The sequence below is a fragment of the Arthrobacter gallicola genome (assembly GCF_014836775.1).
Taxonomy (GTDB): Bacteria; Actinomycetota; Actinomycetes; order Actinomycetales; family Micrococcaceae; genus Arthrobacter_B; species Arthrobacter_B gallicola.
Genome location: NZ_JACSQD010000003.1, coordinates 282,414 through 340,084 on the forward strand (window position 1 = coordinate 282,414; position 57,671 = coordinate 340,084).

Annotated in this window: 47 protein-coding genes and 1 tRNA gene (2 of these 48 cut by a window edge); 28 read left to right on the forward strand and 20 right to left on the reverse strand. The window is 66.2% G+C overall.

The window, feature by feature from the left end:
• Positions 1-1,248: the 3' portion of an ATP-dependent helicase gene (locus H9639_RS08525; RefSeq protein ID WP_191807656.1), read on the forward strand. It extends 2,247 nt beyond the left edge of the window; the window shows 1,248 of its 3,495 coding nt (coding positions 2,248-3,495); its start codon lies beyond the left edge, outside the window; the stop codon is at positions 1,246-1,248.
• 96 nt (positions 1,249-1,344) lie between these two features.
• On the opposite strand, the gene H9639_RS08530 is transcribed toward H9639_RS08525, so the two are convergent.
• The 4 genes from H9639_RS08530 to H9639_RS08545 all read right to left on the reverse strand — a co-directional run bounded on the left by H9639_RS08530 (position 1,345) and on the right by H9639_RS08545 (position 4,865).
• Positions 1,345-2,040 (reverse strand): hypothetical protein, encoded by a 696-nt coding sequence (locus tag H9639_RS08530; protein WP_191807657.1) that lies wholly within the window; start codon positions 2,038-2,040, stop codon positions 1,345-1,347.
• A complete protein-coding gene (locus tag H9639_RS08535) occupies positions 2,037-2,966 on the reverse strand; it encodes an ABC transporter ATP-binding protein (protein WP_191807658.1) in 930 nt (309 codons plus the stop codon). The genes H9639_RS08530 and H9639_RS08535 overlap by 4 nt, the downstream gene beginning before the upstream one ends.
• The gene (locus H9639_RS08540; RefSeq protein ID WP_191807659.1) at positions 2,963-3,343 is read right to left on the reverse strand and encodes a GntR family transcriptional regulator; all 381 of its coding nucleotides are present in this window, start codon (positions 3,341-3,343) and stop codon (positions 2,963-2,965) included. Before H9639_RS08540 ends, H9639_RS08535 begins: the two co-directional genes overlap by 4 nt.
• Before the next feature lie 166 nt (positions 3,344-3,509).
• On the reverse strand, positions 3,510-4,865 hold the full coding sequence (locus H9639_RS08545) for a macrolide 2'-phosphotransferase (protein ID WP_191807660.1): 1,356 nt from the start codon (positions 4,863-4,865) through the stop codon (positions 3,510-3,512).
• A 153-nt stretch (positions 4,866-5,018) separates the two neighbouring features.
• On the opposite strand from H9639_RS08545, the gene nudC reads away from it, so the two are divergent.
• Both nudC and H9639_RS08555 read left to right on the forward strand, forming a co-directional pair.
• Positions 5,019-5,996: an NAD(+) diphosphatase gene (nudC, locus tag H9639_RS08550; RefSeq protein ID WP_191807661.1), complete on the forward strand. Its 978-nt coding sequence runs from the start codon at positions 5,019-5,021 to the stop codon at positions 5,994-5,996.
• Positions 5,993-8,116: an ATP-dependent DNA helicase UvrD2 gene (locus H9639_RS08555; RefSeq protein WP_191807662.1), complete on the forward strand. Its 2,124-nt coding sequence runs from the start codon at positions 5,993-5,995 to the stop codon at positions 8,114-8,116. Before nudC ends, H9639_RS08555 begins: the two co-directional genes overlap by 4 nt.
• Here H9639_RS08555 and H9639_RS08560 read toward each other — a convergent pair.
• Positions 8,113-9,180 (reverse strand): ThiF family adenylyltransferase, encoded by a 1,068-nt coding sequence (locus H9639_RS08560; protein WP_191807663.1) that lies wholly within the window; start codon positions 9,178-9,180, stop codon positions 8,113-8,115. The two genes, H9639_RS08555 and H9639_RS08560, sit on opposite strands and share 4 nt — an antisense overlap.
• Positions 9,181-9,303: 123 nt before the next feature.
• Here H9639_RS08560 and H9639_RS08565 point away from each other — a divergent pair, with 123 nt between their 5' ends.
• Positions 9,304-9,876, forward strand: coding sequence for a M48 metallopeptidase family protein (locus tag H9639_RS08565; RefSeq protein WP_191807664.1), 573 nt, complete (start codon positions 9,304-9,306; stop codon positions 9,874-9,876).
• Between the two features lie 78 nt (positions 9,877-9,954).
• On the opposite strand, the gene H9639_RS08570 is transcribed toward H9639_RS08565, so the two are convergent.
• Positions 9,955-11,424, reverse strand: coding sequence for a zinc-dependent metalloprotease (locus H9639_RS08570; RefSeq protein WP_191807665.1), 1,470 nt, complete (start codon positions 11,422-11,424; stop codon positions 9,955-9,957).
• A 262-nt stretch (positions 11,425-11,686) separates the two neighbouring features.
• Between H9639_RS08570 and H9639_RS08575 the strand changes: the two genes are divergently transcribed.
• From H9639_RS08575 to H9639_RS08590, 4 genes are all read left to right on the forward strand, one after another.
• Positions 11,687-12,841: a YlbL family protein gene (locus H9639_RS08575; RefSeq protein WP_225219366.1), complete on the forward strand. Its 1,155-nt coding sequence runs from the start codon at positions 11,687-11,689 to the stop codon at positions 12,839-12,841.
• 227 nt (positions 12,842-13,068) lie between these two features.
• On the forward strand, positions 13,069-16,041 hold the full coding sequence (locus H9639_RS08580; RefSeq protein WP_404799741.1) for a UPF0182 family membrane protein: 2,973 nt from the start codon (positions 13,069-13,071) through the stop codon (positions 16,039-16,041).
• A gap of 45 nt (positions 16,042-16,086) precedes the next feature.
• A tRNA-Met gene (locus tag H9639_RS08585) sits at positions 16,087-16,163 on the forward strand.
• A gap of 147 nt (positions 16,164-16,310) precedes the next feature.
• Complete coding sequence (locus H9639_RS08590) at positions 16,311-16,874, forward strand: DUF6328 family protein (RefSeq protein WP_225219367.1); 564 nt, start codon at positions 16,311-16,313, stop codon at positions 16,872-16,874.
• A 69-nt stretch (positions 16,875-16,943) separates the two neighbouring features.
• Here the strand turns inward: H9639_RS08590 and H9639_RS08595 are convergent, their stop codons facing one another.
• Positions 16,944-17,696, reverse strand: coding sequence for a PspA/IM30 family protein (locus H9639_RS08595; RefSeq protein ID WP_191807666.1), 753 nt, complete (start codon positions 17,694-17,696; stop codon positions 16,944-16,946).
• Between the two features lie 104 nt (positions 17,697-17,800).
• Entirely contained in the window at positions 17,801-19,840 is a 2,040-nt protein-coding gene (locus H9639_RS08600) for a TPM domain-containing protein (RefSeq protein ID WP_191807667.1), read from the reverse strand.
• Positions 19,841-20,665: 825 nt separating this feature from the next.
• Here H9639_RS08600 and H9639_RS08605 point away from each other — a divergent pair.
• The 4 genes from H9639_RS08605 to H9639_RS08620 all read left to right on the forward strand — a co-directional run bounded on the left by H9639_RS08605 (position 20,666) and on the right by H9639_RS08620 (position 24,719).
• Positions 20,666-21,826, forward strand: coding sequence for a S1C family serine protease (locus tag H9639_RS08605; protein WP_318242046.1), 1,161 nt, complete (start codon positions 20,666-20,668; stop codon positions 21,824-21,826).
• A 302-nt stretch (positions 21,827-22,128) separates the two neighbouring features.
• Positions 22,129-22,968, forward strand: a complete 840-nt coding sequence (locus H9639_RS08610) for an electron transfer flavoprotein subunit beta/FixA family protein (protein WP_191807669.1) — start codon at positions 22,129-22,131, stop codon at positions 22,966-22,968.
• A gap of 48 nt (positions 22,969-23,016) precedes the next feature.
• Positions 23,017-23,970, forward strand: a complete 954-nt coding sequence (locus tag H9639_RS08615; RefSeq protein ID WP_191807670.1) for an electron transfer flavoprotein subunit alpha/FixB family protein — start codon at positions 23,017-23,019, stop codon at positions 23,968-23,970.
• A complete protein-coding gene (locus H9639_RS08620) occupies positions 23,967-24,719 on the forward strand; it encodes a PIG-L deacetylase family protein (protein ID WP_191807671.1) in 753 nt (250 codons plus the stop codon). Before H9639_RS08615 ends, H9639_RS08620 begins: the two co-directional genes overlap by 4 nt.
• 20 nt (positions 24,720-24,739) lie before the next feature.
• Here H9639_RS08620 and H9639_RS08625 read toward each other — a convergent pair whose 3' ends face one another.
• From H9639_RS08625 to H9639_RS08635, 3 genes are read right to left on the reverse strand one after another with little or no spacing between them, the layout of a single operon-like run.
• Positions 24,740-25,543: a class I SAM-dependent methyltransferase gene (locus H9639_RS08625; RefSeq protein ID WP_191807672.1), complete on the reverse strand. Its 804-nt coding sequence runs from the start codon at positions 25,541-25,543 to the stop codon at positions 24,740-24,742.
• Positions 25,544-25,558: 15 nt separating this feature from the next.
• On the reverse strand, positions 25,559-26,026 hold the full coding sequence (locus H9639_RS08630; protein WP_191807673.1) for a tRNA (cytidine(34)-2'-O)-methyltransferase: 468 nt from the start codon (positions 26,024-26,026) through the stop codon (positions 25,559-25,561).
• Positions 26,027-26,049: 23 nt separating this feature from the next.
• Positions 26,050-27,009 (reverse strand): J domain-containing protein, encoded by a 960-nt coding sequence (locus H9639_RS08635; protein ID WP_191807674.1) that lies wholly within the window; start codon positions 27,007-27,009, stop codon positions 26,050-26,052.
• Positions 27,010-27,307: 298 nt separating this feature from the next.
• Here H9639_RS08635 and H9639_RS08640 point away from each other — a divergent pair, with 298 nt between their 5' ends.
• The 4 genes from H9639_RS08640 to H9639_RS08655 all read left to right on the forward strand — a co-directional run bounded on the left by H9639_RS08640 (position 27,308) and on the right by H9639_RS08655 (position 31,206).
• Positions 27,308-28,534: a cysteine desulfurase family protein gene (locus H9639_RS08640; RefSeq protein WP_191807675.1), complete on the forward strand. Its 1,227-nt coding sequence runs from the start codon at positions 27,308-27,310 to the stop codon at positions 28,532-28,534.
• The gene (gene mnmA / locus H9639_RS08645) at positions 28,531-29,667 is read left to right on the forward strand and encodes a tRNA 2-thiouridine(34) synthase MnmA (protein ID WP_191807676.1); all 1,137 of its coding nucleotides are present in this window, start codon (positions 28,531-28,533) and stop codon (positions 29,665-29,667) included. The genes H9639_RS08640 and mnmA overlap by 4 nt, the downstream gene beginning before the upstream one ends.
• Positions 29,668-29,750: 83 nt before the next feature.
• Positions 29,751-30,128 carry a chorismate mutase gene (locus tag H9639_RS08650; protein ID WP_191807677.1) on the forward strand — a complete coding sequence of 126 codons (378 nt, stop codon included), beginning with the start codon at positions 29,751-29,753 and terminating at the stop codon, positions 30,126-30,128.
• Entirely contained in the window at positions 30,112-31,206 is a 1,095-nt protein-coding gene (locus H9639_RS08655; protein ID WP_225219368.1) for a uroporphyrinogen decarboxylase/cobalamine-independent methonine synthase family protein, read from the forward strand. The genes H9639_RS08650 and H9639_RS08655 overlap by 17 nt, the downstream gene beginning before the upstream one ends.
• 21 nt (positions 31,207-31,227) lie before the next feature.
• Here the strand turns inward: H9639_RS08655 and H9639_RS08660 are convergent, their stop codons facing one another.
• From H9639_RS08660 to H9639_RS08685, 6 genes are read right to left on the reverse strand one after another with little or no spacing between them, the layout of a single operon-like run.
• Positions 31,228-31,908, reverse strand: coding sequence for a DUF4166 domain-containing protein (locus tag H9639_RS08660; protein WP_191807678.1), 681 nt, complete (start codon positions 31,906-31,908; stop codon positions 31,228-31,230).
• Between the two features lie 17 nt (positions 31,909-31,925).
• Positions 31,926-33,218 carry a DUF58 domain-containing protein gene (locus H9639_RS08665; RefSeq protein ID WP_191807679.1) on the reverse strand — a complete coding sequence of 431 codons (1,293 nt, stop codon included), beginning with the start codon at positions 33,216-33,218 and terminating at the stop codon, positions 31,926-31,928.
• Between the two features lie 12 nt (positions 33,219-33,230).
• Positions 33,231-34,244 carry an AAA family ATPase gene (locus H9639_RS08670; RefSeq protein WP_191807680.1) on the reverse strand — a complete coding sequence of 338 codons (1,014 nt, stop codon included), beginning with the start codon at positions 34,242-34,244 and terminating at the stop codon, positions 33,231-33,233.
• Positions 34,241-35,548 carry a DUF4350 domain-containing protein gene (locus H9639_RS08675; RefSeq protein WP_191807681.1) on the reverse strand — a complete coding sequence of 436 codons (1,308 nt, stop codon included), beginning with the start codon at positions 35,546-35,548 and terminating at the stop codon, positions 34,241-34,243. Before H9639_RS08675 ends, H9639_RS08670 begins: the two co-directional genes overlap by 4 nt.
• Positions 35,545-36,231 (reverse strand): DUF4129 domain-containing protein, encoded by a 687-nt coding sequence (locus tag H9639_RS08680; RefSeq protein ID WP_191807682.1) that lies wholly within the window; start codon positions 36,229-36,231, stop codon positions 35,545-35,547. The genes H9639_RS08675 and H9639_RS08680 overlap by 4 nt, the downstream gene beginning before the upstream one ends.
• A gap of 6 nt (positions 36,232-36,237) precedes the next feature.
• Positions 36,238-37,563, reverse strand: a complete 1,326-nt coding sequence (locus H9639_RS08685; protein ID WP_191807683.1) for a glycerophosphoryl diester phosphodiesterase membrane domain-containing protein — start codon at positions 37,561-37,563, stop codon at positions 36,238-36,240.
• A gap of 348 nt (positions 37,564-37,911) precedes the next feature.
• Between H9639_RS08685 and mtrA the strand changes: the two genes are divergently transcribed.
• From mtrA to secA, 7 genes are all read left to right on the forward strand, one after another.
• Positions 37,912-38,589 (forward strand): MtrAB system response regulator MtrA, encoded by a 678-nt coding sequence (gene mtrA, locus H9639_RS08690; protein WP_191807684.1) that lies wholly within the window; start codon positions 37,912-37,914, stop codon positions 38,587-38,589.
• Positions 38,590-38,674: 85 nt separating this feature from the next.
• Positions 38,675-40,330 (forward strand): MtrAB system histidine kinase MtrB, encoded by a 1,656-nt coding sequence (gene mtrB, locus H9639_RS08695; RefSeq protein ID WP_318242032.1) that lies wholly within the window; start codon positions 38,675-38,677, stop codon positions 40,328-40,330.
• The gene (locus tag H9639_RS08700) at positions 40,323-42,047 is read left to right on the forward strand and encodes an LpqB family beta-propeller domain-containing protein (RefSeq protein WP_191807686.1); all 1,725 of its coding nucleotides are present in this window, start codon (positions 40,323-40,325) and stop codon (positions 42,045-42,047) included. Before mtrB ends, H9639_RS08700 begins: the two co-directional genes overlap by 8 nt.
• Before the next feature lie 155 nt (positions 42,048-42,202).
• Positions 42,203-43,024, forward strand: coding sequence for a ComF family protein (locus H9639_RS08705; RefSeq protein WP_191807687.1), 822 nt, complete (start codon positions 42,203-42,205; stop codon positions 43,022-43,024).
• 212 nt (positions 43,025-43,236) lie between these two features.
• Positions 43,237-43,962, forward strand: a complete 726-nt coding sequence (gene hpf, locus H9639_RS08710; RefSeq protein ID WP_191807688.1) for a ribosome hibernation-promoting factor, HPF/YfiA family — start codon at positions 43,237-43,239, stop codon at positions 43,960-43,962.
• Positions 43,963-43,991: 29 nt separating this feature from the next.
• A complete protein-coding gene (locus H9639_RS08715) occupies positions 43,992-45,200 on the forward strand; it encodes a winged helix-turn-helix domain-containing protein (protein ID WP_191807689.1) in 1,209 nt (402 codons plus the stop codon).
• A 90-nt stretch (positions 45,201-45,290) separates the two neighbouring features.
• Positions 45,291-48,044, forward strand: coding sequence for a preprotein translocase subunit SecA (gene secA / locus H9639_RS08720; protein ID WP_191807690.1), 2,754 nt, complete (start codon positions 45,291-45,293; stop codon positions 48,042-48,044).
• 6 nt (positions 48,045-48,050) lie between these two features.
• Here secA and H9639_RS16830 read toward each other — a convergent pair whose 3' ends face one another.
• Together H9639_RS16830 and H9639_RS08730 are read right to left on the reverse strand one after the other, a co-directional pair.
• The gene (locus tag H9639_RS16830) at positions 48,051-48,611 is read right to left on the reverse strand and encodes an Rv3235 family protein (protein WP_318242033.1); all 561 of its coding nucleotides are present in this window, start codon (positions 48,609-48,611) and stop codon (positions 48,051-48,053) included.
• Positions 48,612-48,635: 24 nt separating this feature from the next.
• Positions 48,636-49,478, reverse strand: coding sequence for a LysM peptidoglycan-binding domain-containing protein (locus tag H9639_RS08730; RefSeq protein WP_191807691.1), 843 nt, complete (start codon positions 49,476-49,478; stop codon positions 48,636-48,638).
• Positions 49,479-49,636: 158 nt separating this feature from the next.
• On the opposite strand from H9639_RS08730, the gene H9639_RS08735 reads away from it, so the two are divergent.
• On the forward strand, positions 49,637-50,188 hold the full coding sequence (locus H9639_RS08735; protein ID WP_191807692.1) for a hypothetical protein: 552 nt from the start codon (positions 49,637-49,639) through the stop codon (positions 50,186-50,188).
• A 53-nt stretch (positions 50,189-50,241) separates the two neighbouring features.
• Here the strand turns inward: H9639_RS08735 and H9639_RS08740 are convergent, their stop codons facing one another.
• Positions 50,242-50,490: a helix-turn-helix domain-containing protein gene (locus H9639_RS08740; protein ID WP_191807693.1), complete on the reverse strand. Its 249-nt coding sequence runs from the start codon at positions 50,488-50,490 to the stop codon at positions 50,242-50,244.
• Positions 50,491-50,675: 185 nt separating this feature from the next.
• Between H9639_RS08740 and H9639_RS08745 the strand changes: the two genes are divergently transcribed.
• The 4 genes from H9639_RS08745 to H9639_RS08760 all read left to right on the forward strand — a co-directional run.
• Positions 50,676-51,323, forward strand: a complete 648-nt coding sequence (locus H9639_RS08745; RefSeq protein WP_191807694.1) for a CpaB family protein — start codon at positions 50,676-50,678, stop codon at positions 51,321-51,323.
• Positions 51,320-52,627 carry an AAA family ATPase gene (locus tag H9639_RS08750; RefSeq protein ID WP_191807695.1) on the forward strand — a complete coding sequence of 436 codons (1,308 nt, stop codon included), beginning with the start codon at positions 51,320-51,322 and terminating at the stop codon, positions 52,625-52,627. Before H9639_RS08745 ends, H9639_RS08750 begins: the two co-directional genes overlap by 4 nt.
• 88 nt (positions 52,628-52,715) lie before the next feature.
• Positions 52,716-57,551 (forward strand): NAD-glutamate dehydrogenase, encoded by a 4,836-nt coding sequence (locus tag H9639_RS08755; protein ID WP_191807696.1) that lies wholly within the window; start codon positions 52,716-52,718, stop codon positions 57,549-57,551.
• Positions 57,552-57,564: 13 nt separating this feature from the next.
• Positions 57,565-57,671, forward strand: the 5' end (the start) of a protein-coding gene (locus tag H9639_RS08760) for a sensor histidine kinase (RefSeq protein WP_191807697.1). 1,375 nt of this gene lie beyond the right edge of the window; the window shows 107 of its 1,482 coding nt (coding positions 1-107); the start codon lies at positions 57,565-57,567; its stop codon lies beyond the right edge, outside the window.

Consider the following 57,671-nt stretch of genomic DNA (forward strand, 5'->3'; position numbering starts at 1 on the left):
TCCCGCTGGTCCAGCGGCAACGCGGCCATTCCCTGGAACCTTCGCGGCGACGCCCCCGACCTGCCGCAGTGGGACTGGGAACAGCCGGATCAGAAGTCCTGGGTCGATGCGGAGAAGCTCTTTGCCGAAGATGCGCGCGGACATGCCGAGCGAGAGGAACGCCGGCTCGCCTATGTTGCATTCACCCGGGCGAAGCACGTGCTGCTGTGCACCTCCAGCGCCTGGGGCGGCGGGCGGTCCAAGCCGACGCCGGCCTCCCGCTACCTGATCGACCTTTATGAGCTTGGGAAGGCCGGCGCAGAGGGTTTCCATCTTCTGTCCTGGCTGGAACCGGAGGACGAGGGGGAGGAGAACCCCGCAAACGCAGCCACCGAACGCGCCGTGTGGCCCAATGATCCGCTTGCTCCGGCCCGCCGGACCGCGATGGAGGGCGCAGCGGCAGCGGTCCTGGCAGCCGCAGACGCTGCGCCGGGTGCCGGCCTGGGCCTGGCCGAGTCAGCGCTGCCGGACGGCGGGACCGGCAGCAGCGATGACACGGCCGTGTTTGAACCCCAGCGCTGGGGCCGGGACGTTGAACTGGTCCTGGCAAGGCACCGTGCCCCGGATGAGGTCATGCAGGTTGAGCTGCCGGCGCACATTTCCGCGTCCATGCTGGTGGATCTGCGGGATGATCCGGAAGCCGTGACACGTCAGCTCCGCCGGCCCGTTCCCCGCGAACCTGGAATAGCGGCCCGCAAAGGGACGGCATTTCACGCCTGGGTGGAGGACTTCTTTGGGCGCAGCGGCATGCTGGACCTGGATGAGCATGCCGGTGCCGCTGACGCATACGTTGATGAGGCGTACCAGCTTGAGGATATGGTGGCCACTTTCGAGGCTTCCGAATGGGCGGCCAGGACCCCTGCGTTCATTGAAGTCCCGGTGGAAACCCGGGTTGATTCCGTGATTGTCCGCGGGCGGATCGATGCTGTCTTCCAGGACAGTGACGGCGGCTGGGACCTGGTTGACTGGAAGACAGGTGCACCGCCGTCGGCGGACAAGCTGGCCGTGCGGTCAGTCCAGCTGGCGGTCTACCGCCTGGCCTGGTCCCGGCTGAAGAACGTGCCGCTGGAGAAGGTGCGGGCTGCGTTTTACTACGTCGCCGCAGACCGGGTGATCCGTCCGCACAACCTCCTCGGTGAAGCGGAGCTGGAACGGATCATCCTCGACTCAGCGGGCGGAGCGGATCCCTCCGGCCCTGTCCAGGCCTGATCGTTCCCGTCGCCGGACAAAGCCGGACACAAAGGGAACAGCGCCGCCGTCCTGTTTCGGACGGCGGCGCTGTTCTGTTCTTCAGGAGTCCTGGACCTAGGGGGTGGCCCGGCGAAGCGTTGCGTAGGATCCTGCTGCCAGGACTCCTCCGGCGAGCAGCAGCCAACCGGACAGGGACAGCGGCGTGAGCTGGACGAACCAGGCGCCGACTGCGGCCCACGAGTCGGTGGAGGATATGGCTGCAACTCCGCCGAGCACCAGCAGGCCGAAGCCGACGAGCGCTGCGACCAGGCCGATTGTCCGCCAGCGCCGGTAAACGGTGGCGAACCAGAAACCGGAGATAAACAGCAGGATGGTCAGCGCGAAGTACATCAGGATCTGGATCCACCAGTCGGATTCAGCGACCCACGGCAGGGCAAAGATATTCCCGTCGACCCACCAGCCGTTTGTTGCCCGCTCCACCAGACCGAGAAGCCAGTACAGCACCCCCAACGCCAGTGCGAGGAGTGAAAAAAGTCCCAGGGTGCCGATGTAGAAGGACCGCCGGCTCACGCTCATTGCCTGGGAAAACGGAAAGGTAAGGCTCAGCGACTGAACCCCTGCGGCGAGGAAATACCACATCACCGCCTGGCCGGAGAACGCCAGTCTGGCTCCCTCTCCCTCATCGGAGGGAACCATCGCCAGAATCGCGATGGCTATCAGCGTGGACGAAACGATGATGATGCCGGGTATGCCCAGATACAGCCACTTGTTCAGAAGCTGCATGCGGGCGACGGCGAGCGGGCGGTTCATCGCAGGACCTCCAGATCCTTGTCATGAGTGTCAGCGTGGGGACCAAAGTGCTCATTGGCCTTCAGCGTGCGGCGGATAATGAGCTGCTGGAGAGAGACGGGGGCAAGTTCCAGGCCCAGCGCCTGCGCACGCTGCCGGTCATCCGTGGAGAGAGGAGTGTCTACCGTGACGGAGGCCAGGGCACCGAGGCCTTCCCGGTGCAGTACGGGCCGGCCGGCAACGAATTCCTCCACGGACGATGACTTTCCGGCCACGGCGAAGGCAGAACCGGTGATGGTTTCCACCTCGTCATCCATCACGATGCGTCCGCGGTCAATGACAATGACGTGCTCGAGCAGGTTCGCCACCTCGTCGATCAGATGGGAGGAGAGAATGATCGTCCGCGGGTGGTCTGCGAAGTCAGTAAGCAAGCGGTCGTAGAAGAGCTGCCGGGCGACGGCGTCGAGCCCCAGGTAGGGCTCGTCGAAGAACGTCAGCTCCGCCCGGGATGCCAGCCCGATGATCACTCCGACAGCCGAAAGCTGGCCGCGGGAGAGTTTCTTGATCCTGTGCTTTTTCGGCCGCGGGAGCTGGAAGTCCTCCAGCAGTGTCTCCGCCAGCTCCCGGTCCCAGTTGGGAAAGAACAGGGCGGCTGCGTCGAGGGCATTGCGCACCGTGAAGTCGTCGGGGTATTTCTGCGACTCGCGGACAAAGCACAGGCGGGAGAGGATATGTTCATTCTCGAACGGGTTTCCGCCGAATACCCGTACTTCCCCGGAGCTGGCGAACCCCTGGGCGGTCAGGATGGACATCAGAGTGGTTTTCCCTGCGCCGTTGCGGCCCAGGAGGCCATAGATGCGGTTCGGAGAGATGTCGAGGTTGACGTCGTCAAGGGCCAGCTGGTCCTTGTATCGGCGGGTCAGTCCGCGGGTTTCGATGACGTTCATGGTGCCGGGGTCCCTTCATGTTCGGCGGCACTGCGTTGAATGAGGTCGGTGAGTTCCTCCAAGCTGATCCCGAGTTTCCGGGCCTCCAGATGGAGTGGCTGGACGTATTGGCGGTAAAACTGCTCCCGGCGCTTGGCCAGTACTGCGGTGCGGGCGCCGGGTGCAACAAACATTCCGATACCCCGGCGTTTGTACAGGAGGCCTTCATCAACCAGCAGGTTCACGCCCTTGGCTGCCGTGGCCGGGTTGATTCGGTAGAACGACGCAATCTCGTTGGTCGAGGGAACCTGACCCTCCTCCACCAGGACACCGTCCAGGACGTCTGACTCGATTCGTTCGGCGATCTGCTGAAAGATCGGCTTGCTGTCATCGATCACTGCATCCTGCTAACACTGGCTTGTTGGTTCATTACTTGACTAACTAACCATGGAACCCGAACAGCGGTCAAGGGTTGCTGCCAAAAAATTGAACAACAAAAAAGCCCGCCTGAGATCAGGCGGGCTTTTCCGGGTACCGCTCCGGCAGCGGAACAGGAGTGTGACGTCAGGAGGTTTTTGAATCCTTGCCAGCCGGGGACCCAGCCTTGCCCGCTGGGGATTCGGCCGGAAGCAGCGGAATCGCTGTGGTGGCAGGTCCGGCGCCGGAGGAAGCTCCCATGTCCGCCTCCGCGGTGCTTGCTTCTGACTCAGCCACGGCCTGCTGATGCGCACCCTCTGCTGGGTCTGCCGCAGGTTCGGGTGGGGGGAGAGGTATCGCCGTGACCTTCTCGGCCTCGGCGGAGGTGTTCCTGCCAGGGGGCAGAACAGCGGCGGGGACAGGTGTGGCGGCCGGCTTGGCGGCCGGAGCGGCCGGAGCTGATGCCTGCGGACGCGGTTCGGCCTGCGGACGCGGTTCGGTCTGCCGGGGCGGTGCCGGGTGCGCGGACGGATCAGAGTGCACCGCCGGGCTGTCGGCAGGGGTTTCCGCCGCCGCTTCGACCGCGGCTTCCTGGGCCAGGATGTCCGCTTCCAAAGTTGCGAGCATTTCTTCGGCTTCCTCGACCATGGACTGGTTCTCGGCTGCGAGTCCGCGGACCAGCCACTGGGCCAGGGCGAACTCCGCAGACAAGGCGGCTCGCCTGATCAGGTGGGGGTCAACGGCATCAGGCCGGGCGGCAACGTAGGCGGCGTGGACTGTGTCCGTAAATCGGGAGTTGTTCGCGGCGATGAGCCAGGCGAAATCGTCCGCGGGGTCACCAATGCGCAGGTCGGTCCAGCCATTGACTGCACTGATCCGCCCGGCGGAAATCAGCAGGTTGTCCTCATGCAGGTCTCCGTGCACCACCGTGGGGCTGAACCGCCACAGACCAACATCCTCGAGGGCGTGTTCCCAGCGCCGCAGCAGCGTGGCGGGGATTTTGCCGGTGGTGGCCGCCTGGTCGAGCTCGTTCAGCTTGCGCTGGCGGAACTCATTGGCCGTGTAGCTCGGCAGATCCGCGTTGTGGACGAGCGACTGGGGCAGGGCATGAATAGCGGCCATGGTGCGTCCGATGTCCGCGGCCAAGTCGCTGCCAAGCGCGGCCAGATCATCAATGTCATGCGTGACACCGGGCAGGTGGGAGTACACAAACGTGCACAGCTCGCCCTGGCGGACGGTTCCGGCGACATAGGGCAGCGCAAACGGGAGCTCGGCACGGACGGCAGGAACGAAAGCCCGCAGCACCAGCAGCTCGGTCTCCAGGCGCATGCTGGCTTCCACATGCTTGGGTGAGCGCACCCGCCACTGTTTTCCGGCGTCGTCAACAAGGAGAGCGGAGTCGAAATCCGCTACATCGTCCGGCGAACCGGCGACACCGGTAAGCGCCAGTGCCGGTACGGCGGCGCTGGCCAGGGCTGCCAATTCCATAGGAGTGCGTTTCACACCTTCAACCGTAGGGGCACATGTGGCGGGAGTAACCCTTAGACCCCGGCGAGTCGGGAAGAGCGTGAGGAAAACCTCAGCCGGGCGGATGCTCTATCCACCGCATGGCTTCCCACTTTCTGCTTGGGCTTGCTCAGTCAGTACGGTAGAGATATGACCACGCCGCCACGCACCGCAGAATCCCCACAACTTGGAGCGCTGCCGCTAGCCCGCGGCGCCATAGACCGGGGCAGCGAACGCAGGATCGCCGAGGATCTCTTCGAGGCCATCCTTGACCTGCCCTCCACCCGCGTGATGTACATGACCGGCGGTAAAACCCTTATCAGGGACATCGGCGGCACGACCTCGGAACTGGTCCTGCTGCGGCCCGGGCCTGGCGGGTTCGGTACCGATCCGGTCTATCTGGGACGGACCCTTGAAGACGGCTCAGCCGGTGCGGGTGCCGACATTGTGATGGTCACCGTGCCGGAACCGGAAGCGGCACCTGCCGTGGACGGTGCCCGCTGGGCGGGCCTGCGTGAGGTTGCAACAACGCTCGGATCCCTTGATGCCGGATTGTTCGTTGAAGCCTGCGCAGTGGCGAACTGGCATGCCACCCATACCCACTGCCCGCGCTGCGGCGCTCCCACGGAATTGGAACAGGGCGGCTGGGTGCGCCGCTGCCCGAAGGATGGCAGCCAGCACTTTCCCCGCACCGATCCGGCCATCATCGTGGCCATCACGGACCCGCAGGACCGCATCCTGCTCGGCTCTGCGGCCGCCTGGCCGGGCAACCGGTACTCCACGCTTGCCGGATTCGTGGAGCCGGGGGAATCGCTGGAAGCCGCGGTCATCCGTGAGGTTGCGGAGGAATCCGGTGTGGTGGTGCGCAACCCGCAATACCTGGGCTCACAGCCCTGGCCGTTCCCCTGCTCCCTGATGCTTGGGTTCTGCGCCGAGGCAGACGGAACCGAACCGCAGGCCGACGGCGTCGAGATGTCCGATGTCCGCTGGTTCAGCCGCACGGAACTCGCTGAAGCGGTGGCAGCCGGGGAGCTGACCATCCCGTCCTCGATTTCCATCGCCCGCAACCTGATTGACCGCTGGTACGGGGAATCCGTGCCGGAGCCCGTTCCGGCAGGCGGCAAATGATCACCGACTCGCTCGAAGCACGTATTCTCGCAGGGCTCGACGACGAACAGCGCGAAGTCGCGACCACCCTCAAGGGGCCGTTGTGCGTCCTGGCGGGAGCCGGTACCGGCAAGACCCGGGCCATCACGCACCGGATGGCGTACGGCGTCCATTCCGGCCTGTACAAGCCGCAGCAGGTCCTCGCCGTCACTTTCACCGCCCGGGCGGCAGCTGAAATGCGCACCCGGCTGCGGGACCTCGGCGCGGGTGGTGTCCAGGCAAAGACGTTCCATGCGGCGGCGCTCAAGCAGCTGCAGTACTTCTGGCCGCAGACCGTGGGCGGGCCCCTGCCCGGGCTGCTGGACCACAAAGCCCAGCTGATCGCCGAAGCCGCGCGGCGGCTGCGGCTCTCCACCGACCGCGCCGCGATCCGCGATGTCGCAGCCGAGATCGAGTGGGCTAAAGTGTCCATGCTTACCCCGGACAGCTATGTACGAGCTGCCGCCGGACGGGACGCCCCGGCCGGGTTTGACCTCACCACCGTGAGCAGGATCTTCCAGTCCTACGAGGACGTGAAGGTGGACCGCAACGTCATCGATTTCGAGGACGTGCTGCTGATTATTGTGGGGATCCTGCAGGAGGACCCCCGGGTCGCCGCAGCGGTCCGTGACCAGTACCGGCACTTTGTGGTGGATGAGTACCAGGACGTGTCCCCGCTGCAGCAGCGCCTGCTGGACCTGTGGCTGGGGGAGCGGGACGAACTGTGCGTCGTGGGCGATGCCAGCCAGACCATCTATTCCTTCACAGGCGCCACCTCACGGCACCTGCTGGAATTCACCCACCGCTTCCCGGGGGCACAGGTTGTGAAGCTGGTGCGGGACTACCGTTCCACGCCCCAGGTGGTCAACCTGGCCAACCGCATCCTGGCTGCCCGCACGGCTGAAGGTGCACGCTCGCGGAACGCGCCGCCCTGGCCCGAGCCGCTGGAGTTGATAGCGCAGCGCAGCTCCGGTCCGGAACCAACCTTTACGGAGTGTTCCGATGACGAAGATGAGGCAGCCCAGGTTGCTGCGCGCATCGGGAAACTGGTGGAGGAGGGCGTCGAGCCCAGCCAAATCGCTGTCCTGTTCCGGACGAACGGACAGTCTCAGGCCTACGAACAGGCACTGGCCACCGCAGGAATCGGTTACCAGCTGCGCGGCGGGGAGCGCTTCTTCGCCCGGCGGGAAGTCCGCGACGCAATGCTGCAGCTGCGCGCGGCAGCCCGGTCCGTGGGGAACGAACCCGTGCCGCAGCTGGTGCGCGATATCCTGGCCAATCTGGGCTACACGGCTGAGGCGCCCTCCGGCGGAGGAGCGACCCGTGAACGCTGGGAATCCCTGGCCGCCCTGGTCGCGCTCGCGGACGAGCTGCACGCCAACCGCACGGTGGATCCGGAGAGCATTTTCACCCTTCAGGACTTCTCTGCCGAGCTGGAGGAACGCGCTGCCGCACAGCATGCCCCCAAAGTGCAGGGCGTGACCCTGGCCAGCCTGCACTCGGCCAAGGGCCTGGAGTGGGACGCCGTATTCCTGGTGGGCCTGAGCGAAGGCCTGATGCCGATCTCCTTCGCAGACACTCCCGAGGCGGTGGACGAGGAACGCCGGCTGCTTTACGTCGGCATTACCCGTGCCCGGGTGCATCTGGCTTTGTCCTGGTCCACTGCCCGGACCCCCGGGGGGCGGGCCAACCGCAAACCTTCGAGGTTCCTGGACGGCCTGCGCCCCACTACCGCACGGGATGCAGCCGCGCCGCGCCAGGTGCGGGCAACCCGTAAAAAGTCAGCGGGACCGGCAAAGTGCCGCGTGTGCGGGACGCTGCTCGGCACCGGGGCTGAACGCAAGATGGGCAGGTGCGCCGACTGCCCGGCCACGTACGACGAGGTCACGTTCGAGGCGCTGCGGGAGTGGCGCCGCGAGAGCGCCGCGGAGGCAGGAGTTCCAGCCTTCGTGATCTTCACCGACGCGACGCTGGTGGCCATCGCCGAGGACAAACCGCCGACCCTCAACCGGCTGGCAACCCTCCCCGGCGTGGGACCGTCCAAGCTGGAGCGTTACGGAGAAGCAGTCCTGGCTGTCCTTGCCGCCCACCCGGGAGCTTAGGCGGCGCTGCTAACGCCGGCGGCCTGAAGCTGGCAGCCGCACCCGGGATGGAACGTGAGTGGTTCCACGCCAATGTGTCCGTCGGCGGTGCGCAGCTGCAGTACGGCGGACCACGTGACGGGCTGGGCCACGCCATCGATGAAGGACAGGGCCTGGCCGGCGGCGATCCCGGCAGCCAGACCGGCCGCGGAGACTTCCTCGCCTCCAGGTCCGCGCGGGCTGCCCGGTTCCGGCTGCTCCGGAGCCAGTGCCGCTGCAGAGGCGTACCAGCCAGGGTCTGCGTCACCGCGGAACCGGTCCAGGCAGCCCAGGCATGCGGTGGCTCCCGGAACCACCAGTGGCCCGATCTGATAGCCGTACTGCTGTACGGTCACGGCCAGGTGGGGATGTTCGCGTTCGCCGCCGGCCAGGGAGAGCATCGGCCCGGGCTGGTCAGAAACGGTCACTGCCAGGTCGGAACCCGCGGCGGCACGGCCCGGTTCCGGACCTGGAACGGACAGGACTCGAATGGTCGGATCGATTCGGTACAGGTGGCGCCTGACCGCCTGGAACCGCTGCATGCCGATGTCGGTCAGCGCATAGGCGGGCCCGACGTCGGAGGGTGCGACGACGCGCGGGTCGCCCAAAAGCAGTGTGCCGATTCCGGCGGCGGCCAGGGTCCGTGCCAGGAGTGAACCGCAGCGGCCCAGGCCCTGTACTTCGACGGCGGCACCGGCGCGGCGGGCCACGGCGTCAGAGGCGTCCTGCCCATATACCGCGGAGAGCCGCTGGATGTCCGGTCCCAGCCGCTCCTGGCGCAGGGGAGGCAGCGGACTCTGGGTGCCGGTGCAGGGCAGCAGCACCGGTGCCAGAGCGGTCAGAAGCTGTGACTGCCGCTCGGCACCGAGGCCGGCCGCCGCTGCTGCCGCCGGTTCCGTGCCGTCCGGAACTCCGCCGCGCAGCTGCGCGAGGAATGCCAGGTCCGCGGGGGTGAGGCCGGCGAGCAGCAGCGCCCCGGTGCCCAGGCCGAACTGCCTGCGGTCAGTGCCTAAATCCAGAACGTAGATTCCCGGGTTGATCCGCATGCTGGGCCTCCTGAAGTCACCGGTCTGAGAACGTGGGAGCACCCATGCTGGCACGCGGCGAATTCGTTTCCCGGGTTATCCACAGGTTCACGAACCCCCCAGTCACCGGAATAAGCTGGAGACATGCCCTCCCCGTCTGTTCCCGCGGTCACCCGCGGCGGTCTGCCCATCGAAGTGCGCCGTTCGGCCCGGCGCAAGCGCACGGTGAACGCTGTTTTCCGTGACGGAGTGGCCGTGGTGTCGATTCCGGCACATTTCACCCGGGCACAGGAAGCGGATTGGGTTCAGCGCATGGTGGACCGGCTGGAGACCCGCGCAGCTGCCGCTCCGGCGCCGGATCCCGAGCGCGCCGAAACCGAGCTGCTCCGCCATGCGGCCGAGCTTTCGGACCAGTACCTAGGCGGCGCCGCGAAACCGGTGTCCGTGCGGTGGGTGAGCAACCAGAATTCGCGCTGGGGATCGGCCACGCCCGCCCGCGGCACCATTCGGCTTTCAGACAAGCTGATCGGTATGCCGCCCTGGGTCGTTGACTACGTTTTACTGCACGAACTTGCGCATCTCATTGAGGCCTCGCACAGCCCGCGGTTCTGGCGCCTCCTGGAGTCCTATCCGCAGACGGAAACAGCCAAGGCGTTCCTCTCCGGCGCCGCCTACGCCAGCGCGCGCGGCCTCAAGGGCGAGATGACCGAGGACTGACGTCCGCTGCGCAGGCCGCGGTCCGGGCACAGGCCCGGACCGTAACAGCCCCGGAAACCACCAGCGCCGGAGACCACCCTAGGAGGCGTTGCCGTCCTTGCCGCCGTCGGGATTGTCGGCGTCGGAATCGCCGTCCGGTGTTTCATCGGACGAGGTGTCGGCGGAGGGAGCGGCCTCAGGCGGGGTGCCCGCGGCCGCCTGAGCGGAGTTGTCCTTTTCGTCAAACCCTCCCTCGAGAAGCCGCCGCAGGGCGGCATCGACGTCGGAGTCTGAGGCATCGAGCAGTTCGCGGCGCTTGCTGAAGCCCAGCGGATCGTCGAGGTCCTTGGAGGTCGGCATCAGATCGGGGTGTTCCCAAATGGCATCCCGGCCCTCGATCCCGCGTTCCTCGCGCAGCTGTGCCCAGAGCGCGGCGGCGTCCCGCAGCCGGCGGGGCCGCAGCTCCAACCCGACCAGCGACGCGAAGGTGTGCTCGGCGGGGCCGCCACTGGCCCGGCGGCGCCGGATCATCTCGCGGAGCGCCGCAGCGGAGGGAAGATTGGAGGTGGCAGCAGCGGTGACCTCGTCCACCCACCCCTCGACCAGGGCCAGTGCAGTTTCCAGGCGCTCAAGGGCGGCGTCCTGTGCGGGGGTGCGGTCGGGCTGGAATACACCGCCCGCCAGCGCCTCCTGGAGGGACGCGGGGTTGCTCGGGTCAATGTCCCGTGCCACGTCTTCAATCTTGGAAATGTCAATGTGGATGCCCCTGGCATAACTCTCGATGCTGCCGAAGAGATGCCCGGCCAACCAGGGTGCGTGGGCGAAGAGCCTGGCGTGGGCAGCTTCCCGCACGGCCAGGTAGAGCCGGATTTCGGTCTCAGGAATATCCAGTCCTTCACCGAAGGAAGCGACGTTGGCCGGCAACAGTGCCATGGTTCCCTCGGCCAGCGGAAGGCCAACGTCGGTTGAGCTGACAACCTCCTTGGACAGCGCACCAATGGCCTGCCCGAGCTGGATCCCGAACATGGCCCCGCCCATGTTCGCAAGCATGGAGGAGGCACCACCCATCATGGACTTCATTTCCTCGGGCATCTGCGTGGAAATGGCGTTGGTCAGCGCTTCAGAGATGCTCACAGCCACCGGCTCGGTGAGGCGCCGCCAGGAATCCATCGTTGCTTCGACCCACTCGGCGCGGGACCAGGCCTTGCCCAGGGCGGCGGTGGAGGGAAAATCCGTGACCGGATCCAGCCACATCTGTGCCACGTGCAGGGCTTCGCCGACGTCGCGCGCCTGCTGGGCGCTGACCGAGGGATCCGTCCCGGTTGCGGCCATCCGGCGGGCGTTGTCCTTGGCGAGCTGCCAGTTGACCGGTCCGTCCGAAGGGGCGCTGAACATCGCCTGAACCTGCTGGAAGATCATGGCCATGGCATTGGGATCCGAGGGCAGTCCGGCAGCTTTGGCCAGTTCCTGGGGATCGATGCCTCCGGCCTGCCCGCCGAAAAGACGCGCGAGCATTTCGGACAACGGGTCCTGGGGCGTATCCCCGTGGTCGGAGGGGTTTGAGCTCATGGGTACCACCGGTCCTGTGGAAGTTCTGATGCCTGGACAGCCGGTGGATCACCGGGAGTCTGGGTTTCCACGTTACCGGCAGGCGCCGCGGCCTGTCCCGTATTCCGTGATTCGTTCGCTGTTGGCAAAGGAGCACGTGGGACAATGTCTCGGGTACACGTAAGGCCTGCAGGAACCAGACCGGCAGGGTCCGTGCCCCCGCTATGACAAAAACAGCAGCCGCTGCGCCGCGACGACGGCCGGTGCAGGAAAGGAAAGCCGATTGCGCTCCCCGAACGAAGACTTTCCTCCTGCCGGCGGCGGGGCCGGTGCGCCGCCCACGGGAAACGGGCCGGATGCGCGTCACCGTCCGATGCGTGAGCGGCGTTCCCCCAGGCGGCGGGCCCTGTTTGTTGCCGGCGGTACGGCGCTGGTGCTGGGGGCAGCGGGACTCCTTCTGCCTGCTCCCTACGTAGTGGAGTCACCCGGGCCTACGTTCAATACCATCGGGGAAACCGCTTCGAATCCGCTCATCAGCATTGAGGGCAGGGAAACCTACCCGACGACCGGCGAGCTGGACCTGACCACCGTCTACGTCTCCGGCGGCCCCAACGGCATGGTCAGCATGGCGGAGGTGCTGGCAGCCTGGCTGAGTCCCGAGGACGCGGTGCTGCCGGTCGACTTTGTCTACCCGCCGGGAACCACCAGCGGAGAGGTGAAAGAGGAGAACGCTGCGGCAATGGCCTCGTCGCAGGAATCTGCCGTAGCGGCAGCTTTGTCACAGCTGGAGATTCCCTTCACGGAGGAGCTGGCTGTCGCCGGCACCGTGGAGGGCGCGCCGGCTGACGGGTTGCTGGAACCGGGCGATGTCCTGCTGCGGGTGGACGGCAAACCCATCGAAGGCATGGATTCGCTGCGCCAGGCCCTGAACGATTCGGAGGGCAACCCCGCCGAAATCACCGTGCGCCGGAACGGCGGAGAACTGACTCTGGCGGTCACTCCCGAACTGTCGGACTCCGGCGCCTACCAGATGGGTGCGTACCTCAGCATCGATTTCACGTTCCCGTTCGAGGTCAGCATCGCACTGGAAAACGTGGGCGGGGCCTCGGCCGGAACGATGTTCGCCCTCGGAATCATCGACAAGCTCACCCCGGGGGAGCTGACGAACGGCCGGCACTTTGCCGGCACCGGCACCATCGATGCGTCCGGGAACGTCGGTGCTATCGGCGGCGTCGCGCAGAAGATGGTGGGAGCGAAGGACTCCGGAGCTGAATTCTTCCTGGCGCCGGAGGCCAACTGCGGGGAAGTGGCAGGCAATATTCCCGAAGGTTTGGTGGTGGTAAGCGTTGCCACCCTTGAGGAAGCGCTCACGGCCGTGGAGACCCTCGCCTCCGGGGGCAGCGCCGAAACTCTTGGCAGCTGCACGGACGGTGCCTAGAAAGGTTCAGGCCGGGCGCGAATTACGATCCTAATAAGGTTCAGTCCAGGTGCCGGTATAAGTGGCCGTTCGGCAGCCAAACAGGGCAGAATAGGGAACCACGGCAAGAAACACGCGGCCGTCGGACAGGGAGGTCACCGTTGCTTCGATTCGGAGGCACCGGAGCATCCCCACCCGCCGGGCTGCCGCAGGTGCCGTGAGCCGACGCCCCGAACGATGAGGAAACTGTGACTTCCGGACCAAATGGCCCATTCTCCCAACCCGGCTCCACCGCCACCAAACGGCGGCGCAGCCCGCTGATAGCAACCCTCATTGTGGTTGCCGTCCTGGTGATCGGGTTCGTGTATTTCTCCCAGGTTTACGCGGACGTGCTGTGGTACAACCAGCTCGGTTTCCTCGAAGTGTTCGTCAAGGAAAACCTCACCCGCCTCGGCCTGTTCGCCGGTGCATTCGTGGTGATGGCGGCCTGCGTATTCTTCAGCATCCGCGCCGCGTACACCTCCCGTCCGATCTATGCGCCGGACAGCTCCATGCAGGACAACCTGAACCGGTACCAGGCGCAGCTTGAGCCGGTCCGGAAACTGCTGATGATCGGCATCCCCGTGGTAGTCGGCGGATTCGCCGGAACCGCTGCGATGTCCATGTGGGAACAGACACTGCTCTTCTTCAACCGCCATGACTTCGGGCAGACTGACCCTGAATTCAACATGGACTACAGCTTCTACCTCAACACCCTGCCCTTCATCGGCTTCATTGTCGGATTCCTGATTTCCGTCGTCGTTATCAGCGGGATCGCAGGGCTGCTTACGCACTACCTCTACGGCGGTATCCGGCTCGAGGAAAAGGGCATCTTCGTCAGCCGTCCGGCCCGGATCCACATCGCTGTCATCGCCGCTTCCTTCCTGCTGCTGCAGGCAGCGAACTTCTGGCTGGACCGCTACAACACCCTCCAGAGCACCTCCGGGGCCTGGACCGGTGCGCTTTACACCGATGTCCACGCCGTGATCCCGACGAAGGCCATCCTGGCCGTGGCCTCCATCATCGTTGCCCTGCTGTTCATCGTTTCCGCCATCATCGGCCGCTGGCGCCTGCCCATCATCGGCACCGCCATGCTGGTCATCACGGCAATCGTCGCCGGCGGCGTCTACCCCTGGATCGTTCAGCGGTACCAGGTCATTCCGTCCGAGCAGACGCTCGAGCGCGAGTACATCCAGCGCAACATCGACCTGACCCGCGAAGCCTACGGGCTCGCTGATACTGAGGTCATCCCGTACGACGCCACGGTCGACGCGAACGCCGGTGCGCTGGCCGCAGACGCCGGAACCACCTCGAACATCCGCCTGCTGGATCCGAACGTCGTCTCTGATGCCTTCGGTCAGCTGCAGCAGTTCCGCCAGTACTACCAGTTCCCGGAAAACCTCAACGTCGACCGTTATGACGTGGAAGGCGATGTCCAGGACACCGTGATCGCGGTGCGCGAACTGAACATCGACGGTGTCCCGGCCGGCTGGGTGAACGAGCATGTCCTCTACACCCACGGTTACGGTGTGGTCGCCGCCCGCGGTTCCACGGTCCAGCCCGACGGCAAGCCGAGCTTTATGGAGTCAGGCATCCCCTCCAGCGGTGTCCTGGGGGACTACGAACCCCGGGTCTACTTCGGCGAATCTTCCCCGGACTACTCCGTGGTGGGTGCTCCCGAGGATGCCGATCCGGTGGAGATCGACCGGCCGCAGACCGGAAACTCGTCTGACGATTCACAGACCACCTTCCGCGGCGACGGCGGTCCGAGCGTTGGCAACATCTTCAACCAGCTGGTTTACGCCATCAAGTTCCAGTCCACGGAACTGCTGCTTTCCGACTTCGTCAACGAGGATTCCCAGATCCTGTACGACCGGGACCCGCGCGAACGTGTGGAGAAGGTTGCTCCTTACCTGACCGTCGATGGAAACGCCTACCCGGCAGTCGTTGACGGCCGCGTGAAGTGGATCGTGGACGGGTACACCACCAGCAGCAACTTCCCGTACTCGACACAGCAGGAACTTGCCTCGGCCACCACCGATTCGCTGACCGGCGGCGCTTCGGCTGCCCTCCCGGCGGACCGGGTCAACTACATCCGTAATGCCGTCAAGGCTACGGTGGATGCCTACGACGGGTCTGTCACCCTGTACGCCTGGGATGATGCGGATCCGCTGCTGCAGGCCTGGCAGGACGTCTTCCCGTCCACGCTCAAGCCGTACAGCGAAATGTCCGCTGACCTCATGGCACACGTGCGCTACCCGGAGGACCAGTTCAAGGTCCAGCGCGAACTGCTCGGCCGCTACCACGTCACCGACGCCCAGTCCTTCTACCAGAACGACGACGCCTGGTCCGTACCGTCCGACCCGACCCGGACGAACTCCGACGTCAAACAGCCGCCGTACTACCTGTCCCTGCAGATGCCGGGCCAGGAAAAGGCTGCCTTCTCACTGACGACGCCGTTCATTCCGTTCGTCGCGGCGAATGGGGAGGCGCGGAACGTGCTCTACGGCTTCCTCGCCGCCGACGCCGATGCCGGCACCGGCACTGCGGGAGAGAAGGCCGACAGCTACGGCACGCTGAGGCTGCTGGAACTGCCGACTGATACCGCCGTGCCCGGCCCCGGCCAGGCGCAAAACCGGTTCAACTCTGATCCGACGGTTTCCAACGCCTTGAACCTGCTTCGCCAGGGCGCCTCGGAAGTTATCAACGGCAACCTGCTCAGCCTGCCTGTAGGCGGCGGCATGCTCTATGTGCAGCCGGTCTACGTGCAGTCCTCGGGAGCCTCCTCCTATCCCACCCTCCAGCGCGTGCTGGTGAACTTCGGTGAAAAGGTCGGCTTTGCTCCGACACTGGATGAAGCGCTGAACCAGGTGTTCGGCGGCGATTCCGGCGCCGTCACCGGTGACCAGGAGAATGTCGGCAACACCCCGGACACGGGAATCGAAGTGCCGGGTGGAACCACGGCGCAGGCTGACCTGTCGACGGCGCTGGCTGATGCCGGAGCGGCCATCAAGGAAGGCCAGGATGCGCTGGCCAGCGGTGACTTCGCCGCCTACGGTGCGGCCCAGGACAAACTGAATGCGGCTATTCAGCGGGCCATCGCGGCGGAGGACAAGATCGCCGGCGGTGCGGCTGCCGGTGCAGCGCAGGAAGACGGCGCCGATGGGGGATCCGGTGAGTAGCTGATTTGCGGCTCCGCCCCGCGGCCGGTAGAGTTAATACCACGCCGCGGGGTGGAGCAGTTCGGTAGCTCGCTGGGCTCATAACCCAGAGGTCGCAAGTTCAAATCTTGCCCCCGCAACCACGCGAAGTCCCCGTCCGGAATCCGGACGGGGACTTTTTGTTTTCCCGGTGCGCAGGCCCGGGGGCGGACGCGGCAGGGCAGCGGCACCGGATTATTGAGGGGCAGGGCAGGGCAGCGCAGCGCGCCTGCAGCCACTAGACTCGCAGCATGAGTGCCCGCCGGAGCGGCACGCCGCGCCGCAGGCTCCGGGAGAGCCCGGAGGCAGACCCGGACCGCGGCGAAAGTGCACTGCAGAAGCTGGACCGCAACTGGACGGATCTGCTGCAGGAGCTGCGCGTTCTGCAGACCGGAATCCAAATTCTTACCGGTTTCCTCCTGACACTGCCCTTCCAGCAGCGCTTCACCACGCTCACGCCGCTCCAGACCTGGCTGTACCTGGCCTTGGTTGTCCTCTCCGTCCTGGTGACGGCGGTGCTGATGTCCACGGTCGTTATGCACCGTTCGTACTTTCAGCTCAGGATCAAACAGGACCTGGTCCGCAACAGCGACCTGCTGCTGCGCTGGACCCTCCTGCTGGTTGGCCTGATTCTCCTCGGAACCGTGGGGCTGGTTTTTGATCTCGTCCTCGGCGGCTGGGCCGCGGCCGTTTCGGCGGTCCTGGCTGCCGCGGTCCTCGCCGGGTTGTGGATCGTGCTGCCCTTGACCAGCCGCCGCCGTGCGCTGCGCCGCGGAGAGCAAGGTGATGCAGGGGACACCCGTGCACCGGGATAATGCGCCTAGAACAGCGGCAGGCCGGCTCCCGCGAAGGAAACCGGCCTGCTGCTGGTGTGGAACCGAAGACTAGTTTTGTTCGATCGCTGACTGGTTCGCAGCCTGGTTGGATGCGGAGGCCTTCAGCGCCGCGAGGCGGGCTTCGACCTCGGTCTGTTCGCCCAGGTCCTCAAGGCTCTCGAACTGAGCGTCCAGGCTGGAAGCCGCCAGCTCATTGGCGCCCCGGACCTTGGCTTCTTCACGGCGGATCTTCTCTTCGAAGCGGCCAACCTCGGAGGTCGGGTCCATCACGTCAATGCTCTTGATGGCGTCGTGCATCTGGTTCTGCGCGGCGGCATTGCGGGCCCGGGCAATCAGCTCATTTCGCTTGGACTGCAGCTGCTGGAGCTTGTCCTTCATCTGCGTCAGGCCGGTTTTGAGCCGCTCAACGATTTCTTCCTGCGAAGCGATGGTCGGCTCGGCGCCGCGTGCCTCGCTCTCGGCAGCCATCTGCCGCTGGATCGCAACCTTGGCGAGGTTGTCGAACTTCTCGGCGTCCACCGTGTTGCCGCCCGCGCGGAATTCGTCGGCCTTGCGGGACGCAGCGAGTGCCTTGTTGCCCCAGTTGCGGGCGTTTTCCAGGTCTTCGTTGTAGTCGTCCTGGAGCATCCGCAGGTTGCCGATGGTCTGCGCGACGGCGCTCTCTGCTTCGGCGATGTTGTTGCTGTAGTCGCGGACCATCTGGTCAAGCATCTTCTGGGGGTCTTCAGCCTGGTCCAGGAGGGCGTTGATGTTGGCCTTGGCCAGTGTGGCGATCCGTCCGAATATTGACTGCTTTACCATCTGTCTGCCTTTCAAATGCTGGGGTTGTGAGTTGCTGTGCTGTTTCCAGCCTGTCAAAAACCGTGGCCGCAGCCGAGGGCGCTGCCGCCGTCGCTGCTGCCGCCCTAGAAGTTGCCGCCGGAGGAACCGAAGCCGCCGCCTCCGCCGCCGAACCCGCCACCGCCGCCGCCCCAGCCGCCGAATCCGCCGCCGCCCCATCCGCCGCCTCCGCCGGAGCCTCCCCGCAGGATCGAGTCGATGAGAATGCCGCCCAGGATCGCGCCGCCCAGTCCGCTGCCGCCGCCGCGGCCGCCGCCATACATTCCGCCGCCTCCGCCCCAGCCGCCCATGCCGCCGAAACCGTCAACGTCCTGGCGGGCCATTTCCGAGGCCTGGGCAGCCAGCGCATTGGCCTGCTGGGCGTAGGCCAGGGCACTGACCGGGTCGGAGGACTGGACGGCAATGGCCTGCTGGAGGTTCCTTTCGGCCTCCGCCAGCCGGGTCCTGGCTTCACTGCCGACACCGCCGCGGCGGGCCCGGATGTAATCGGAGGTTCCGGCGATCTGCGCCTGAGCCGACATGATGGTGTGCTGCAGGGCGTCGCGGGCCCGGCGTTCCTGTTCCTGCCGGTCCCGCAGGCCCTCCAGGGCAGCGTCAAGCTGGGCGTTGGAGGACTCGAGCCGGCGGAGCAGGTCCACCGGGTCGTATTTGCCCTGCCGCGCGCTTTCAACGGCGTCCAGGGCCTGCTCGACGCCGGCGATCGGGCCGGCGAGGGAGCCCTGCGCTCCGCTCTGCGCAAAGGCCCGGGCCTGGGCCAGGTCCTGCCGGGCGTCGGCTACGGCGCGGTCAAGTTCTGATGCAGCGGTATCAAGTCCGGCACCGGTCCGGTCAATGGCGTCTATGAGGACGTTCGCCTGGTGGAGGCTTTCCTCGGCAGCGCGCACGGCCAGCACGGCTGCGGAGGTGTCCCCGCTGCTGAGCTTTTCGGCCGCGGTATCGGCCGCGTTGTCCACAAAGGCCAGGCGTTCGGTGGCCTGTTCAATGTTGTCCCGGACCTGCACCAGGGCTGATTCGCTGTACCGGGTTGTGAGTCCGTCCAGGGCGGCCTGGGCGGAATCCAGCCTGGCTGCGGCCGCACGGGCGGATTCCTGGGCCGAGGCGAGGGCGCTCGGCGCGTTCTTCTCCAGTTCCCGCAGGGCGTCGAAGTCTTCCTTATGCGCCTGCAGGGACTCATTGACGGCCTCACAGCGGCGGATGATGTCCTTGAGCCAGGTCCGCTGCTGCTCCTCGGTGTCCGGGATCTCGTCGTCGAGCTGCTGCTGCATTTTGAAGGATTCGCCCATGTGGGCTCGGGCTACCGCGAGGTCATCGGTGAACGTGGACACGGCATCGTCGCCGTACTGGGCAGCGGCGAACGCGAGTTCCTGCTCACTGGATTTGATGGCGTCGTCTGCTGCGATGAGCAGGCTGCCGGCCCGCTTGCGCAGCTCTTCGACGCTCATGGTGTCCAATGGATCCTTCGGGGCGGTGTCCCGGACGGTGATGGCGCCGCGCTTCCTGGAGCGGCTGCGGATCAGGCCGAACACGGCGAACGCTCCGACGAGCACCACACCGGCGACGATGAAGGCCGGCAGCAGGCTGCCGCCGCCTGAGGAGATCTTCCCGCTGCCGCCCCCCGCAATGTCTTCCAGCGACTTGGCAGCGTTGACGGCGGAAGCTGCCCATTCCTCGGAGCTGATGTTCTGCACCCCGACCAGCGGTTCGGTGGCGGCATCGAGCATCGCGTTGCGTTTTTCCTGGGTGAGCACGGACTGGTCTCCGGTGGAGACCTGGATTTTGCGGTCCTCGGTTGCAACGCTCAGCAGGGCTTCCTTGGCACCCATACCCTTGTCCGTCACTACGTCCTCCGCCCAGGCGCTGGCATCGGAGGGGTCCGTGAAGCTGTCCACGTACACGACGTACAGCGTGTACCCGGTACTGCGCTGGACGTCAGTGATGGCCTGCTGGACTTCGCCGGTGCTTCCGCCGAGGGAACCGTTGGTGTCCACCAGATACTGGCCGGGAGGAATGTTCACGGGCGGCTCGGCGTAGGCCGTGGACGGCGCCAGCACCGCCAGCACGCTCAGAGCCAGCACGGCGGTAAACCGCTTAGTCCTCAACCGCATAAAAAGATCCCTTGTGTGTTTGAACGTCTCTGTCATCGAACCGCGGCGTGCGGCTTTGCTGGCCTTGAGTCGAGCCGGTGGGCTCCCGGGCGGATATTGCATCGATTCTATGGGCGGCCCGTGCGCCCGTCCACCACGAAACCGTATCCCATGGAGCTGGACGCTGCCCCGGAGATCCTGCCGTTGACTAGGGGAGACGACGGCGGAGTGCGGAGCGGGTGCGCTCCCAACCGTTCGGGAAACTCCCAGCGACCATCCAGACTTCTCCAGTCTGCATCACAGACTCCCCTGTCATAGTGGATGGGTCGATACTTGTGGGTAAACCGAATTCTCGAAAGGACGGCCCATATGACTGAGCACTATGGGGGCAGTGAAGGACCACAGCGGCCCTTGCCTCCCCGTCCGCCGGTGCCGCCGTCTTCCAGCACCCCCGGAGGGGATACACCGGAACCGGCCGCAGGCGAAACGACCCGGCTCCCAGCCGGCGGCGGCGCTCACCCTGCGTCTGAAGGAACGGGTGGGCCTGCCCCGTGGTCCGCGCAGCACAGCGCGTCCAGCGCTCAGGGCCCGAACCAGCCCGGCCCGAACCAGTCCGGACAGAGTGCCTTCGGCGCGCCTGCTTCCGGGCCAGAGACTTCCGGAACCCCGTCTTCCGGACCCCGGAACCACGGACCCGGACCTGTACCGCCGCAGGAAGGTTATGGCAGCCCTTATCCGTCCACTGCCTACGGGAACGCGTACTACGGGGAAGGCCACGGCAGCACCGGAGCGGCGCCGTCCGCAACGGACCGCCGCCGTTACGGCACGGGGACGCTGGTGACCGCCATGCTGGTGGCCGGTCTCCTTGGCGGCGGCGTTGCCGTCGCAGCCGACGCGGCCCTGGACGGGGGCAACCCCGCTGCAGGCACCACCGGGCAGTCGCAGACCGTGGTGGTTAACGACCATGAGAGCGTCAACGCGGTAACAGCTGCGGCGGTGAAGGCATCTCCGAGCGTGGTGACTATTGAGGTCTCCGGCTCCGGAAGCTCCGGCAGCGGCTCAGGGATCATCCTGGACGACGAGGGACATATCCTGACCAACACGCACGTGGTCACGCTCGGCGGTACGGTTGCCAGCCCCTCCATCGAAGTGCAGACCGAGGACGGCCGGGTTCTGTCCGCAACCGTGGTCGGCACCGACCCGCTGTCCGACCTCGCCGTCATCAAGGTGGATGCCCCGGACCTGACTCCGGCATCGCTGGGAGACTCGGGGAACCTGAACGTCGGGGACACCGTCATCGCCATCGGCGCACCGCTGGGACTCGCCGGAACGGTCACCGACGGCATCGTCTCGACACTGAACCGGACCATCAGCGTCCAGTCCTCAGCGGCGCCGGAGTCTGACACTGACGCCGCGCCGGACGACGGCAACGGGTTCCGCTTCGCTCCGCCGGACGGTTCGTCGCAGAACCAGAGTTCGGCGTCGTCGTCGATCTACCTGAACGTCATCCAGACGGACGCTGCCATTAACCATGGCAACTCCGGCGGAGCGCTGGTGAACTCTGACGGCGAAGTCATTGGCGTGAACGTAGCGATTGCCTCAGCCTCCAGCACCAGCTCCGGCGAGGACAGCGGAAATATCGGCGTCGGCTTTGCAGTTCCGGCAAGTTATGCGAAACGCGTTGCTGAGGAGATCATCGACGATGGATCCGCCAGCCACGGATTCCTGGGTGTTTCGGTGACACCGGCCACCGGGTCGGGCTCATCCTCCTTCACCATCGGTGCCGCGATCGCTGATAACCCGGCGAGCGGGACACCGGCAGCCAAAGCCGGGCTGCAGAAGGGGGACATCGTGACGAAAGTCAATGACATCCCGATTACCGACGCGCAGTCACTGACCGCCGCCATCCGGATGCAGGCCGCCGGAAGCAAGGTCACCATCGACTACGTCCGCAACGGCCAGACCGAGAGCACGGAAACGACGCTGGGGGATTCAGCCAGCCAGTAACGGCTCCGTCCCCGGACCTTGGGAATCCGGCTCCGGCCCGTCCCGCCGCTTTGTACGAGCCTTGTGTACGATCGGCGCGGCGGGCCGGAGCCGTTCTCAGGCAGGTTATGTCCCAGCCACTGCTGTCCCGGCGGATGCCCGGCAGCTGCCCGGAGCCCGGCTTCTCCCGGCTGGCAGCACTGCCGGTACGGTTCCGCATTCGAGCCCGGCGCCGGCGTGTGATTAGCTTTAATCTGTCGCCGCCGATGAGCGGGGGAATGCCGGAATCCCACCGGCGGAATCGTCCTACAGGAAAGGCCGGAATGCAGGAGTCAGCCAACAGGCCGCTGAACATTGTCGTTTTGGTTAAACACGTCCCGGACACCCAGTTTGATCGTCAGCTGGCCGGCCCGGACCATACGCTTGACCGGTCGGAGAGCATCCTCTCCGAGCTGGACGAATACGCTCTCGAAGCCGCGCTGCAGCTGGCCGAGGCACGGGGCGGGGAGAAGGGCGGCAACACCGTCACCGCCGTTGCCATGGGCCCCGCCGCAGCGGTCAACGCGGTCAAGAAGTCCCTGCAGATCGGCGCCTACAAGGGGGTGCACCTCCTGGATGACGGCCTCGCCGGGTCCGACGCCGCCGGCACTTCGCTGGCACTGGCCGCCGTCGTGCGTCACCTGGCCAATACCCAGGGCCCTGTTGACCTGGTGCTCACCGGCATGGCCTCCACGGACGGCGAAACCTCACTGGTCCCGGCCCAGCTCGCGGAGCGGCTCTCCCTTGCCCAGCTGACGTTCGCGGCTGACCTGGAAACAGTGGACACCCCCTCCGGTCCGGTCCTGCGTGCCCGGAGAGACGGTGATTCCTACTCGGAGGTCATCGAAGCGCCGCTGCCTGCCGTGGTCTCGGTGACAGACCAGGCCAACGAGCCGCGCTACCCCAACTTCCGCGGGATCATGGCGGCGAAGAAGAAGCCGGTGGCTGTGCTTTCGCTCCAGGACATCGGTGTGGACCCCGCCGACGTCGGACTGGCCGGCGCCTGGACATCGGTGGCCGCTTCGGCCCCCCGCCCGGCCCGCGGCCAGGGCACCATCATCAGCGACAACGGCGACGCCGGCATCAAGCTCGTGGACTACCTCGCTTCGCAGAAACTCATCTAGCACCTCCCACCAGGCGCTTCAGCGCCCGCACCCCAAGGAGAGCGCCCCATGGGCTCCGTTTTGGTCTTCATCGACGTTCCGTCACTGCCGCTTCCCCGGGCAGCCCGCGAACTGCTGGGGCTTGCCGCTTCGCTCGGCGAGCCCGTGGTTGCGTCCCCGCAGCCGCTGTCCGAGGAAACAGCGGCGGAACTGGGCCGGCACGGTGTCGGCGCCCTGTACGAACCGGCCAAACCGCTGCCGGACGTGCTTGTTGCCGCCAAAGCGGCCTTCCTCGCGGAAGCTGTCAGGGCCGCCGGTCCGGCCGCCGTGCTGCTGGGCAACGGCTTTGAGGACCGTGAGGTTGCAGCCCGGGTAGGCATCAAGCTGGGCTCCGGAGTCATCACCGACGCAGTCGCGGTGGCGCCTGACCTTTCCGTCACCAAATCAGTGCTTGCGGGCTCCTTCACGTCCACCTGCCGCGTCGAGACCGGCGTTCCGATCATCACCGTGAAGGCCAACTCTGTTGAACCGGTGGAACCGGCTGAGGCAGGCAGCGGGACCGTTCCTGAGCGGAGCCTGGTTACGGTACCGGAAATCGGGCCGGCTGCGGTTGTGACCGAACGCTCCGAGAAGCGCGTGAGCGGCCGTCCGGAGCTGTCCGAAGCGCGTGTCATTGTTGCGGGCGGCCGGGGGGTGGACGGCGATTTTGGGCCGCTGGAAGAACTGGCCGACCTGCTTGGCGGGGCCGTGGGAGCCTCCCGGGCCGCCACGGATGCCGGGTGGATTGAGCATTCCGCACAGGTTGGCCAGACCGGTAAGACAGTTTCGCCGCAGCTCTACATCTCCGCGGGTATTTCCGGAGCGATTCAGCAGAAAGCCGGAATGCAGACCGCAAAGGTGATCGTGGCGGTGAACAAGGATTCCGACGCACCGGTCTTCGAAATCGCCGACTTCGGAGTGGTCGGAGATCTGTTCTCCGTGCTGCCGCAGGCAGCCGAGGAAATCCGGCGGCGCCGCGCGTGAGCAGGTTTCCGGCGGACACACCGGTAAGGCGGGTTCTGGCCTTTGCGGCCCACCCGGATGACATCGACTTCGGGGCCGCCGGAACCCTGGCGAAATGGGCTGATCAGGGCGCTGAGGTGTCCTACTGCGTTATGACCGACGGCGATGCGGGCGGATTTGAGCCCGGGGACCGCGCCGGGGTGAGCACGTTGCGCAGCGGCGAGCAGCGGGCTGCTGCGGACATTGTCGGGGCAGCCCAGGTTCATTTCCTGGGCGAACGGGACGGATTTCTGGCTGTGAACCATGAGGTGATTGGGCGTGTTGTTGAGCTGATCCGCCGGGTGCGTCCCGACGTCGTGCTGTCCATGCATCCGGAACGGAACTGGGACAGAATCCAGGCCAGCCACCCGGACCACCTCGCCTGCGGTGAAATCGTCACCCGGGCCGTGTATCCGGCCGCAGAGAATCCGTTCGCCTATCCTGAGCTCGAATCCGCCGGACTGCAGGCGTACAAGGTTCCCTGGCTCTGGTTCTACGGGGCTCCCCGGGAACGGGAAAACCATGCCGTGGACATTACCGCGGAACTGGACCGGAAACTCGCCGCCATCCGGGTGCACGCCAGCCAGCACCCGGATATTGACGGTATGGACGCTTCTGTCCGCAGTTTCCTGCGCGAAAACGCCCAGCGGCACGGCTTGTCCGCCGGGAGCAGCGCCGAGGTCTTCCACGTGGTGGGCGTCAACACGCCCGTCACCATCGCAGGCTTCTAGGACCGCCCGCCGCCGGGGGGCTATGGTTTGAGCGCTGTCACGATCAGGGTATCCGCGTTGAGCGTGTACTCCGGGCCGAGCTCAGCCAGGAAGCCGTCCCGCACCCGCTGCGCGGCGGCCGGGTCCTGCGGCAGCAGCATCCGCAGCGCGCTGCCCATGACCAGGGACCACGCCAGCTCGGGATTCAGCTGGACCGGGACCGGGGTGTGCACGGCCTTCACCTGTTCCAGGCCGAGTCCCTCCAGCCACGCGGCGGCCTTCTCCGGGGTGTTGATGCGCAGCATGTTCTCCCGGGCCGCTGCAGTGGGGAGTTCGACTTCCCCGCCTTCGGCGGCGCAGTGCCGGAAGAGGAGGCCGGAGAAGTCTGTCAGCGAACCGTCGGCCCAGGTGCTGAGGGCAAGCCGGCCGCCTCTGTGAAGCAGGGAAACCAGGTGGCGGATGCCGGCATCCATGTCCGGCAGGAAAAAAACGGCATAGCCGCAGAGCACGGCGTCATAGTGTGCTTCGGGCCGCCACTGCAGGATGTCTGCCTGGTGGAGGGACACGTTTTCGAGGGAGAGCGTTTCGGCCTTCGAGCCCGCCACCGCGAGCAGGTCCGCGGAAATGTCCACGCCGTCAACGAGGGCGTCGGGCCCGGCGCTCTGCGCTGCCGGAATGGTGATCGCGCCGCCGCCGCAGCAGGCATCAAGGACGTTGTCCCCAACCCGGATGTCCGCGGCCGCCACCAGCGCGTTGCCCATGGGGTTCCACAGGGACGGAGCCAGCCGCTCGAAATCCGCGGCACCGGAATCAAAGGCGGGTGCTAGGGGGTGCTGCTCGGGCATGGAGTCTCCTTCGGCTTAAAGCTGGGCTCCGGCGAAGCCCTGCTGGCGCCAGGCTTCGTAGACGGCTATGGAGGCGGAATTCGCCAGGTTCAGTGAGCGCAGCGACGGCAGCATCGGCAGCCGTACCCTGGCGGTAACATGCGGGTCGTTCTTGACCTCCAGCGGCAGGCCGACGGATTCCTGGCCGAAGAGGAGCACGTCCCCGGGCCGGTAGGAGATATCCGTGTAGCTCGTTTCTCCGTCAGAGGTAAAGGCGAACACCCGGTCCGGGGAAAGCGCTTTCCACGCTGTATCGAGGTCAGGATGGACGTGCAGCACGGCAAGGTCGTGGTAATCCAGTCCGGCGCGGCGCAGCTTGGAGTCTTCAAGGTCGAAGCCCAGCGGCTCCACCAGGTGCAGTTCGGCGCCGGTTATTGCGGCAAGCCGAATGGCGTTGCCGGTGTTGCCCGGAATTTCAGGGGTATGGAAGAGGATGCGAAACACCTCTATATCCTATGCCTGCTCGTCTACTGCGCGGACGCATCTATCAGAGCGCCCAGGACCGGGAGCAGCACGGTGTTCGGGGCGGGTCCGGTACTGAAGAACCGGCGCAGGTCCCTGGCCAGGGTGCCGGGGTTCACGACGTCGATGGGGGCGGAAGCGGGCAGGCCCGGCGGCGAATCAATGATGGGTTCGAAGGGATTGCGGTTGGGGCTGTGCAGCACCAGCCAGCCGCAGACGTTGATTTCCGGAAACCTCTCCTGCAGGGTGCGCACGGCATCCGCGAGCCGGAGGGAGCCGACGGTGTGGCCGCGGTGCCGCAGGGTGGCGCCGTCCCAGTAGTAGCCGCCGGGGGAGGACATCAGGGAATCGATGACAGCCATCCGGTAGCCGCCGAGGAGGGCATGGCCGATGTCCAGGGTTCCGCCGCGCGGCCCGGAATCCGGAACCCGCAGACTGTTAACGAGCCGGCCGGCTGGGTAGTCGGGCAGCAGGGCATCGGACAGCAGAGCGATGGTGAGGTTTTCGGCGTCGAACCGTGAGCCGGCGGAGGACCCCAGCCGCTTGAACAGCCCGGGCCGTTCGGGTTCCCCCGTCACCTGGCGGCTCAGCTGGGCCAGCGGAATGATGGGCGGGTGCTGCGGGCTGAAATCGGGTTCAAAGACCGGCGGCCTGCCAAAATCAGGGTGCGCGGCCGGACGGCCGGAACCCGGTGCGCCTCCGGGAGGGGCAGTCCGCAGGGGCGAAGCGCCGGTGGGTGTTCCCGCCTTTCCCGCCCGGCCCAGCCGCAGGTCGTAGGCGGCACGCTGGTCCGGGTTGGACAGCACCTGATAGGCCTCGGACACCTGGTGGAAGCGCTCGCTGCTGCCCCCATGATCGGGGTGGGTTTCACGGGCGGCCCTGCGGTAGGCGGACCGGATTTCCTCGGCAGTGGCCGACGGCGGAACACCCAGGACCTCGTACAGCGTTTGGGCTGGGGGCGTCACTGCTGTTCCTTTCGGTAGCCTGCCGGGCACCGGTGTACCGAGGCGGCGCGGCGCGGCCTCCGCGGAACCCCTGACGGTGGAGAACCCGCAGGTGCCAGCCGGTTCCGCTGGCCGTGGAGAATAATTCTAGCCTCAGCGGACGCACCCGGAGGGTCTTCCGCGACGTGCAATGACCTGCAGGGACAGCAGCCCGACCGCGCGGGCCGCCCCCGCCCTGCCGGAACTCCAGGCGACGCCGGCGCGGGGTGTTGGGGGAGGGGAGGCGGACGCGCCGCCGCCCAGCCGCTAGAATTGATGAGTGCCCGTGTACCTTGACCACGCGGCGACCACGCCGATTTCGGCTTCGGCCCTCGCCGCACTCACCGCAGAACTGAGCCGCAGCGGCAACCCCTCCTCGCTGCACGGCTCCGGCAGGCGTGCCCGGATGGTGGTGGAGGATTCCCGCGAGACCCTCGCCGCCGCCCTCGGCTGCCATCCCTCCGAAGTGATCTTCACCTCCGGCGGCACCGAAGCGGACAACCTCGCGGTTAAGGGCCTGTACTGGAGCCGCCGCGACGCCGATCCGCGTCGCACCCGCATCCTCTGCTCACCCGTGGAGCATCATGCCGTGCTGGATACCGTGGAGTGGCTTGAAAAGCACGAAGGCGCCACCGCCGTCTGGCTCCCGGTTGACGCCGACGGCGTTGTGCCGCTGGATGCCGTGCGGAAGGAACTGGAGCAGCATGCTGACACCACCGCTCTGCTGACGGTGATGTGGGCGAACAACGAAGTCGGAACGCTGCAGGACATTGAAGCGCTGGTTCAGCTGGCGCACTCCTACGGTGTTCCTGTCCATTCCGACGCGGTGCAGGCGTTCGGCGCGGTCCCCGTGGACTTCCGTGAATCCGGGCTGGACACCATGGCGGTCAGCGGCCACAAGATCGGCGGCCCGGTCGGTGTTGGTGCCCTGGTGGTGGGCCGCTCCGTAAAGCTGACCCCCGTGCTGCACGGCGGTGGGCAGGAACGAGACATCCGCTCCGGGACCCTGGACAAGCCCGGCATTGCAGCGTTTGCCGCCGCCGCGCGTGAAGCCACCGAGAACCTCCCGGAGGAAAGCGCCCGCCTGCGTACGCTGCGCAACCACTTGATTGCCGCCGTCGAACGGGTGGTTCCGGACGCCGTCCTGCGTGGACCGCGCGACGACGAGGAGGGCACACGCCGCCTCCCCGGCAATGCGCACTTCACCTTCCCCGGCTGCGAGGGCGACTCCCTGCTGTTCCTCCTGGATCTGGCAGGCGTGGAGTCCTCCACCGGCTCGGCCTGCACCGCCGGTGTTCCCCGGCCCTCACACGTCCTGCTGGCCATGGGACTCACCGAAGCGGAAGCGCGCGGAGCCCAGCGGTTCAGCCTGGGGCATACATCCACGGCCGATGACGTTGACGCATTAATAGACGCCCTGCCCGAAGCCTATGAACGGGCCAAAAAGGCCGGTATGGCGGGCAGCGAAAGCAGCATCCGAACAGCAGGGACAGGTTTTTCTTCATGAAGGTTTTGGCAGCAATGAGCGGCGGAGTGGACTCCGCCGTGGCCGCAGCACGGGCAGTCGACGCCGGGCACGACGTCGTCGGGGTCCATTTGGCGCTGTCCCGGATGCCCGGGACACTGCGCACCGGCAGCCGGGGCTGCTGCACCATCGAGGATTCCCGCGATGCGTGGCGTGCCTGCGACATCCTGGGCATTCCGTACTACGTCTGGGACTTCTCAGAGCGTTTCAAGGAAGACGTGGTGGATGACTTCGTGGCGGAGTACGCCGCGGGCCGCACACCGAACCCGTGCATGCGCTGCAACGAACGGATCAAGTTCGCCGCGCTGCTGGAAAAGGCGCTGGCCCTGGGTTTCGACGCCGTGTGCACGGGCCACTACGCCAAGGTGATTACCGACGCCGATGGCAACCCGGAACTGCACCGCGCAGCTGACTGGGCCAAGGACCAGTCCTACGTGCTCGGCGTCCTGACCCACGAACAGCTCAAGCACGCCATGTTCCCGCTGGCGGATACCCCGTCCAAGGCCGAGGTCCGCGCCGAGGCGGAGCGCCGCGGGCTGTCCGTGGCCAACAAGCCGGACAGCCACGACATCTGCTTCATTCCCGACGGCGACACCCGCGGCTGGCTCGAAGAACGCATCGACATGTCCGAGGGCGAGATCGTTGACCCGTCGGGGGAGACGATCGGGACGCATCCCGGTGCCAACGCCTTTACCGTGGGCCAGCGCAAGGGCCTGAAGCTCGGACGCCCGGCGGCCGACGGCAAGCCCCGCTTCGTGCTGGAAATCCGGCCCAAGGAAAACAAGGTCATCGTCGGTCCGGAGAAGCTGCTGAACATCGACCAGATGCGCGGCATCAAGGTCTCCTGGGCCGGCCTGCCCATCCGCGAAGTGGAAACCGGCGAGGTCTTCGAATGCACCGCGCAGGTCCGGGCACACGGCGATCCCGTTCCGGCGACGGCCTGGATGGAGACGGCTGAGGGCGGTCACAGCGAATTGGTGGTCCGGCTCAACGAACCGATGCGCGGCGTCGCCCCCGGGCAGACCATGGTGATTTACCAAGGCACCCGCGTGCTGGGACAGGCGACCATCGACTCCGCCCGGTCACTGGAATGGGACCCCGCAGCGGTCTCCTAGCAGACTCCCTGAGGGTCCGGCGGGCCGGGACAGGAAGCGTAACCTGGAAATCTGCCCGGCCTGCAGGACCCTAAACTGGAGGCATGAGTGAATCACCCGCCGACGAATTCGACCCCAAGGCCAGTTCCCTCTCCGGGAAGGTAGCCGATGAGGTGATGGCCGAACTGCTGGCCATGCGCAGCAGCATCGACAACATCGATGCCACCCTGGTCTATCTGCTGGCGGAGCGTTTCAAGGCAACCCAGCGCGTGGGCCATCTGAAGGCGGAGCACCATCTGCCCCCGGCGGACCCGGGACGGGAAGTCGCCCAGATCGCCCGGCTGCGCCGGCTGGCCGAGGACGCACAGCTGGACCCGGCGTTCGCCGAGAAGTTCCTGAACTTCATCATCAGCGAGGTCATCCGGCACCACCAGGCAATTTCCGAGACCCGCAACGGCGGAAGCAATGCAGCGGGAGTCTGAGCCGGACACCGCGGCCGGCCCCGCCGGAGGGGATATTGGTCCGTCGGGGGTCACGGCCACCGGGCCCGGCAGCTGGCCGGGCAGCGACCCGGCCGAAGCTGCCAGGATTATCCGCGGAGAACTGGGGGATCCGCATCTGCCGTTCCTGGTGGAGCTGCCGCAGCGCGGCATCGGCGCCGACCCCGTGGGACGCACCGCCGGACTGCTCGTGGAGCTGCCGGTGGATCTGCAGCCCCACGGCTGGCGGCTGGTTGACCGTCCCGGCATGGATCACCGCCGGGCGGTGTCCCTGCTCTCACGCGACATCAATGCCCTGGCCGACGTCATTGGCGAGGAAGAAGACCCTGGGCGCAGACTGGCGATCTCGCTGCAGGGCCCTCTGTCGCTGGCTGCCGGCCTGCACCTGCACAACGGTGAGCGGGCCCTCTCAGATGCAGGTGCCCGCCGGGAGATCGCGGAATCGCTGGCTGCCGGAGCAGCGGCATTCGTGAACCGGGTCAAGGAGATAGCCCGGGGCGCAGCCATCGTGGTCCAGCTGGACGAACCCCACCTGGACAGGATCCTGGGCGGACAGATTCCCACCGCCAGCGGCTACCGGACCCTGCGTTCGGTCCCGGCACAGGAAGCGTCGCTGGTGTGGACCATGGTCCGGGAGGCGCTGGCGGCCGCCGGCGCGTCCGACGTCGTCCTCCGTCTCCCGACCGCAGGCCACGGGCAGCCGAAATCCGGGCTGGACCTGGCCTTGGGCGCCGGCACGGACGGGGTGGCCCTGCCGCTGCGCGGCCTGGGCGACCGGGACTGGGAGGGCATCGCGGAGGCCGTGGAAGCCGGGAAACAGGTCTGGCTCGGTGTGCTTCCGCTGCCCGCAGCCGGCGCGGAGCCACGCCAGGTTACCGCTTTGGTGGAGGACATTACCCGGCCATGGACCCGGATTGGGCTGCCGCTGCGGGACCTGCCGGCGCTGCATATTACTCCGGACGGTCCGTTGGCTGAGCTGGCACCGGCGTCGGCCCGCCGGGTGCTGGCGCGGCTGACTCAGGCTGCCTCAGCGCTGGACCAGCTGGCGGCGGAAGGATAGAGCACGCCCTGCCTCGGAACGCTAAAGCCGCCGCTCCCACTTTTGCGGCCGGACGTCCGGGGGCAGCCCGCCGTCGTAGTCCCGGTATTCGTAGGTAAAGCTCCCGTCGTAGACGAAGACTGTGCCGAGCTGCCGCTGCCGGACCAGAGTACGGATCCGGAACCGTTCGGTTTCCCCGTCCCACCACTGTTCGGCGTGGGCGTCAGCGCCGGCCAGAACCGGAACCGGTACGCGCAGGCGGCCCAGGAACAGGCGGGTGTGCGGGGAATGCATATGCAGCCGGCCGTCCCCGGACACCGAGAGCTCCAGATCGGTGGCAAGATTGCGGCGCTTACCCACGTAGTCGGTGAGCCCGGCCGGGGAGGTCAGGGACGTGGTGTCCTCGAAGATGCGCTCGGTGCGGTCGAACCGGAAGTTCCGGACGGCAGTCAGGGAGGACCGGCCGAAGGGGTCCAAATGCGCAAAATTCCGGATCGTGAAGGGAACATCGCGGCCGTAGTCAGGGAAGAACGCGTTTCGAACGGGGATGGCAGTGAGCGCCGGACGGAGCGACGGGCGCGGACATCCTGCCAGCTCGAAGGAACCTGTCCCGATGCCGTAGCGCCCCTGGTCCGGGGAGAGCGAAATATAGTCCTGCAGTTCAGGCTGCAGACGGCCGAAATCGGCGCCCAGAACCCGCTGGTAGAGGGACGCTTCAGTCATGGCTCCACCCTACGCCGCTAGAGCCTCCCGGAGGCCTTGAGCCGGATATACATGTCAGCAAGTTTCGGCGGCAGCTCATACGGTGTCTCATCCACAACTTCGGCCCCCATTGACTTCAGCTGTGCCGTGACAGCGGCGCGGTCCAGCAGAGCCCGTTCGGCCGCCGCCGCCCGGAAGACATCCGCGGCGGTGCCGCGTTCAGAGCGCAGTCCGTCCAGGGCAGGATCCCGCACCGAGGCAATCACCACAACGTGTCTGGCCAGCAGGGACGGCAGGACGGGCAGCAGCCCTTCCTCGACGGCGCCGGCATCCAACGAAGAGACCAGCACCACCAGGGAGCGGCGGGAGGAGACTGACTGAACGACGCCGGGAAGGAGGGAAAAATCCGCTTCGATCAATTCCGGCTCCAAAGGCGCCATGGCGCTGGCCAGGCGTGGAAGGAGGTTGCCTTTTGCCGCCGAAGCGACCCGGGCACGCACCCGCCGGTCAAAGGCGATGAAATCCACGCGGTCTCCGCCTCCGTGCGCCAGCATACCGAGCAGCAGGGCCGCTTCGATCCCGGTGTCGAGCCGCGGTTCGTCCAGAATGCGGGCTGCGGACGTCCGAGCAGTGTCCAGGCAGAGAATGACCCTGCGGTCCCGCTCCGGACGCCAGGTGCGTACCACCGTCTCCTGGCGCCGCGCCGTCGCACGCCAATCGATGGACCGGACATCATCGCCGCGGACGTAGTCCCGCAGGGAATCGAACTCCGTGCCGGCGCCGCGCAGCTGGACCGATGCGTTTCCGTCCAGTTCACGCAGTCTGCGCAGCTTGGCGGGCAGATGGCGCTTGGAGCGGAAGGGCGGCAGCACACGAAGCGAGCCCGGATAAGGGATGGTCCGCTGCCTGGCAGCCATGCCCAGCGGCCCGAAGGACCTGAGCGTGACATGGGCGGTGCGCAGTTCCCCGCGGCGTTCGGGCCGCAGCGTTCCTGCAGCAAGCCTGGCCTCACCCGGCGGGACAATGACTCGGCGCACGGGCCGGGCCTGGCCGGCCGACGGCTGCCACGCATCGCGCAGCAGCGCATGCAAAGTTCTGCCCGATCCGTTCCGGACCACGATCGGAGCGGGGATATCCTCTCCAAACCGGGCGCTCTCCGGCAGCTGCCGTTCCAGTCCGGCGCGCAGCGGCGGGGCAGCAAGGGCCAGGTCCAGGGCGACCGCCGCGGCGAGCAGCCCCAGCCACAGCAGGATTGTTTGGATCCCGGGGAAGAGAATCACCGCGGCTGCGCCCATCGCAGCGAGGATCACGAGGCGGCCTGAAACAGCCATGGGTGCCAGCGCCTACCGGGGGACCGGGACGGTGGCGAGGATGCTGCCCAGAACGTCATCCACGCTGACCCCGTCCATCTGTGCTTCCGGGCGGAGAGCCACCCGGTGGCGCAGTGCGGGGAGCGTCAGCGCCTTGACGTCATCCGGAGTGGTGAACGCCCGCCCGGACAGCCAGGCCCAGGCCCGCGAGGTGTTCAGCAGCGCCGTCGCACCGCGCGGGGAAACGCCGAGCTGGAAAGACGGCGCGGACCGGGTGGCGCGGACCAGGTCGACGATGTAGCCCAGAACCTCCGGGGACACCTCCACCCTTGCCACCGCGTCCCGGGCGTGCCGGAGATCGGCTTCGCCGGCCACGGGACGGACACCGGCGGCTGCCAGGTTTCGGGGGTCGAAGCCGCTGCCGTGCCGCCGGATGACTTCGATTTCATCCTCCCGCCCGGGAAGATCGAGGGTCATTTTGAGCAGGAACCGGTCAAGCTGGGCCTCCGGCAGCGGATAGGTCCCCTCATATTCCACCGGGTTCTGCGTTGCGGCGACAAGGAACGGATCCGGCAGCGGGCGGGAGACGCCGTCGACCGAGACCTGATGTTCCTCCATGGCTTCGAGAAGAGACGCCTGGGTTTTCGGCGGAGTGCGGTTAATTTCGTCGGCGAGCAGGATATTGGTGAAAACGGGTCCCTCACGGAAGCTGAACTCGGAGGTGCGGCCGTCATAGATCAGGGACCCGGTGACGTCGCCGGGCATCAGATCAGGGGTGAACTGGACGCGCTTGGTGTCCAGGGATAAGACAGCCGCCAGCGTCCGGACCAGCAGCGTTTTCGCCACCCCCGGAACCCCCTCCAGGAGAACATGACCCCGGGCCAGCAGGGCGATGATCAGGCCGGTCACAGCTGCGTCCTGGCCTACCACAGCCTTCGCAACCTCCTGCCGGACACTGTGCAGGGCACGGCGGGCGTTTTCATCCTGCTCGGTCACGGCGCCTCCGGCGTAAACGGCGCCGGAAGCGGCACTGTACTGCTGGGTCATGATTCGCTTATCTCTTCCTCTAGGTCCAGCAGTTCCTGTGACCAGATCACCAGGGCGCTGTCGGTTGTGGGCATGGATCGTTTGAGTAGGTTGTCCAGTTCGGCCGCGGACCGTCCGGTGGCGCGGGCAGCGGATTCCACCACTGCTCCGGCGCTGCTTCCGGGGCCAAGCCGCAGCCGCGCAGCCAGCCGGGTCAGGGTTGCCGCCCGCAGGTTCGCCGCCGCCCGGTCCAGTGCCCGGCTGTCCTGATAAAGCCGCGCCCTGCCGTCCGCCGTTTCAGAGGCCCGTACAACAATAGGCATCGGCTCCAGCGCCAGCGGCCCCATCCGGCGGCCGCGCCAGAAAGCAGCGAGCGCCGCCACCACCAATACCCAGGCCAGCAGGGGGTTTACCCACCCGGGAAGCAGCGAGAGCGGGTCGGCCGGTGCAGCGCTGGCCGGAATATCGGAGGCTGTCGGGAGGTACCAGACCAGGGTGCCGGTGCTGCCCAGCGTGTGCAGCGCCAGGGCAGCGTTCCCGCTGTCCGCGATGGTTTCATTGGCCAGCAGGCCGGTGTAGCCCAGCACTGTCTGGGTACCGTCCGGGGAACTGGCGTAGAGCCCGGCGGGCGGGCCTGCGCTGGTGACGGGGAAACAGGTCACCGGTCCGCGGTAGGCCAGCCCACCCGGCGTGACGCTGCCCGCCGCCTGGGCGGCAGTATCGGTGCAGCCGGCCGGGATGGCGGTGCCCCGGTCCAGGACGTCCTGCGGGATCAGGCCGGCGTGGGCTATCTCCGGCGCGAGCCGTGCGAGCTGCGTGAACGTCGGTTCGACCAGGACGGTCTTCGCCGCCGCCGTGCCGAGTTCAGTGAGCTGGCCGGAGCTCAGGTACTCATTGGGATCAAAGAGCAGGAGGGCCGCGCCGGGAGTCTGCAGCGCGGCCACGGCTGCAGCGTGGTCCTGCACCACAACGACGTCGACTCCGCGGTCCTGCAGGACCCGGGCGAGGGCCTGCGCGCCCTGCGGCGCAGAATTCCCGGCAGAGAGCGCGGCCCGGTCACCGCCGGATCCCCCGAACAGTCCCAGCACCACGGTGGCTGCAAGAACCGCCGCCAGAATGATCCAGAGCCGCCAGGTCCGCAGCTTACGGCGCAGACTGCCGGAGCCCGGTGCCGGTGCTTCGTCCCGCCCGAATCCTGCGGAACCCGGCTCTGTGGAACCGGGCAGTGCGGAACCGGGCTCTGTGGAACCGGGCTCTGTGGAACCGGGCAGCGGCAGCCCGGGGGAGGCTGGGTCAGAAGCAGTGGAACCGGGAACGGCGCTCATCGGGGCACCGCCAGGTACGGCTGCATCTGGCGGCTGGCCGGTCCGGGCTGGCTCTGCAGGAGCTGGGCATCGAGGCGCTGCGCCCGTCCGGCGTCCTGGGCATCTGCTTTTCCGTTTCCGTAACGGACCTCGTCGAAGCGGGCGGCCAGCCAGAGAATGTCGTCGGCTGCCGCCGGAAAGACGGAGCTGAGCTCCGAGCCGGCCTCGTAGGCGGTTCGGCCGGGGCGGCGGTCCAGGATGACCCGTTCCTCCGCCGTCCGGAGAACCGCGCGCAGACGCTCCGCAAGAGCAGTATCCCAATCCCCGTCAGCGGCAGCTCTGTCCGAGCGCAGGCGGTGGCTGGCGGCGTCCTGTTCGGGGACCGTGTCCTCGAACACTCCGGGCCGCCTGCGCCGTGCATTGAGGCGGGGCCTGATCACCAGGACGGCCACGGCAAGGACCAGCAGTGCACCGAGTCCCAGCAGAAGCACCCCGGCGGTGGGGCCTACCCCCTGAACACTGGCGAGAACATCGCCGAGCCATTCCATAATGGTGCCGAGCAGCTTTTCCACCAGCCCCGGCTGAGCCTCCTGATACTCACTCTGGGACAGCTCCGTTTCGAGCCAGCCGCGGGCCTCATCGGCGTCAGGTGTCACGGGCACCTCGAACCACACCGGCAGGCGGACAGGGAATAAAGCGATCATGGCGGCCTAGGCGGGACCGTTGGACGGGCTGCCGGGCCAGGGGGTCTGGGTGCCGCTGGCAGAACCAGGATCAGCGGTCCGGCCCGGAACGGTATCCGGGAGCCCGGTGCCTGCGAGTTCCTGATCCTTCATCAGGGCGACGTCAAAGCCCTCCCTGCGCATCCGCAGGTCGATGTACAGCAATGACGTGACAGTGGATTGGAACGCATAGCCGATGGCGCCGAAGAGCGTGGACACGGCAGTGGTCAGGACCAGCACCGGGACCAGCGCGGAGAAGTCTCCGGCAGCGGCTTCGGGGCTTCCGAAGGAAGCGAACATCGTGATGAGCATGGTGATTGGTGTGCTGATCACCGAGACGATGATCGAAACGATGAGGCTGGTGAGCAGCAGTATGCCGAAGGTGCGCCACCAGTTCCGGCGGGTAAGTGACCAGGAGCGGCCGATGGCCGCGAAAACGCCGCGGGGTTCCAGGACCAGCGCGGCGGGGGCCAGTGCGAGTTTCACGGACAGCCAGGCGAATACGGCGGTCACGCCCAGGACTCCGAGAACAGTCAGGAAGACACCGGAAGCGCCGAGTAATTCAATAACGAAGACGACGCTGAAGATGAAGGCGGTGATACCCACGGCGGATGCTGCCAGGAGCAGCAGTGACAGACCGGCCAGCCGGAGCAGTGATCCCCTGGCCAGGCGCCAGGTCTGCCCGAAGCCGGTCTTGAGGTTCAGGATCGCCCGGGCCACCGGAATGACCAGCAGGCCCTGCATGCCGAGAAGCCCGACGACGGACAGGATGGTCAGCGCGGTGCCCCCGGTCAGGGCTGTGGCGCCCAGCGAAAGCGCTTCAGCGTCGGTCAGCTCCGATTCAATGTCGAGGCTGGCAAGGGGGCCCAGCAGGGTCTGCCCAAAAATAACGGTCAGGACGGCGATGACGCCCTGGATGATGATCGCCGTGCCGAAGGTTGCAGCCGGGTTGCGCCGGCACGCCTGGAACGCACCGTCCAGAATTTCGCCAAGCCCCAGGGGGCGGAGGGGAATGACGCCGGGCTTGGGGGGAGCGGTGTACTGTCCGCCGCTGGGCCCCGGTCCATAGGGACCGGCCCCGTAGGCTGGCTGTGCCCAGCCCGGGGCGTCTCCTGCCGGGGGACCGTAGGGCGGCTGTCCCCACTGCGGCTGCTGTCCCCACTGGGGTTGCTGGCCCCACTGGGGCTGCTGCGGCGCACCCCAGGGAGAGGGGGGAATGGGAGGGTGCGCGGAGCCGGGGCGGGGAACTTTTTGGGATCCGGCGGCGCCGGCCGCGGCACCGGGATCCGGTTCGTTGTGATTATCCTGACTCATCCCGCAGCCCCCGCTTTTCGGTACAGCATCCAGTTTCTCCTAGTCCGACTATAGTTTCTGCGGCGGCTAACGGGGACCCGGCGGGCCGTGGCGAAAATATGCCCCTTGGGGTGATAGGGATAGCATGGGCTATTCCGGCGTACTGTGGCCCCTTTCAGTAAGGGACCCCGCAGCACGGTATTTTTATGTGCAGCATTTTTATGCGCAGCCGGCTGCTCACCCCGGAAACTGCCGGGGACAGCACGGCCGGATCGACGGAATCAGCAAGCCTGGCGCCAGGAACAACGCGCGGCAGCCGGGGGCGTGAAATGCCCATCCGAGGCGGGAAGTAGTGGGGAACTGGGAAGCATGAAGGCACGGATACTGGTCGTAGACGATGACGAAGCACTGGCCGAAATGATCGGCATTGTGCTCCGGAACGACGGTTTTGACCCCGTCTTCTGTGCTGATGGTGCCCAGGCCCTGGAGATCTTCCGCAGCTCGAAGCCCGATCTGGTGCTGCTGGACCTGATGCTGCCCGGCATGGACGGCATTGAAGTCTGCCGCCAGATCCGCGCGGAATCTGATCTGCCCATCGTGATGCTGACCGCCAAATCCGACACAGCCGACGTCGTCCGCGGACTGGAATCGGGCGCCGATGACTACGTCCCCAAACCGTTCAAACCGGCAGAGCTGGTCGCCCGGGTCCGTGCGCGCCTGCGGCCGGTGGATTCCAAGTCCCCCGAAACCCTCTCCATCGGCGAGGTGAGCATTGACGTGGCCGGGCACTCTGTTGCCCGCGGCAGCGAGCGCATTGCACTGACCCCGCTGGAATTCGATCTCCTCGTTGCCCTGGCGCGCAAGCCCTGGCAGGTGTTCACGCGGGAAATGCTGCTGGAGCAGGTCTGGGGCTACCGGCATGCAGCCGATACCCGTCTGGTCAACGTGCACGTGCAGCGGCTGCGTTCCAAGATCGAGCGTGATCCGGAAGCTCCCGAAATCGTCCTGACGGTCCGTGGTGTCGGTTACAAAGCCGGCCAGAACTAGTCCCGGTTCCGCTGCCGGTGCGCCGGCGGAACCGCGCAGCACAGCTGCACGGGGGATATGGGGCCGGGAACGGAGAATCCGTGCCGTGGCCGCTCTCCGGCGGGCGGCCGACGCCGTCAACCAGGCTACCCTGGCGCGGATCGCGGTCCGCTGGAGAAGGTCCCTCCAGTTCAAGACAGTACTGGCCACGCTGCTGCTGGTCATCGTTGCCTGCGGCGGCATCGGCGCGTTTCTTTCCCATCAGATTGCCGGCGCTCTGTATGAGGAACGCCTGACCCAGTTCCGTGCTGAAGCCACCTCCGGCCTGAGCAGCGTCAAGGAGAATTTCCGCACGACGGCGGCTACGGACCGTGAAGGCACCGAGCGGCTGGTCTCCAACACACTCTCACTGCTTGAGGGCCGCGGCGCGGAAACCCCGCGGCGGTACCTGCTCACCCCGCTGCCCGGGCAGGAAAACCTGTACGTGTCACCGCTGGGCGACGGTATTACCGCCAGCGGAATCCCGGCACCGCTCGCAGAGTCGGTCGCGGGGCTGGACCCGGAGGGGGAGGACGTTGTCTACTGGTCGGCCCTGGCGCTGGCCCACGGGGAACCAGGACTTGCCTTCGGCACCAAGGTCACCCTGCCCCCGGACCGCTCCGAATACGCGCTGTACCTGATCTATGACCTGTCCACCATGCAGCAGACCCTCAATGACATTCACGGGATCCTATGGATCGCCGGCGGACTGCTGCTGGTCATCATCGGCACCATCGCCTGGGTGGTGACCAAGGCCGGCGTGGGCGCCGTGAGCGCCGCCGCCTCGGTCTCCGAGAAGCTCGCGGCCGGTGAGCTGCAGGAACGGATGGAGGTCAAGGGTGAAGATGAAGTAGCCCGCCTGGCTGCCTCGTTCAACCATATGGCGGCCACGCTGCAGGACCAGATCACCCAGCTGGCCCAGCTCTCACGCATGCAGCAGGGTTTCGTTTCCGATGTTTCCCACGAACTGCGCACGCCCCTGACAACGGTCCGGATGGCAGCCGAGGTTCTTTACGATGCCCGTGACGGCTTCGACCCGATCAGCAAACGCTCCACCGAACTGCTCTACCACCAGGTGGAACGCTTCCAGGCGCTGCTCGCGGATCTGCTGGAGATCAGCCGGTTCGACGCCGGTGCCGCGGAGCCGGACCTGGAGGCAGCTGACATCCTGGGCATCGTGCGGGACGTGGTGGAGGCAACGGAGCCGCTGGCCCTGAACAACGGATCCGAGGTCCGGGTTGTCTGCCGTGAGGACAGGGTGGTTGTGGACGCCGACCCACGGCGGATTGAGCGGATCGTCCGGAACCTGGTGGTGAACGCGCTCGAACACGGCGAGGGCAAGCCGGTGGAAATCGCCGTCGCCACCAATGCCGACGCCGTCGGGGTGGCCGTGCGTGACTATGGCATTGGAATGACCGACGACGCCGCCGCCCGCGTTTTCGACCGGTTCTGGCGGGCCGACCCGGCACGCGCCCGGACCACCGGAGGAAGCGGGCTGGGGCTCGCGATTGCTGCCGAAGACACCCGGCTGCACGGCGGTTGGCTGGAAGCCTGGGGGAACCCGGGCGAAGGAGCCTGCTTCCGGCTCACCCTGCCGCGCTGGCACGGTGGAACGATCGCGGCCTCTCCCGTTCCGCTCTCGCCGCAGGACGTGCCGCTTCCGGCAGCCCCCCGCGCACTGTCCGCTCCACCCCGTGCTGTTCAGGAGGACACCCATGGCTAGGAAACCGGCAGCCCCCGGCGCAGTGCTCGCGTTCCTGCTCGCCGCCCTGGTGTTCCTGGGCGGGTGCTCCTCCATTCCCACCGTTGGCCCGGTGGGAACCGCCACCGCCAGCGCCGGCGGAAGCGCCCTGTCCAACCAGCTCAGCTACAGCCCGCCGGGACCGGCGGAGGATGCCGGTCCGCAGGAGATTATCGACGGCTTTATCACCGCCGGGGTGGGCGCAGGCGAAGATTACAGCGCCGCGCGCGAGTTCCTCACGGCTGAGCTGGCCTCCTCCTGGGTTCCCAGCGAGCGTGTGGTTATCTACGGAGCTGATCCGAACGTTGTTCCGCTGCCGGAACCCAACGCCTTCCAGATCCAGCTCGAGGTTGTGGCCTCGGTGAACGCCAAGGGGGTCCGGACCGAATCAGCTCCCGGCACCACCGAGACCATCCAGGTGCGGCTGACTCAAAACGCCGACGAGCAGTGGAGGATCAGCGGCATCCCCAACGGTGTGATGATCTCCGACGTTATGTTCCCGACAGTGTTCCAGGCCCACAATCTCTACTTCTACTCCAGCACGTACCGCTACTGGGTCCCGGACACCCGCTGGTTTGTGCAGCGCTCCGGCATGGCAGCCTCGGTGGTCAACGCGATGCTGGCCGGCCCGGCCCCCTACCTGCAGGGCGCCGTGACAAGTGCCTTCCCGGCGGAAACGTCCCTGGCGCGGGACGCCGTGCCCGTTGTGTCCGGCGTCGCCTCCGTTGATTTCTCCGCAGAGGTCCTGGAAGATTCCAGCGACCTGAGCCGGCAGCAGATGGCCCTCCAGCTGGAACAGAACCTCCGGCAGCTCAACAACGTGAACTCCGTTGAAATGACGGTCAACCAGCGGCCCGTTGATCTGGGACCGGAAAGCAGCGAGCTGATCCCGGTCCAGGACAATCCCTCCGTCGGCAACACCCAGGTGGCAGTCGCCGGCGACGGACTCACCTTCTTCCGGGACCGCCAGGCGCAGCCAATCGCGAACCTTCCCGACGTCTCGGAATATGACCCCCGGGAGCCCGCCGTCTCCGTTGATCTGGACACCATCGCGTTCCTCTCGGGTGACCGGAACACGCTGCTCGTGACAGGTCCGGACAAGGACGTGGCTCCGGTAGCGGCGGGCCGCGGCCTCAGCGGTCCCAGCATTGACCCGGAAGGCTGGATCTGGTCGGCCTCACATGGAGACGGCGGGGGACCAGGATCGAAGCTGCTCGCGGTGGGTCCGGATCTGCGTGCCTCCAACGGAGCCGGCCTCACACCCTCCTGGCTGGCTGACATGACCGTGCGGGATCTGCGGATCTCCAGGGACGGCGCCCGGGCACTTCTTGTGGTGGAACAGGGCGGCGCAAGCCGGGTCCTGATCTCCGGCGTCGTACGTGCTTCGGACGGGACGCCGCAGACGCTGACCACCCCCTTTGAACTCTGGACCACTGCACCCGTGACGACTGCCGTCTGGGTCGGCGAGACCGAAGTAGCGGCGCTTCAAAAGGGCCAGGATGACACGCTCACCCCGGTGATTTTGGATCTGGCCACGGAAAACCGTGTCCTGGCACCCTGGGAAGGGAGCTTTGGGCTCAGCGGCGGGGACGGAGCCGAGGACCTGTTCGTCCAGACCCCCGACGCAGTGTACAAAAAGCTTGGCAACGGGTGGATCAAGGAAATCGACGGGCTTCGGGATCCGGCGTTCCCCGGATAAGACTCAGCGGCGCCTCCCCGCTCCTGCCTGCGGCACGTCGCCTGCACTGTGACACCCCTCCTGCACAAGGTCGGGCCGGACGACGTGCGGCTGCCGTCATCCACCGGGGAGTGCTTTCCTCCGCCCCTGCGGAACCGGAGCATCGACACTGGGGCATGACCGTTTTTGAGCGTTTCGAGCGCTTCGAGCGCTGGCTCGCCCACCCGGGAGCCGTGGCGCTGCTGCAGGCGGGCAGAGAACTGCGGGCGGTGCTTTTGCCGGTATGCTGTGTGGTCTGCGGCCGGCCCGATGAGCCGCTGTGCCCGCCCTGTGCCGGAGAGCTGCGGCGAAGCACACTGCGCCCCTTCAACGCTGCGGCCGGAGCTGGACTCCTGCCCGCGCAGTGCGCTGACACCGACCCGGAAGAAGACTTCCACCCGCTGCCGGTAACCGCCTCCGGGTACTACCGGTCCGGTCTGGCCAGGGTGCTGCTCGCCTGCAAGAACCACGGGCACACGGGTCTTGCAGCAGTTCTGGCCCCGGCTTTGGCCCGGGCACTGCACGCCGTGCCCGGCAGCGGGTCCGGGCCACTCGTGCTCGTTCCGGTGCCCGGCAGCGCCCGGGCATGGCGCAGGAGGGGCTATGACCCGCTGCGGCTGATTCTGAGAACGGTGGATCACGGCGGACTGCTGCCCCGGGGCATGAGGATCGAATATCTGCTGGGTTACCGGCGCCTGCCGTTGGCAGCGCGCTGGGCTGCCAGGGGTCCCGGTGGGCAAAAGGGGCTGGGTGCCAGGGCGCGGCGGACCAACGTCCACGGCTCCATGAGCGCGGGTGGGCCGGGAAGCCTGCAGGGGGTCAGTGTGCTGGTTGCCGACGACGTCCTCACCACCGGAGCCACGATCGCCGAAGCCGTGCGGGCCCTGCGTGCAGCCGGAGCGGATGTAACCTGCGCCGTCGTCATAGCCGCCGCCCGTTCCCCGTCGCGCCGCGAATAAGGCGCATACGGCGGCTTCCGCAGCGCCCCGCCGGGAAGGACGGCAGGAGCACTTCCGCAGAGGGCACAGGACCGGAAGATGAATTAACCTCCGGTGTGATCTAACGTGTTGGATATGGACTGCTTCAAGCAAAGGAGCATTCCTGCGGCAGCGGCCGCGGAGGAAACTGGCAGCGGCCGTTGTTGTGTCACCGAAGAAAATTGGAGGGCACCATGGAATTCATGATCAGCGGACGCAATGTTGCAGTATCCGATCGGTTCCGTCAGTACGCCGCCGACAAGATCGGCAAGGTCGAAAACCTCGGAGATAAGGTGCAGCGGGTTGACGCCCGGGTCACCAAGCATCAGAACATCCGCGAAGCCGACAGCTCCCTCACCGTGGAATTGACGGTTATCGGCCGGGGACCGGTGGTCCGGGCCGAAGCCTCATCCGCGGATAAGTTTGCGGCTTTTGACCTCGCTTACGCCAAGCTTTTGCAGCGGCTGCGCCGCGCCAGTGACCGCCGGAAAGTGCACCACGGGCGGCACACCCCGGTTCCGGTCCAGGTCGCCACAGCCGGTCTCGACCCGGTCAGCAGCACAGAACCTCTTTCTGATCAGCTCGCCGTCAAGGAAAACGAACCAGTGGCCGGCAATGAAGCCGGGCAGGAGGAGCAGGCCGGGGATTGCCCGGTCCTGATCCGCCGCAAGGTTTTCCCCGGCGCTCCCATGAGCCTTGACGACGCCGTCGACAACATGGAGCTGGTAGGTCACGACTTCTACCTTTTCGTGGATTCCGCCACCGGCGCACCCTCGGTGGTTTACCGCCGCAAGGGCTGGACCTACGGCGTGATCACCCTGGACTCCAAGTGCGCTGAAGGCACTGAGGAGATCCGCGAAGAACTGCGCGGTTACCGGGACGGGACTCCCGACACCGGGGAAGTGCGGGCCACCGCCTGACCCTGGGCGGGCCTGCCTAGGATAGGGGCATGTCTCCCGCCCTAACCCCGGACCAGGCCCGCCGCACCGTCCTGGGTGCGCAGCAGCTGGCTGCGACGCGGCCCATCCGCCCTACTGCAGGGCAGGTGGGCCGCGTTTTTAATGCGCTGGCACTGCTTCAAATCGACTCCGTCAATGTGCTGGCGCGCAGCCACTACCTGCCGCATTTCTCGCGCCTGGGACCCTACGACCGGACCCTGCTGGAGCGCATGTCCTCGCGGCATCCGCGGCAGATGGTTGAGTACTGGGCACATGAAGCCAGCTATATCCGCCCCGAGCTGTTCGCTGACCTGCGGGTCTGGCAGCGCCGAACGTGGATGCGGGCCCGGGACATGCCCCAGGAGCTGCGTGAAAAAGTCTCTGCTGCCGTTCTGGACCTGCTTGAGCAGAAACATCCGCTCAGTGCCCGGCAGGTTGAGACGCTGCTGGGCCACGAGAGCGGTACGGCAGCAAAATCGTGGGGCTGGAACTGGAGCGCGGTAAAACGCGTGCTGGAAGATCTTTTCGAACAGGGAATCATCACCTCCGCCGGGCGGAGCGCCCAGTTCGAACGGCTGTACGCTCCCACCGGATCCATCCATCCGCTGGGAGCGCGGGCCTTGGACCAGCCGGACCGCACCGAGGCACTCCTCCGGCTGACCGAGACCGCCGCCCGGTCCCTCGGCGCCGCGACCGCGAATTCGCTCGCCGACTATTTCCGGCTGCCGGTGCGGGAGACCCTCACTGCCGCCAGGATCCTCACCTCCGAAGGCAGGCTCGAGGAAACGGAGGTCGCCGGATGGAAAGGCCCGGTTTTCCTGCACGCCGAGGCGCGCACGCCGCGCCATACCCGGGCGCGGGCCCTGCTGAGTCCCTTTGACTCGCTCGTTTTCGACCGGCGGCGCCTGCAGGAAATTTTCGGGATCGAGTACCGGATCGAAATCTATACACCGGCGCACAAGCGCCGGTACGGCTATTACGTGCTGCCCTTTCTGCTTGGCGACCGGATCGCGGCGCGCGTTGACTTGAAAGCGGACCGCGCCGCGGGAGTGCTGCTGGTCCAGTCTGCGCACCTTGAGCCGGAGGCACCGGGCAACACCGACGTTGAGCTTGCCGCGGAAATACAGCTGATGGCGCAGTGGCTGGGCCTCTCAGCGGTTATGGTAAGACCTGTGGGCAACCTTGCGCCCGCCCTTAAACTGGCAGTTAACCGTGATTAACCCGTGCCGGGAACCGAGGCGACCTGCCGGACGTCTCTCACGTAGACTGGGGACGCCAGAAAACGGCAACACTAGATTGGGAGCAAATCAGTGGCATCACTTCTCGAACGAGTTCTTCGCACCGGTGACAAGAAAACGCTGAAAACACTGCGTATCTACGCCGACGCGATCAACGTGCTCGAGGACGAGTTCAAGGCGATGAGCGACGCAGAACTGCGCGCCGAGACGGACAAGCTCAGGGAACGCCATGCGGGCGGCGAGTCCCTGGACGACCTGCTCCCTGAATCCTTCGCCCTCGTCCGTGAAGCCGCCGGACGCACCCTCGGCATGCGGCACTTCGATGTGCAGATGATGGGCGGAGCTGCCCTTCACCTGGGCAACATCGCCGAGATGAAGACCGGTGAAGGTAAAACCCTGGTCGCCACCGCACCGGCCTTCCTCAACGCCCTGACCGGCAGGGGCGTGCACGTCGTCACCGTCAACGACTACCTGGCCGAATACCAGTCGGACCTCATGGGCCGTGTCTTCCGCTTCCTCGGCATGACCACCGGCTGCATCCTGGCGAACCAGGACCCGGCGATCCGCCGCGAACAGTACGCAGCTGACATCACCTACGGCACCAACAACGAATTCGGCTTCGATTATCTGCGCGACAACATGGCCTGGAGCGCCAACGAGCTGGTCCAGCGCGGGCACAACTTCGCCATCGTGGATGAAGTCGACTCCATTCTCATCGACGAGGCCCGGACCCCGCTGATCATTTCCGGTGCTGCCAGCGGCGACGTGAACCGCTGGTACACGGAGTTCGCCAAGGTTGTTCAGCGCCTTTCCCTCGACACGGACTATGAGGTCGACGAGAAGAAGCGCACTGTCGGCGTTCTGGAAGCCGGAATCGAAAAAGTCGAAGACTACCTGGGCATCAACAACCTGTACGAGGCAGCAAACACACCGCTCATCGGCTTCCTGAACAACGCCATCAAGGCCAAGGAACTGTTCAAGCGGGACAAGGACTACGTCATCCTCAACGGCGAAGTGCTGATCGTGGATGAGCACACCGGACGCATCCTGGCCGGACGCCGCTACAACGAGGGCATGCACCAGGCCATCGAAGCCAAGGAAGGGGTGCAGATCAAGGCCGAAAACCAGACACTGGCGACGGTCACCCTGCAGAACTACTTCCGGTTGTACGAAAAACTCTCCGGCATGACCGGCACCGCCGAGACCGAGGCCGCCGAGTTCATGAGCACCTACAAGCTCGGGGTTGTGCCGATCCCCACCAACAAGCCGATGGCACGCCTGGACCAGCCCGACCTCATCTACAAAAATGAGGTCGCGAAGTTCGACGCCGTCGTCAAGGACATCGCAGAGCGGCACGCCTCCGGCCAGCCGGTGCTCGTAGGCACCACCAGTGTTGAGAAGAGCGAATACCTTTCCAAGCAGCTGGCCAAGGCCGGTATCCGGCACGAAGTGCTCAACGCCAAGAACCATGCCCGTGAAGCAGCGATCGTGGCGCAGGCCGGCCGCAAGGGCGCCGTCACCGTCGCCACGAACATGGCCGGCCGCGGCACCGACATCATGCTCGGCGGTAACGCCGAATTCAACGCCGTCGCCGAACTCAACAGCCGCGGACTGGATCCGGCGGAGAACCCCGAAGCGTACGAAGCCGCGTGGCCTGCCGCGCTGGAAAAGGCACAGGCCGCCGTCGCCGCCGAACACGACGAGGTCCGCGCGCTGGGCGGGCTCTATGTGCTGGGCACCGAACGCCACGAATCCCGCCGCATCGACAACCAGCTCCGCGGCCGTTCCGGCCGCCAGGGAGACCCGGGCGAGTCCCGCTTCTACCTGTCGCTGACAGATGACCTCATGCGCCTGTTCAACTCGGGTGCAGCGGAACGGATCATGAACAGCTCCTCCATGCCCGACGACGTCGCGCTGGAATCAAAGCTGGTGTCCAAGGCCATCCAGAACGCACAGGGACAGGTGGAAGGACGCAACGCTGAACAGCGCAAGAACGTCCTGAAGTACGACGACGTCCTGAACCGCCAGCGTGAAGCGATCTACGGTGACCGGCGCCGAATCCTGGAAGGCGACGACCTTCAGGAAAAGATCGGCTTCTTCCTCGAGGACGTCATCACGGCGATCGTCAACGACGCCACGGCCGAGGGCCACGGGGATGACTGGGATCTCGACACGCTCTGGAAGAACCTGAAGATTGTGTACCCGGTGGGGCTGACGATCGATGAAGTTATCGATGAAGCCGGCGGCCATTCGGATCTCACCCGGGATTTCCTGCTCAACGAAATCCTGTCCGATGCACGCCTGGCCTACCAGGCCCGGGAAGATGCCCTGGGGTCCGAGGCCATGCGCGAACTGGAACGCCGCGTTGTTCTCTCGGTGATTGGCCGCAAGTGGCAGGAACACCTGTACGAGATGGACTACCTCAAGGAGGGAATCGGCCTGCGCGCCATGGCGCAGCGGGACCCGCTCGTGGAGTACCAGCGCGAGGGCTTCGTGATGTTCCAGACGATGATGGAAGCCATCCGCGAAGAGAGCATCCGTTACCTCTTCAACGTCGAGGTGCAGGTCAGCCAGCCGGCTGTTCCGGAAGCCCTGCAAGGCGTCAAGGATGCGCGCGGCGTGATCGGTACACCGGTCATCAAGGCTGCAGGCCTGGACGAGCCGGAGCAGCCTGCCAGCCTGCAGTTCTCTGCCCCTAACAGTCAGGGGCAGGTCGAAACCCGGATCGAGCGCACGGCACCGGCTAAGAAGAGCGGGACAGCACCGGGTTCACAGTCCGCTTCGCGCAGGGACGCTAAGCCCGCGTCGAAGAAGAAGCGCAAATAGCTCCCGTCAGCCAATTTCCAGGACGGTGACCTTCCAGAGTCCGCGCCGCAGCTCCAGACGGAGCGCAACGGCGCGGACTCTGGCCGTTTCGGCGGCCGCTACCGATGCCTCATAAACGCCCTCTGAGACGGGGCATACCCGGACGTTCAGCACCCGGACGTTGCGGTGCAGCCGCAGGTCGCTGCGTCCGCGGACCAGGTTAGCCCGCAGCTGCAGCCGTTCGAACTCTTTGAGGTCGAGCCACCGCACCATCTGCTGCAGCGGACGGACGCCGGCCAGGACCTCAAGCGCACCGACGGTGACTGACCGTGCAATGGCTTCTATCCGTGCGTCGTCATCGGGAGAACTGCTCCAGTTGGCGCCGGCCGGAGGCGGGTCCGGGTGAAGTGGACGGACCTCAGCGGTGCGTTGCTGCGGGACCACTGGCGGAGCCTGTCCCGGAACGGTGCCGAACACAGGTGTCCGGGGTGGCGGAACGGGCAGCGGCTCCCCGCTGGCGCGGGCCAGACCTGCGGCTTCGCGGGTGGGAAGTTCTCCCGGCGTGGGAAGGATGATCACGGTTGTCACGGGCATATTCCTTTCCGGTTGGACCTACTCCGAGGGCAGGGGCGGGGCCAGGAGGATCTGGCCGGGCAGCAGCACGTCCGGGTCCGGGCCGACCACCAGCCGGTTCAGCTCATACCACCGGGGCCAGAGCTCGGCGATTTCGGCGGCAGTCGCAAGCGGGCCCAGCTGTGCGGCTGCCAAATCCCACAGCGTGTCACCGGCCATGACGGTGACCCGTTCCGCGGAGGGAGTGTCTGCCCGCAGTCCGGGCGGGACGAGCAGGGAAGGCGGCACCGGATCAGGCGCAGGTTTCCAGGCCGGGTCCACCGCTGCGGAGGCATCAGGGCGGTCGGCGGATTCCAGCTGCCACCCAGGGTCCACCGTTCGTCCCGGCTCGCCATGCCCCGCGGTGACGCCGCGGGCACCGCCCGGCTCCCGGCCTTCGGTTCGGCTGTGGCCAGAGAGCTGCGCTGCAGATAAAACGCTCGCCGACGCGGGCGTGGTTGCGGCGTCCCCCGCCCGCATCGAAGCCAGAGCTGCGGGTACCGGAACAGCCATCAGCTGGACTCCGAGGGAAGCGGCAGCAAGACGGCGCAGAAAGCCGGGGCTGAACCGGCCGAACACGCCGGCAGCGCGGACCCGGCCCAGCCGTGCGAGGATCGCAGACATCAAGGCGGCAGCGAGTCCCAGGCTCCACCACCCCAGCACAAGCAGACCTGCCGCAGAGGCCGCCAAACCTGCAGCATCCTGCAGATCGGCCAGCGACCGGAGGGGCTGCCCGCCAGCAGGCAGCCCGCCGGCGTTCAGCCGGATGCCCGACCAGAGCAGGAAAAGGCCAGCCACTGCCGAAACAATCGCCTGGAACATGTCTTCAAGATGCCTTCTCACCGCGGCGCCTCCTTTCGCTTCTGTTTGGCTCGATTTGATCCAGTTTGATGCTGTTTGATCTGGTTTGACCCGGGTTGGTTCCGATTGATGTCTTTTCCTACACACGGATTTACCGCCTGTCCAGAGTGGGCGGGGAAAACCTGCGTTAGCCTTTCCCGATGAGATGGGAAGCGTTGTTTGCGGATCTGGAGGCGCAGCTTGCAGCTGCCGGGCACTCCGCCCGGGAATCTGAAATCGCAGACCGGCAGCGCGGCGAATCTGCTGCCATCGAATTAGCGGACCGGCTGCGCGGCCAGATCGGCCGGACGCTGAAGGTGCACGTGGATGCACCGTGCGGCGCGCTGAGGGGTGTGCTGGCCCAGCTGGGCTCGGGCTGGCTTCTGGTTCGAGCCGATGCCGGCACACATGTGGTGCCGGTGGACGCCATCCGGATGGTGGAGGGCATGGACCGGTTCACTGTTCCCGAGACGGGGGCAGTGCGGCTGGGACTGCAGGCGGCACTGAGGGGTTTGGCCAGGGACCGGTACCCCGTTCACCTCCAGCTGCGCGGCGGGCTCTCCGCCGCCGTGCACGGCAGCATCGACCGGGTGGGTAGAGATTTTCTCGAGCTCGCGGTCCTCGAAGCCGGGCTTGCCCGCAGGCGCGGGAACGTGGCCTCAGCTGCGGTGGTTCCGCTGCGGGAGATCGCCGTCGTCAGTTCGCTTCGCTGACCGGGTCAGCGCCCGGTGCTGCGCCGGAGCGGGGCCTGCGGGGGAGGCCAGTACTAGGCGTCTGCCGCTTTCTCCCAGGGCATTGTGGAATCCATGGGCATCGCGGACCTGGCAGCTGCGGCTTTGCGGTACGCGCCGGCAATGTACTCCTCCAGCTTGGCTGACTCCACCCGCCATTGTCCTCTTCCGCCAACCTGGATTGCCGGCAGTTCCCCCGACCGGACCAGTGCATACGTCTGGGACGAGGAAATGTTCAGGACCTCGCCAACATCGGCGAGGGTGAGGAACCGCTTCTCATTCATCGTGCCCACCATCGAACCCTTTCCAGCAATCAGCCGCTGCTGCCCTAGTCTGCCACCGCAGAACCAGCCCGGCGCACGTTATCCACATTTTGGGACCATCACCCGTTCCCATCCTGCACGTTCCACGTCACAATGGCGTCCAACACTCCGCGGGGAATCCAACGGGAGCACAAACAGGGGGAAAGATGAGTCTCAAGACGGCGGCGCCCGCAGCGCCTGTCCAGCGCCTCAGGAAACCGTCGTGGAAGGATCCGCGGCTGCTGCTCGGACTGCTGCTGGTCCTCGGCTCCGTTGCCGGGGTCACCGCCCTGATGAGCAGTCAGGACCAGACCACGCAGGTATGGACCGCAGGACGGGACCTGCCCGTCGGAACCCAGCTGCAGACGGCCGATTTTCAAGTGGTTTCAGTCCGCCTCGGTGACGCGGCGGGCGCCTATCTGCGCGCGGATGAACCGCTGCCGGAAAACACCGTGGCCGGGGGACTGATCCGTAAGGGCGAACTCATCGCCCGGGCTGACTTGTCTACGGCGGACCGGCTGGACCGAAAGCCGTTTGGGCTGGACGTCGAAACACCGCTTCCCTCCGGGATCAAGCCGGGGGACCGGATTGATGTCTGGGCATCGATGCCGGACGGCAGAAATGGTTACGGCGAACCCCGGCGCCTGCTGGAAGCCGCGGAGATCTCCGAAATATCGGTCTCGGAGTCGGTCATCGCCGGATCAGACTCGACCCGTCTCCTGGTGCTTGTGGAGGACCCGGATCTGCCAGGACTCCTCGGTGCCCTGTCCAACCAGGCGAAAATTGCCGTTGTGCCGAATCCTTCAGCCGGATGAGCACCATCCCCATTGTCACCTCAGGCACCGGCACCGCCGCACTGGTTCAGGGGCTGGAGCGGCTGCAGGGACCCGTAACCGTCATCCGCCGCTGCGGGGAACTCACGGAACTTATTGCCGCCTGCCAAAGCGGAATGGCGCGTGCCGCAATTGTCGACGACGACGCCGGTGAGCTCACCGCCAGCCTGGCTGAACGCCTCGCGGCTGCTGGAGTGGCACTGGTTGTCCTGGCAGACGACGACGAGACCAAAGCGCGGCTGGAAACGCTCGGGATCCAGCATGCGCCCCGGTCGCTGGAATCCACGGAACTCGCGGCTCTGGTGGCCGAGGCCGTAGCCGGGCATCAGGAGCGCTTTGCCGCCCGCGGCAGTGCTTCGTCCCTGGCTGATCCGGCAGAGACTCTGCGCCGGTGGGAACTGGCGGGCCGGGAAACGGAACCGGCGGAGCCGTTACCGGAGAGCCGGGGCACGCTGGTGGCCGTCTGGGGGCCAGCCGGTGCGCCCGGACGCACCACCCTCGCTGTGAACCTGGCAGCAGAAGCCGCGGCTGCGGGCAGCCGGGTACTGCTGATTGATGCAGACACGTACGCGCCGAGCATTGCGGCAGGTCTGGGTTTGACCGAGGAGTCTGCCGGTGTGGCCCAGGCCTGCCGGCTTGCGGACCAGGGGCTGCTGGACCCGGTGTCACTGACCGGTTCCGGGGTTTCGGTGGAGATCAAAGGACAGCGGATGACGGTCCTGACCGGGATCACCCGCTCGGACCGCTGGCTGGAGATCCGCGGAACGGCGCTGGGCCGTGTGCTGGAACAGTCCCGTGGGGTTGCCGACATTACCGTGGTGGACTGCGGATTCAGCGTCGAAGCAGACGAGGAGCTGAGTTTCGACACCATGGCGCCGCGCCGAAACGCCGCTACGCTGACCGCCCTGGAACATGCCGATACCGTCTATGCGGTGGGGGCAGCCGACCCTGTCGGGGTTCCGCGCCTGGTCAGGGCGCTCGCAGAGCTGGAAACCGCCGTTCCTGGGGTCTCACCGCTGGTTGTGCTGAACAAGGTCCGGCGTTCCGCCGCGGGCCGGAGTCCGGAACGGCAGCTCAGCCAGGCCTGGGAACGTTTCGGCCCCGGGAAAATCGATGCTTTCCTCCCGGCGGACTGGGACGCCGCTGACGCAGCCCTCCTTGCCGGCGCGGCGCTCCTGGAGGCTGCACCGGCGTCGCCGCTTCGCAGCGCCATCGCGGCCCTCGCCAATGTTCCGGCGGGTTCCCGCCGCGGGAGCCGCCGGCGCTGGCGGGCGGGCGCAAAATAAACTTTTCATTGCCAAAGGGATAGGCTCGTAACAAACGGGCCGCAATGGGGCGGTTCGTATCAAGCGGCGATTTTCGGAGGCGTATTAAATGTCGTCTGGGTCCAACACCACGGATCTTTCCAGTTCGAGTACTTCCCTTGAGGAGTTCATCGGGAACTATTACGAGCATCTGGCGGCTGAAGACGCCGAGCTGTATCCGCAGGAGGTCCTCAGGGAACGGGCGGAACAGCACCGGGCTCTTGCCTGGACCCGTCCGGAAGGCACGGCCGCCGTAGATATTTTTGATCAGGGTGACGCCAGCGTTATCCAGATCGTCACCGACGACATGCCGTTCCTGGTTGATTCCGTGACGGCAGAAATTGTCCGGCAGAACTGCGCCATCCGGCTGGTGGTACACCCGACGTTCCTGGCCGCCCGCGACCGCGAAAGCGATACCCTGCAGCAGGTGCGCCGGGTCCCTTCGGCCGCCGGCGTCTCCAGTGGCGACACGGCGGCGCTGCCGAACATCTCAGGCCTGCTGACCGGGGGAAACCAGACTGCGCGGATCGAATCCTGGATCGCCGTCGAAGTTCCCCGGCTCACCGATGTTGACCGCCGTGATGCCATGATCAACGGCCTCGAACGGGTCCTCTCCGACGTCCGCGTTGCTGTTGGCGACTGGGCCGAAATGCGGTCGAAAGTCCATGAAATCGCCGGGGAGCTCGATTCGATTACCGGCGCTGCCGATATCCCGGATCTGCAGCAGGCCCACGAACTTCTGACCTGGCTGGACAACGGTAACTTCACGTTCCTGGGCTACCGCGAATACGACCTGATCGAGGAAAACGGCGAAGACGTGCTCCGGGCCTCCTCGGGCACCGGCATGGGCCTGCTGCGCCGCAGCTCGGAAGCCGGAAAAGTGCAGCACCTGACCGCTGCCGGGAAAGCGAAGGCCCGCGAAAAGCGTGCCCTCGTGATTACCAAAGCAAACTCGCGTTCTACGGTCCACCGTGCGGCTTACTTCGACTACATCGGGATCAAGCGGTTCGATGCGGAGGGAAACGTCAACGGCGAGCGCCGGTTCATCGGCCTGTTCGCCACCGGCGCCTACACGGGATCGGTCCGGAACATTCCCATCCTGCGGGACAAGGTGAAAGCCGTGATGCACCGCGCCGGCTTCCCGACGGACTCACACTCCGGAAAGGATCTCCTTGCCATCCTGGAGACTTTCCCGCGGGATGAGCTCTTCCAGATCGAGGTTGATGCCCTGCTGGAAACGGCACGGGGAATCCTGCGGCTGCAGGAACGGCGCCGGACCCGGCTCTTCCTGCGCCCCGATGTCTACGGCCGCTTTATGTCGGCGCTGGTGTTCCTTCCCCGTGACCGCTACACCACCTCGGTCCGGCTGCGCATCCAGGACGAACTCCGCTCGACGTTTAATGCCGAGTCGATCGACTACGAAGCACGGCTGACGGAGTCTGCCCTGGCGCGGCTCTTCTTCCGCATCCGGCTGCCCAAGGGCGTGGAAATTGCCGACGTCGATGCCGCGGCGCTGGAGCGCCGGCTGGTCAGTGCCACCCGGTCCTGGCCCGAAGGTATCAACGAAGTTCTCCGCGGCAAGCTGGACCGCGAGCAGGCGGAGAAGCTGTCCGCGCTCTGGGGCGACGCCTTCCCAATGGACTACCGGGTCGCATACGAGGTGGAGGATGCGCTCGAAGACATCGCACGCTTTGAGGACCGGCTGCAGAACCCGGATACCGCGCCGGAGCTGTTCGTCTACACCCCGGCAGGATCTGCTGACGGCGCCGACGCGCGGCTGAAACTGTATCTGCTGGAGCCGCGGTCCCTGACCCAGATTCTGCCCTTCCTGCACAACCTCGGACTCAAGGTGCTCGATGAGCGTCCCTTTGAGATCCGCCGCCAGGACGGCGTCGAACTCTTCCTCTATGACTTCGGACTGGATTATCCGGCAGGGGTGGATCCCCTGAAGACCGGCAACCTGCTCGCTGAGGCCTTCCGGGCCGGCAGCTCGGGTGCCAGCGAATCGGATGAGTTCGACAGACTGGTCCTCGGCCAGAACCTTGGCTGGCGGCAGGTCGTGATCTTCCGCAGCTATGCCAAGTACATGCGGCAGATGGGCAATACGAACTCCTACGGATTTATGTCAGACACCCTGATGGCCAATCCGAGGGTGACCGCTGCCCTTGTCCGGCTGTTCAGGGCGCGGTTCGACCCGGACACCGAAGACACCCTGCGCAGTGATGAAGTCGCATCAGCGCGGGCGGAGCTCGAGGCAGGCCTGGAACAGGTTCCCACGCTGGACGCCGACCGTGTCCTGCGCACATTCGCCAACCTGATTGAGGCAACCCTGCGGACCAACTTCTACCAGGGCAAGTCCTATGTGAGCAGCAAACTCGATACCGAATCCATCGGCGGTGCGCCCTTCCCCAGGCCGAAGTACGAAATCTGGGTTTATTCACCACGGGTTGAAGGCGTCCATCTGCGCTTCGGCGAGGTGGCCCGCGGCGGGCTGCGCTGGTCGGACCGCCGCGAGGACTTCCGCACGGAGATCCTTGGCCTGGTCAAGGCCCAGACCGTAAAGAACGCCGTTATCGTTCCGACCGGTGCCAAGGGCGGCTTCTACGCCAAGCAGCTGCCCGATCCCGCCGAGGACCGCGGCGCCTGGATGGAAGAAGGCAAGGAGAGCTACCGCACGTTCATCCGCGGACTGCTGGACATCACCGACAACGTGGTGGTCACGGCGGACGGCGAGCAGATCGTTCCGCCGCAGCGGGTGGTCCGGCATGACGGTGACGACAGCTACCTGGTTGTCGCCGCAGACAAGGGCACGGCGTCGTTCTCGGATACCGCCAACGCGCTTTCCGCCGAATACGGTTTCTGGCTGGGCGATGCGTTCGCTTCCGGCGGCTCCATCGGCTACGACCACAAGGCCATGGGAATCACGGCCCGCGGTGCGTGGGAATCGGTGAAGCGGCACTTCAGCGAACTGGGGGTCGACACCCAGAGCGAAGATTTCACCGTCGCCGGCGTCGGCGACATGAGCGGCGATGTCTTCGGCAACGGGATGCTGCTCTCCGAGCACATCAAGCTTGTGGCCGCGTTTGACCACCGGCATGTCTTCCTGGACCCGAATCCGGATGCTGCGCGTTCCCACGCCGAACGCCGCCGGCTGTTTGAACTCCCGCGTTCTTCGTGGGCCGACTACGATGAGTCGCTCATCAGCGAAGGCGGCGGCGTCTACCCGCGCCAGGCCAAGAGCATCCCGGTCAGCGCCCAGGTGCGCGAAGTCCTGGGGCTTGACGCCGGAGTGACCCGGCTGAGCCCGCCGGAACTGCTGCGGGCCATCCTCAAGGCACCCGTTGACCTGCTGTACAACGGCGGAATCGGCACCTACATCAAATCCTCCGCTGAGACGAACGCCGAAGTGGGGGACAAAGCCAATGACGGAATCCGGATCGACGGCAGGGACGTCCGCGCCAAGGTAATCGGCGAGGGCGGCAACCTCGGCATGACCCAGCGCGGACGCATCGAAGCGGCGCTGGCCGGCGTCATCCTCAACACGGATGCGATTGACAACTCTGCCGGGGTGGACTGCTCCGACCACGAAGTCAACATCAAGATCTTCGTTGACCGGATGGTCGCTGCCGGGCGCCTCGATCCCGCGGAACGCCCGGATTTCCTGCACTCGATGACTGACGAAGTCGGGCGCCTGGTACTCCAGGACAACATCGACCAGAACATGCTGCTCCTGAACGACCGGCAGCACGTTGTCGAGTGGAGCCCCAGCTTTGAACGGCTGATGGACTGGCTCGAAGAGCGTGCCGGACTGGACCGCCAGCTTGAAGCGCTCCCGACCAACGAGGAACTGCGGGCCCGGCTGGCGGAGGGGCACGGACTCACGGCTCCTGAGCTTGCCGTCCTGGCTGCATACGCCAAGATCGAACTCTCCCGGGCACTGACCGACTCGGATCTGGCCGACGACCCGTACTTCCGCGGCACCCTGCGCAGCTACTTCCCCAAGCAGCTGGTTGAACGATTCGAAGATCAGCTGGACAGCCACCCGCTGCGGCGGGAGATCATCTCCACGATCGTCGCCAACGACATGATCAACATCGGCGGCATCACCTTCGCCTTCCGGGTGATGGAGGAAACCTCCGCCGGTGAAGCAACAGTTGCCCGCGCCTTCAGCGCGCTGCGGGAGATCTATGCAATTGACGACGTCGTTGCCGCCCTGGGCGGGCTGCCGGCAAGTTTCCCCACGGAAACCTGGACCACCATCCACCTCGACATGCGGCGTTTGCTGGACCGCGCCGTGCGCTGGTTCGTAAACCATGTTGGCAGCGGCAGCTCGATCGATGAGGATATTGCCGCGTTCAAACCGATCGTGGAACCCCTGCGCAAGGACCTGCTGCGCTTTATGCGCGGCGGTGACCGTAAGCGGGTCGAAGCCGCAATGGAAACGGCCGCTGCCTGGGACCTTCCCGAAGGGCTCGGCTCCTACTGGGCCGAACAGTTCGAGAGTTACGGCCTGCTCGACGTCGCGCTGGCAAGCCGCCAGGTCGACGAGCCGGTGGAGAGCATCGCCGCGGTGTACTACGCGGTGTATGACCGCTACGGAATCGATGACCTGCTGGAACGGATCACCAAGCTTCCCCGCGGTGACCGCTGGCAGGCGCTGGCCCGGGCAGCGCTTCGGGACGACCTGTATTCAACCGTCGCGGACATGACCGTGGCGGCGCTGCAGGCCACACCGTCAATGGCCGGCGGGGACCCGGTGGAACGGCTGGAGGCCTGGGAGCGTGAAAACTCCGAGAACCTTGAGCGGGCCACAAAGATGTTCGCCGAAGTGAACGAGCTGGAACAGGATGACATGGCTTCACTGTCGGTCGCCCTGCGGCTGCTGCGCTCGATTGTCAGGCGCTGACGGAGTTTGGAACATGGCTATCTTTACTGATCCGATCAAGGAACACGCCGACTTCGCGCCCGGCGACGCGGAGTGGCTGCACCTGCTGGTGGGCGACTGGCAGCTGGTGGCGGACCTCGC

What these genes read in the sequence shown, in the direction of transcription:
- H9639_RS08530 (WP_191807657.1), bottom strand. Translation starts at nt 2,040, where the DNA reads ATGAACCGCCCGCTCGCCGTCGCCCGCATGCAGCTTCTGAACAAGTGG.
- H9639_RS08535 (WP_191807658.1), bottom strand. Translation starts at nt 2,966, where the DNA reads ATGAACGTCATCGAAACCCGCGGACTGACCCGCCGATACAAGGACCAG.
- nudC (WP_191807661.1), top strand. Translation starts at nt 5,019, where the DNA reads ATGACCACGCCGCCACGCACCGCAGAATCCCCACAACTTGGAGCGCTG.
- H9639_RS08555 (WP_191807662.1), top strand. Translation starts at nt 5,993, where the DNA reads ATGATCACCGACTCGCTCGAAGCACGTATTCTCGCAGGGCTCGACGAC.
- H9639_RS08560 (WP_191807663.1), bottom strand. Translation starts at nt 9,180, where the DNA reads ATGCGGATCAACCCGGGAATCTACGTTCTGGATTTAGGCACTGACCGC.
- H9639_RS08565 (WP_191807664.1), top strand. Translation starts at nt 9,304, where the DNA reads ATGCCCTCCCCGTCTGTTCCCGCGGTCACCCGCGGCGGTCTGCCCATC.
- H9639_RS08570 (WP_191807665.1), bottom strand. Translation starts at nt 11,424, where the DNA reads ATGAGCTCAAACCCCTCCGACCACGGGGATACGCCCCAGGACCCGTTG.
- H9639_RS08590 (WP_225219367.1), top strand. Translation starts at nt 16,311, where the DNA reads ATGAGTGCCCGCCGGAGCGGCACGCCGCGCCGCAGGCTCCGGGAGAGC.
- H9639_RS08595 (WP_191807666.1), bottom strand. Translation starts at nt 17,696, where the DNA reads ATGGTAAAGCAGTCAATATTCGGACGGATCGCCACACTGGCCAAGGCC.
- H9639_RS08600 (WP_191807667.1), bottom strand. Translation starts at nt 19,840, where the DNA reads ATGCGGTTGAGGACTAAGCGGTTTACCGCCGTGCTGGCTCTGAGCGTG.
- H9639_RS08605 (WP_318242046.1), top strand. Translation starts at nt 20,666, where the DNA reads ATGCTGGTGGCCGGTCTCCTTGGCGGCGGCGTTGCCGTCGCAGCCGAC.
- H9639_RS08610 (WP_191807669.1), top strand. Translation starts at nt 22,129, where the DNA reads ATGCAGGAGTCAGCCAACAGGCCGCTGAACATTGTCGTTTTGGTTAAA.
- H9639_RS08615 (WP_191807670.1), top strand. Translation starts at nt 23,017, where the DNA reads ATGGGCTCCGTTTTGGTCTTCATCGACGTTCCGTCACTGCCGCTTCCC.
- H9639_RS08625 (WP_191807672.1), bottom strand. Translation starts at nt 25,543, where the DNA reads ATGCCCGAGCAGCACCCCCTAGCACCCGCCTTTGATTCCGGTGCCGCG.
- mnmA (WP_191807676.1), top strand. Translation starts at nt 28,531, where the DNA reads ATGAAGGTTTTGGCAGCAATGAGCGGCGGAGTGGACTCCGCCGTGGCC.
- H9639_RS08650 (WP_191807677.1), top strand. Translation starts at nt 29,751, where the DNA reads ATGAGTGAATCACCCGCCGACGAATTCGACCCCAAGGCCAGTTCCCTC.
- H9639_RS08655 (WP_225219368.1), top strand. Translation starts at nt 30,112, where the DNA reads ATGCAGCGGGAGTCTGAGCCGGACACCGCGGCCGGCCCCGCCGGAGGG.
- H9639_RS08660 (WP_191807678.1), bottom strand. Translation starts at nt 31,908, where the DNA reads ATGACTGAAGCGTCCCTCTACCAGCGGGTTCTGGGCGCCGATTTCGGC.
- H9639_RS08665 (WP_191807679.1), bottom strand. Translation starts at nt 33,218, where the DNA reads ATGGCTGTTTCAGGCCGCCTCGTGATCCTCGCTGCGATGGGCGCAGCC.
- H9639_RS08670 (WP_191807680.1), bottom strand. Translation starts at nt 34,244, where the DNA reads ATGACCCAGCAGTACAGTGCCGCTTCCGGCGCCGTTTACGCCGGAGGC.
- H9639_RS08675 (WP_191807681.1), bottom strand. Translation starts at nt 35,548, where the DNA reads ATGAGCGCCGTTCCCGGTTCCACTGCTTCTGACCCAGCCTCCCCCGGG.
- H9639_RS08680 (WP_191807682.1), bottom strand. Translation starts at nt 36,231, where the DNA reads ATGATCGCTTTATTCCCTGTCCGCCTGCCGGTGTGGTTCGAGGTGCCC.
- H9639_RS08685 (WP_191807683.1), bottom strand. Translation starts at nt 37,563, where the DNA reads ATGAGTCAGGATAATCACAACGAACCGGATCCCGGTGCCGCGGCCGGC.
- mtrA (WP_191807684.1), top strand. Translation starts at nt 37,912, where the DNA reads ATGAAGGCACGGATACTGGTCGTAGACGATGACGAAGCACTGGCCGAA.
- H9639_RS08700 (WP_191807686.1), top strand. Translation starts at nt 40,323, where the DNA reads ATGGCTAGGAAACCGGCAGCCCCCGGCGCAGTGCTCGCGTTCCTGCTC.
- H9639_RS08705 (WP_191807687.1), top strand. Translation starts at nt 42,203, where the DNA reads ATGACCGTTTTTGAGCGTTTCGAGCGCTTCGAGCGCTGGCTCGCCCAC.
- hpf (WP_191807688.1), top strand. Translation starts at nt 43,237, where the DNA reads ATGGAATTCATGATCAGCGGACGCAATGTTGCAGTATCCGATCGGTTC.
- H9639_RS08715 (WP_191807689.1), top strand. Translation starts at nt 43,992, where the DNA reads ATGTCTCCCGCCCTAACCCCGGACCAGGCCCGCCGCACCGTCCTGGGT.
- H9639_RS08735 (WP_191807692.1), top strand. Translation starts at nt 49,637, where the DNA reads ATGAGATGGGAAGCGTTGTTTGCGGATCTGGAGGCGCAGCTTGCAGCT.
- H9639_RS08740 (WP_191807693.1), bottom strand. Translation starts at nt 50,490, where the DNA reads ATGAATGAGAAGCGGTTCCTCACCCTCGCCGATGTTGGCGAGGTCCTG.
- H9639_RS08745 (WP_191807694.1), top strand. Translation starts at nt 50,676, where the DNA reads ATGAGTCTCAAGACGGCGGCGCCCGCAGCGCCTGTCCAGCGCCTCAGG.
- H9639_RS08750 (WP_191807695.1), top strand. Translation starts at nt 51,320, where the DNA reads ATGAGCACCATCCCCATTGTCACCTCAGGCACCGGCACCGCCGCACTG.
- H9639_RS08755 (WP_191807696.1), top strand. Translation starts at nt 52,716, where the DNA reads ATGTCGTCTGGGTCCAACACCACGGATCTTTCCAGTTCGAGTACTTCC.